General features: G+C 71.7%; 44 protein-coding genes and 1 pseudogene. 31 read left to right on the top strand and 14 right to left on the bottom strand.

Annotation, left to right across the window (positions count from 1 at the left end; genetic code table 11):
* Positions 1-202: 202 nt before the first annotated feature.
* Positions 203-781 (top strand): hypothetical protein, encoded by a 579-nt coding sequence (locus ACFW9Z_RS30700; RefSeq protein WP_384645877.1) that lies wholly within the window; start codon positions 203-205, stop codon positions 779-781.
* A 47-nt stretch (positions 782-828) separates the two neighbouring features.
* Here ACFW9Z_RS30700 and ACFW9Z_RS30695 read toward each other — a convergent pair whose 3' ends face one another.
* A complete protein-coding gene (locus ACFW9Z_RS30695; RefSeq protein ID WP_384645869.1) occupies positions 829-1,140 on the bottom strand; it encodes a ferredoxin in 312 nt (103 codons plus the stop codon).
* 241 nt (positions 1,141-1,381) lie between these two features.
* Between ACFW9Z_RS30695 and arc the strand changes: the two genes are divergently transcribed.
* The 6 genes and pseudogenes from arc (at position 1,382) to prcA (ending at position 7,266) form a co-directional block, all read left to right on the top strand.
* Entirely contained in the window at positions 1,382-3,148 is a 1,767-nt protein-coding gene (gene arc, locus ACFW9Z_RS30690) for a proteasome ATPase (protein ID WP_384645868.1), read from the top strand.
* A gap of 234 nt (positions 3,149-3,382) precedes the next feature.
* On the top strand, positions 3,383-4,894 hold the full coding sequence (gene dop / locus ACFW9Z_RS30685) for a depupylase/deamidase Dop (protein WP_384645867.1): 1,512 nt from the start codon (positions 3,383-3,385) through the stop codon (positions 4,892-4,894).
* A gap of 130 nt (positions 4,895-5,024) precedes the next feature.
* Positions 5,025-5,243 (top strand): ubiquitin-like protein Pup, encoded by a 219-nt coding sequence (locus ACFW9Z_RS30680; protein WP_003970166.1) that lies wholly within the window; start codon positions 5,025-5,027, stop codon positions 5,241-5,243.
* 153 nt (positions 5,244-5,396) lie between these two features.
* Positions 5,397-5,583: pseudogene (locus tag ACFW9Z_RS30675) on the top strand (endonuclease domain-containing protein); the annotation flags it as partial.
* Positions 5,535-6,380, top strand: a complete 846-nt coding sequence (gene prcB / locus ACFW9Z_RS30670; protein WP_384645866.1) for a proteasome subunit beta — start codon at positions 5,535-5,537, stop codon at positions 6,378-6,380. The pseudogene ACFW9Z_RS30675 and the gene prcB, both read left to right, overlap by 49 nt.
* Before the next feature lie 58 nt (positions 6,381-6,438).
* Positions 6,439-7,266: a proteasome subunit alpha gene (gene prcA, locus ACFW9Z_RS30665; RefSeq protein ID WP_384645864.1), complete on the top strand. Its 828-nt coding sequence runs from the start codon at positions 6,439-6,441 to the stop codon at positions 7,264-7,266.
* A gap of 47 nt (positions 7,267-7,313) precedes the next feature.
* On the opposite strand, the gene ACFW9Z_RS30660 is transcribed toward prcA, so the two are convergent.
* Entirely contained in the window at positions 7,314-8,348 is a 1,035-nt protein-coding gene (locus ACFW9Z_RS30660) for a LacI family DNA-binding transcriptional regulator (protein ID WP_384645863.1), read from the bottom strand.
* Between the two features lie 133 nt (positions 8,349-8,481).
* Here ACFW9Z_RS30660 and ACFW9Z_RS30655 point away from each other — a divergent pair, with 133 nt between their 5' ends.
* From ACFW9Z_RS30655 to ACFW9Z_RS30600, 12 genes are all read left to right on the top strand, one after another.
* Positions 8,482-9,741 carry an MFS transporter gene (locus ACFW9Z_RS30655; RefSeq protein WP_384645862.1) on the top strand — a complete coding sequence of 420 codons (1,260 nt, stop codon included), beginning with the start codon at positions 8,482-8,484 and terminating at the stop codon, positions 9,739-9,741.
* 9 nt (positions 9,742-9,750) lie between these two features.
* The gene (gene pafA / locus ACFW9Z_RS30650; RefSeq protein ID WP_384645861.1) at positions 9,751-11,112 is read left to right on the top strand and encodes a Pup--protein ligase; all 1,362 of its coding nucleotides are present in this window, start codon (positions 9,751-9,753) and stop codon (positions 11,110-11,112) included.
* A gap of 140 nt (positions 11,113-11,252) precedes the next feature.
* Positions 11,253-12,233: an FKBP-type peptidyl-prolyl cis-trans isomerase gene (locus tag ACFW9Z_RS30645; protein WP_384645860.1), complete on the top strand. Its 981-nt coding sequence runs from the start codon at positions 11,253-11,255 to the stop codon at positions 12,231-12,233.
* Between the two features lie 169 nt (positions 12,234-12,402).
* Positions 12,403-12,774, top strand: coding sequence for an FKBP-type peptidyl-prolyl cis-trans isomerase (locus ACFW9Z_RS30640; protein WP_128850884.1), 372 nt, complete (start codon positions 12,403-12,405; stop codon positions 12,772-12,774).
* Between the two features lie 195 nt (positions 12,775-12,969).
* On the top strand, positions 12,970-13,923 hold the full coding sequence (locus ACFW9Z_RS30635; protein WP_384645858.1) for a helix-turn-helix transcriptional regulator: 954 nt from the start codon (positions 12,970-12,972) through the stop codon (positions 13,921-13,923).
* Between the two features lie 19 nt (positions 13,924-13,942).
* Positions 13,943-14,899, top strand: coding sequence for a helix-turn-helix transcriptional regulator (locus ACFW9Z_RS30630; protein ID WP_384645857.1), 957 nt, complete (start codon positions 13,943-13,945; stop codon positions 14,897-14,899).
* A gap of 23 nt (positions 14,900-14,922) precedes the next feature.
* Positions 14,923-15,222, top strand: a complete 300-nt coding sequence (locus ACFW9Z_RS30625) for a hypothetical protein (RefSeq protein ID WP_384645856.1) — start codon at positions 14,923-14,925, stop codon at positions 15,220-15,222.
* Positions 15,223-15,256: 34 nt separating this feature from the next.
* Positions 15,257-15,454 carry a hypothetical protein gene (locus ACFW9Z_RS30620; RefSeq protein ID WP_384645855.1) on the top strand — a complete coding sequence of 66 codons (198 nt, stop codon included), beginning with the start codon at positions 15,257-15,259 and terminating at the stop codon, positions 15,452-15,454.
* 218 nt (positions 15,455-15,672) lie between these two features.
* Positions 15,673-15,969: a Sec-independent protein translocase subunit TatA gene (gene tatA / locus ACFW9Z_RS30615; RefSeq protein ID WP_384645854.1), complete on the top strand. Its 297-nt coding sequence runs from the start codon at positions 15,673-15,675 to the stop codon at positions 15,967-15,969.
* A 48-nt stretch (positions 15,970-16,017) separates the two neighbouring features.
* Complete coding sequence (tatC, locus tag ACFW9Z_RS30610) at positions 16,018-16,983, top strand: twin-arginine translocase subunit TatC (RefSeq protein WP_384645853.1); 966 nt, start codon at positions 16,018-16,020, stop codon at positions 16,981-16,983.
* A gap of 19 nt (positions 16,984-17,002) precedes the next feature.
* Positions 17,003-17,896, top strand: coding sequence for a diacylglycerol kinase (locus ACFW9Z_RS30605; protein ID WP_384645851.1), 894 nt, complete (start codon positions 17,003-17,005; stop codon positions 17,894-17,896).
* 82 nt (positions 17,897-17,978) lie between these two features.
* Positions 17,979-20,819: a DEAD/DEAH box helicase gene (locus ACFW9Z_RS30600; protein WP_384645850.1), complete on the top strand. Its 2,841-nt coding sequence runs from the start codon at positions 17,979-17,981 to the stop codon at positions 20,817-20,819.
* A 162-nt stretch (positions 20,820-20,981) separates the two neighbouring features.
* Here ACFW9Z_RS30600 and ACFW9Z_RS30595 read toward each other — a convergent pair whose 3' ends face one another.
* The 3 genes from ACFW9Z_RS30595 to ACFW9Z_RS30585 all read right to left on the bottom strand — a co-directional run bounded on the left by ACFW9Z_RS30595 (position 20,982) and on the right by ACFW9Z_RS30585 (position 23,208).
* Complete coding sequence (locus ACFW9Z_RS30595; RefSeq protein ID WP_384645849.1) at positions 20,982-21,431, bottom strand: SPW repeat protein; 450 nt, start codon at positions 21,429-21,431, stop codon at positions 20,982-20,984.
* A gap of 79 nt (positions 21,432-21,510) precedes the next feature.
* The gene (locus ACFW9Z_RS30590) at positions 21,511-22,482 is read right to left on the bottom strand and encodes an ADP-ribosylglycohydrolase family protein (protein ID WP_384645848.1); all 972 of its coding nucleotides are present in this window, start codon (positions 22,480-22,482) and stop codon (positions 21,511-21,513) included.
* Positions 22,483-22,563: 81 nt separating this feature from the next.
* The gene (locus tag ACFW9Z_RS30585) at positions 22,564-23,208 is read right to left on the bottom strand and encodes a fasciclin domain-containing protein (protein WP_384645847.1); all 645 of its coding nucleotides are present in this window, start codon (positions 23,206-23,208) and stop codon (positions 22,564-22,566) included.
* A 640-nt stretch (positions 23,209-23,848) separates the two neighbouring features.
* Between ACFW9Z_RS30585 and ACFW9Z_RS30580 the strand changes: the two genes are divergently transcribed.
* From ACFW9Z_RS30580 to ACFW9Z_RS30560, 5 genes are all read left to right on the top strand, one after another.
* Entirely contained in the window at positions 23,849-25,123 is a 1,275-nt protein-coding gene (locus tag ACFW9Z_RS30580) for an NAD(P)/FAD-dependent oxidoreductase (protein WP_384645846.1), read from the top strand.
* A gap of 20 nt (positions 25,124-25,143) precedes the next feature.
* Positions 25,144-25,872: a DUF1365 domain-containing protein gene (locus ACFW9Z_RS30575; RefSeq protein ID WP_384645875.1), complete on the top strand. Its 729-nt coding sequence runs from the start codon at positions 25,144-25,146 to the stop codon at positions 25,870-25,872.
* A 182-nt stretch (positions 25,873-26,054) separates the two neighbouring features.
* The gene (locus tag ACFW9Z_RS30570; protein WP_384645874.1) at positions 26,055-27,263 is read left to right on the top strand and encodes a class I SAM-dependent methyltransferase; all 1,209 of its coding nucleotides are present in this window, start codon (positions 26,055-26,057) and stop codon (positions 27,261-27,263) included.
* The gene (locus tag ACFW9Z_RS30565) at positions 27,260-28,621 is read left to right on the top strand and encodes a class I SAM-dependent methyltransferase (protein WP_384645845.1); all 1,362 of its coding nucleotides are present in this window, start codon (positions 27,260-27,262) and stop codon (positions 28,619-28,621) included. Before ACFW9Z_RS30570 ends, ACFW9Z_RS30565 begins: the two co-directional genes overlap by 4 nt.
* Positions 28,618-29,421: a DUF1295 domain-containing protein gene (locus ACFW9Z_RS30560; protein WP_384645844.1), complete on the top strand. Its 804-nt coding sequence runs from the start codon at positions 28,618-28,620 to the stop codon at positions 29,419-29,421. The genes ACFW9Z_RS30565 and ACFW9Z_RS30560 overlap by 4 nt, the downstream gene beginning before the upstream one ends.
* A 40-nt stretch (positions 29,422-29,461) precedes the next feature.
* On the opposite strand, the gene ACFW9Z_RS30555 is transcribed toward ACFW9Z_RS30560, so the two are convergent.
* From ACFW9Z_RS30555 to ACFW9Z_RS30535, 5 genes are all read right to left on the bottom strand, one after another.
* Positions 29,462-30,814, bottom strand: a complete 1,353-nt coding sequence (locus tag ACFW9Z_RS30555; RefSeq protein ID WP_384645843.1) for a cryptochrome/photolyase family protein — start codon at positions 30,812-30,814, stop codon at positions 29,462-29,464.
* 69 nt (positions 30,815-30,883) lie between these two features.
* Positions 30,884-31,636: an anti-sigma factor domain-containing protein gene (locus tag ACFW9Z_RS30550; protein WP_384645842.1), complete on the bottom strand. Its 753-nt coding sequence runs from the start codon at positions 31,634-31,636 to the stop codon at positions 30,884-30,886.
* Positions 31,633-32,217 (bottom strand): sigma-70 family RNA polymerase sigma factor, encoded by a 585-nt coding sequence (locus ACFW9Z_RS30545; RefSeq protein ID WP_384645841.1) that lies wholly within the window; start codon positions 32,215-32,217, stop codon positions 31,633-31,635. Before ACFW9Z_RS30545 ends, ACFW9Z_RS30550 begins: the two co-directional genes overlap by 4 nt.
* Positions 32,218-32,344: 127 nt before the next feature.
* The gene (locus tag ACFW9Z_RS30540; RefSeq protein WP_384645840.1) at positions 32,345-32,800 is read right to left on the bottom strand and encodes an ABA4-like family protein; all 456 of its coding nucleotides are present in this window, start codon (positions 32,798-32,800) and stop codon (positions 32,345-32,347) included.
* Positions 32,797-33,774, bottom strand: a complete 978-nt coding sequence (locus tag ACFW9Z_RS30535) for a hypothetical protein (RefSeq protein ID WP_384645839.1) — start codon at positions 33,772-33,774, stop codon at positions 32,797-32,799. Before ACFW9Z_RS30535 ends, ACFW9Z_RS30540 begins: the two co-directional genes overlap by 4 nt.
* 110 nt (positions 33,775-33,884) lie before the next feature.
* Between ACFW9Z_RS30535 and ACFW9Z_RS30530 the strand changes: the two genes are divergently transcribed.
* Positions 33,885-34,589: a MerR family transcriptional regulator gene (locus ACFW9Z_RS30530; RefSeq protein WP_384645838.1), complete on the top strand. Its 705-nt coding sequence runs from the start codon at positions 33,885-33,887 to the stop codon at positions 34,587-34,589.
* A gap of 262 nt (positions 34,590-34,851) precedes the next feature.
* On the opposite strand, the gene ACFW9Z_RS30525 is transcribed toward ACFW9Z_RS30530, so the two are convergent.
* Complete coding sequence (locus tag ACFW9Z_RS30525; protein WP_384645837.1) at positions 34,852-35,709, bottom strand: siderophore-interacting protein; 858 nt, start codon at positions 35,707-35,709, stop codon at positions 34,852-34,854.
* A 126-nt stretch (positions 35,710-35,835) separates the two neighbouring features.
* Positions 35,836-36,744, bottom strand: coding sequence for a 5'-3' exonuclease H3TH domain-containing protein (locus tag ACFW9Z_RS30520; protein ID WP_384645873.1), 909 nt, complete (start codon positions 36,742-36,744; stop codon positions 35,836-35,838).
* Between the two features lie 326 nt (positions 36,745-37,070).
* Here ACFW9Z_RS30520 and ACFW9Z_RS30515 point away from each other — a divergent pair, with 326 nt between their 5' ends.
* The 4 genes from ACFW9Z_RS30515 to ACFW9Z_RS30500 all read left to right on the top strand — a co-directional run bounded on the left by ACFW9Z_RS30515 (position 37,071) and on the right by ACFW9Z_RS30500 (position 41,432).
* Positions 37,071-38,165, top strand: a complete 1,095-nt coding sequence (locus tag ACFW9Z_RS30515; RefSeq protein WP_384645836.1) for a glycine betaine/L-proline ABC transporter ATP-binding protein — start codon at positions 37,071-37,073, stop codon at positions 38,163-38,165.
* Positions 38,158-39,993 carry an ABC transporter permease/substrate binding protein gene (locus ACFW9Z_RS30510; RefSeq protein WP_384645835.1) on the top strand — a complete coding sequence of 612 codons (1,836 nt, stop codon included), beginning with the start codon at positions 38,158-38,160 and terminating at the stop codon, positions 39,991-39,993. Before ACFW9Z_RS30515 ends, ACFW9Z_RS30510 begins: the two co-directional genes overlap by 8 nt.
* Positions 39,994-40,164: 171 nt before the next feature.
* Entirely contained in the window at positions 40,165-40,710 is a 546-nt protein-coding gene (locus ACFW9Z_RS30505) for a helix-turn-helix domain-containing protein (protein WP_384645833.1), read from the top strand.
* A gap of 11 nt (positions 40,711-40,721) precedes the next feature.
* Positions 40,722-41,432, top strand: coding sequence for a helical backbone metal receptor (locus ACFW9Z_RS30500; protein ID WP_384645832.1), 711 nt, complete (start codon positions 40,722-40,724; stop codon positions 41,430-41,432).
* On the opposite strand, the gene ACFW9Z_RS30495 is transcribed toward ACFW9Z_RS30500, so the two are convergent.
* A complete protein-coding gene (locus ACFW9Z_RS30495; RefSeq protein ID WP_384645830.1) occupies positions 41,371-42,546 on the bottom strand; it encodes a TDT family transporter in 1,176 nt (391 codons plus the stop codon). The genes ACFW9Z_RS30500 and ACFW9Z_RS30495 overlap by 62 nt on opposite strands.
* A 70-nt stretch (positions 42,547-42,616) precedes the next feature.
* Between ACFW9Z_RS30495 and ACFW9Z_RS30490 the strand changes: the two genes are divergently transcribed.
* Both ACFW9Z_RS30490 and ACFW9Z_RS30485 read left to right on the top strand, forming a co-directional pair.
* Positions 42,617-43,564, top strand: coding sequence for a LysR family transcriptional regulator (locus tag ACFW9Z_RS30490; RefSeq protein WP_384645829.1), 948 nt, complete (start codon positions 42,617-42,619; stop codon positions 43,562-43,564).
* A 40-nt stretch (positions 43,565-43,604) separates the two neighbouring features.
* The gene (locus tag ACFW9Z_RS30485) at positions 43,605-44,573 is read left to right on the top strand and encodes a DUF2510 domain-containing protein (RefSeq protein ID WP_384645827.1); all 969 of its coding nucleotides are present in this window, start codon (positions 43,605-43,607) and stop codon (positions 44,571-44,573) included.
* A gap of 24 nt (positions 44,574-44,597) precedes the next feature.
* On the opposite strand, the gene ACFW9Z_RS30480 is transcribed toward ACFW9Z_RS30485, so the two are convergent.
* Positions 44,598-45,800, bottom strand: a complete 1,203-nt coding sequence (locus ACFW9Z_RS30480) for an amino acid deaminase/aldolase (protein WP_384645825.1) — start codon at positions 45,798-45,800, stop codon at positions 44,598-44,600.
* Positions 45,801-46,393 lie beyond the last annotated feature (593 nt).

The following is a 46,393-nucleotide window of genomic DNA, read 5'->3' as shown; positions in this document are numbered from 1 at the left end:
GCGCCGTCCCCCCCCCCCCGGGGGCCCGCCGCGGCGGCGCCTTCTTGTTGGCCTTCTTGTTGTCGACGCCGCGCGCCCCGGCGGTGGAACCGGCGCACACCCCGCCGTTCCCCCGGCGTGTGAGGTGTGGCACGATGCTGGCCACCCCTCGGGGGCGGACCCACCTCCCCGGGCTCCCAGGAACCACATGGAGACACACCGCGTGCAGACCTCCGCGCTCCCGGACCTCGCGCACACCGCCACGAAGCCGGTGCACTGGCTCGCCACGGCCGCGGCCATGGCCGGCGTCGTCGCCCTGGCCGGGCTGCTCCAGCCCCGTACGGCCACGGCGACCGCCACGGCCCCCGAGCAGCGCACGACCCAGCGGAGCGCGCCCGTGGCCGCACCGGATCCGGCCGGGGTGGAGTTCCCGCTGGAGTGCGGCGGGGCCGGAACGACCGTGGCGAAGCAGGCCCCCGGGGACCTCGACGGCGACGGACGGCCGGAAACCGTCGCCGTGGTGCACTGCGACGCGGGCTCCGGGACCCCGCCGGGCGGCATCTACGTCCTGACACAGGGGAGCGGGGCCGCACCCCGGATCGTGGCGACCCTGGTGGACCCCGCTGACAAGAAGACGGTCGGCGACTTCGCCGTACGTGAGGGGCGCATCTCGGCGACCCTGTTCGGCTACTCCTCGCCGGAGGTGCCCCGCTGCTGCCCCGACCAGGAGGAACAGGCCTCCTGGCGGTGGCAGGGCAACGCCTTCGTCCGCACCTCCGGAGACCTCGCGCGCGCTGTGTGACCGTACGGCTGCCGCGTGACCCTATGGGGACCGCGTGACCGTACGGGTCAGGCCGCGTCCGGCCCGTACACCTCCACGTTGTCCTTCACACGCCGCACATGGATGCAGTCCCCGGGACACTCCTTGGCCGAATCGACCACGTCCTGGAGGAGCGTCAGCGGCACCGGAGTGGTGGCCCCCGGGTCCTGGAGGAGCTCGTCGTCGCCGCTCTTCACATAGGCCAGGCCGTCGATGTCCAGCTCGAACACCTCCGGCGCGTACTGCACGCAGATGCCGTCGCCCGTACAGAGGTCCTGGTCGATCCAGACCTCCAGGTCCTGCGCGTCACTGTCGCCCGGCGAGTCCTGCTGCACGGTCATGTGTCCTGCCGTTCCCTGCGTATCCGAACCCATTGGAGCCAGCCCTGACGGGTGTTGAACGCTTCGACGATACAACCGGCGGCTTTCCGATGCCGAAGGGTGGGTATTCCCTTGACGTGAGGGAGAGCGCAAGGGTGAAGATCGGACACACCCCGCAGTCTTTGTGATCTAGGGGTTTCAATCACCACCAGCCCAGGTAGGGTCAGGAAGCGTCCAGCTCCCCATGGAGGAGGTGAGGACCGTGGCAGCCCACGACGACGACATCAACCGCGGCATCCGGCCCGCGCGAGGGTCAGAAGACCCGGCCGGCCAGGTTGCCTATCTCGAGCAGGAAATCGCCGTCCTGCGACGTAAGCTCGCCGACTCTCCGCGTCATACGAGGATTCTCGAAGAGCGGATCGTCGAGTTGCAGACGAATCTGGCAGGTGTGTCCGCACAGAACGAGCGGCTCGCCAACACGCTCCGTGAGGCGCGTGACCAGATCGTGGCGCTCAAGGAGGAGGTCGACCGGCTCGCACAGCCGCCGGCCGGCTTCGGTGTCTTCCTGCAGGCCAACGAGGACGGCACCTGCGACATCTTCACCGGGGGCCGCAAGCTCCGGGTGAACGTGTCTCCCAGCGTCGAACTGGAGGACCTCCGGCGCGGCCAGGAGGTCATGCTCAACGAAGCGCTCAACGTGGTCGAGGCCATGGAGTTCGAGCGGGCCGGGGACATCGTCACCCTCAAGGAGATCCTTGAGGACGGCGAGCGCGCCCTGGTGGTGGGGCACACCGACGAGGAGAGGGTGGTGCGGCTCGCCGAGCCGCTGCTGGACATCACCATCCGCTCCGGTGACGCCCTGCTGCTCGACTCCCGGTCCGGTTACGTCTACGAGGTGGTCCCCAAGAGCGAGGTCGAGGAGCTCGTCCTCGAAGAGGTTCCGGACATCGACTACGACAAGATCGGCGGTCTGGGCGACCAGATCGAGCTGATCCGCGACGCGGTCGAGCTCCCCTACCTCCACCCCGACCTCTTCAAGGAGCACGAACTGCGGCCGCCGAAGGGCATCCTGCTCTACGGTCCGCCCGGCTGCGGCAAGACGCTCATCGCCAAGGCCGTCGCGAATTCGCTCGCCAAGAAGGTCGCCGAGGTGACCGGGCAGCCCGCGGGGAAGAGCTACTTCCTCAATATCAAGGGCCCCGAGCTGCTCAACAAGTACGTCGGCGAGACCGAGCGGCACATCCGCCTGGTCTTCCAGCGTGCACGGGAGAAGGCGAGCGAGGGCACCCCCGTCATCGTCTTCTTCGACGAGATGGAATCCCTCTTCCGCACCCGCGGCAGCGGCGTCAGCTCGGACGTGGAGAACACCATCGTCCCGCAGCTGCTCGCCGAGATCGACGGTGTGGAGGGCCTGGAGAACGTCATCGTCATCGGCGCCTCCAACCGCGAGGACATGATCGACCCCGCCATCCTGCGACCCGGCCGACTCGATGTGAAGATCAAGATCGAGCGTCCGGACGCCGAGGCCGCGAAGGACATCTTCGCGAAGTACCTGACCCCGTCGCTCCCGCTGCACGCGGACGATCTGGCCGAGCACACCGGCTCCCGGCCGGCCGCCGCCCACGCCATGATCCAGTCCGTCGTGGAGCGGATGTACACGGAGTCCGAGGAGAACCGCTTCCTTGAGGTCACGTACGCCAACGGCGACAAGGAAGTCCTGTACTTCAAGGACTTCAACTCCGGAGCGATGATTCAGAACATCGTCGACCGGGCAAAGAAAATGGCCATCAAGGCATTCCTGGAACACGGCCAGAAGGGTCTGCGGGTCGCACATCTCCTCCAGGCCTGCGTGGACGAGTTCAAGGAGAACGAGGACCTGCCCAACACCACCAACCCGGACGACTGGGCCAGGATTTCCGGCAAGAAGGGTGAGCGGATCGTCTTCATCCGCACACTCGTCACCGGAAAGCAGGGCGCGGACACCGGACGCTCCATCGACACGGTGGCCAATACCGGCCAGTACCTGTAATACGCCGACCGGCTGCGGATGCCCGGAGGGGCATCCGCAGCCGGTCGTTTTCCCCCGTTCCGGCCACGCCGGAGCAATGTCGTAATTGATCTCCCCACCGGCGCAGAGGCGCTCTAGGCTCTGCGGTACCGCCGAGTCGCGCAGTGCGGTGACGGGCACCGCATACGCACCGGACAAGCAGCGGTACTTGAGCGTCGCTCCCGGACGGGACCGACGCCGGGCAAGGAGGGCCGCATGACCGTACGGCGAGTAATGGGCATCGAGACGGAGTACGGGATCTCCGTCCCCGGCCACCCCAACGCCAATGCCATGCTCACCTCGTCCCAGATCGTCAACGCCTACGCGGCGGCGATGCACCGGGCGCGTCGCGCCCGCTGGGACTTCGAGGAGGAGAATCCGCTGCGCGACGCGCGAGGCTTCGACCTCGCCCGTGAGACCGCCGACTCCAGCCAGCTCACCGACGAGGACATCGGCCTGGCCAATGTGATCCTCACCAACGGTGCCCGGCTCTACGTCGACCACGCGCACCCCGAATACAGCTCACCGGAGATCACCAACCCGCTCGACGCGGTGCTCTGGGACAAAGCCGGCGAACGGATCATGGCCGAGGCCGCCGAGCGGGCGGCCGCCATCCCCGGCGCCCAGCCGATCCACCTCTACAAGAACAACACCGACAACAAGGGCGCCTCCTACGGCACGCACGAGAACTACCTGATGCAGCGGGAGACCCCGTTCTCGGACATCGTGCGCCATCTGACGCCGTTCTTCGTCTCCCGCCAGGTCGTCACCGGCGCTGGACGGGTCGGCATCGGCCAGGACGGCCACGAGCACGGCTTCCAGATCAGCCAGCGCGCCGACTACTTCGAGGTCGAGGTCGGCCTGGAGACCACGCTCAAGCGCCCCATCATCAACACCCGGGACGAGCCCCACTCCGACGCGGAGAAGTACCGCCGGCTCCATGTGATCATCGGCGACGCCAATCTCTCGGAGATCTCGACCTATCTGAAGCTCGGCACCACGTCCCTGGTGCTGTCCATGATCGAGGACGCCTTCATCAACGTCGACCTCGCGGTCGACCAGCCCGTACGCACGCTGCACCAGGTCTCGCACGATCCGGACCTCAGGCAGCTGATCACGCTCCGCAACGGCCGGACACTGACCGCCGTCCAGCTCCAGATGGAGTACTTCGAGCTGGCCCGCAAGTACGTCGACGAGCGGTACGGCACCGACGCCGACGAGCAGACCAGGGACATCCTGACCCGCTGGGAGGACACGCTCAACCGGCTGGAGACCGATCCGATGAGCCTGGCCGGTGAGCTGGACTGGATCGCCAAGCGGGAGCTCATGGAGGGCTACCGCCGCCGTGACTCGCTGGACTGGGACGCACCCCGGCTGCACCTGGTCGACCTCCAGTACGCCGACGTACGGCCCGACAAGGGGCTCTACAACCGGCTGGCGGCCCGTGGCCGGATGAAGCGGCTGCTGGACGAGGACGACGTCACCAGGGCCCGTACGAAGCCTCCGGAGGACACCAGGGCCTACTTCCGGGGCCGCTGCCTGGAGCAGTACGCCGACGACGTGGCGGCCGCCTCCTGGGACTCGGTGATCTTCGACCTGCCGGACCGCGACTCGCTCCAGCGGGTGCCCACCCTGGAGCCGCTGCGGGGCACCAAGGAGCACGTGAAGGACCTGCTGGACCGCTGTCGTACGGCGGAGGAGCTGGTCCGGGTGCTCTCGGGCGGCTGAAAGGTGTCCGGGCTGGGAATCAATCACCTGAGGCCCGGACGTTGAACAACTACCGGGCCAAATGTCGGACCCCGTGGGTAGGGTCTGATCAAGAGCTTCGATTTGCTTCGAACCGAGCGGGGTGAGCTACATGGCGACCAAGGACACCGGCGGCGGACAGCAGAAGGCGACGCGTTCCACCGAGGAGGTCGAGGAGCAGGCGCAGGACGCGCAGGCGTCCGAGGATCTCGCGGAGCGCCAGGAGAAGCTGAGCGACGACGTCGACTCGGTGCTGGACGAGATCGACGACGTCCTCGAAGAGAACGCCGAGGACTTCGTGAGGTCATTTGTCCAGAAGGGTGGACAGTAGTTCACGAGTGTGAACGCCCGGGAGGGTTCCGGGCGACCGTAGTGCCCCGGGGAGACGGGGTGACGGCGCACGCAACGGTGTGCGCGGTCACCCCGCTCGTGAACCGGGGGAGCGCCCCCGGTTCACGAGCGCGGGATCGGCACAGATCCCTCCGCCGAACATGTGGATCACCGCCCCCGGGCGGGTAGGGTCCGTGGCATACCTTGCTTCAACGGCAATTCGGCCATCGGCAAGTTGGGGGATGATCCTGACTCTCTTGCGCAGGGCCATCGCATACCTGGAGGGAAACGCGTGGAAGCCAACACTCGTAGCACCGGGCGTCTACCAGCTGCCTTCCTGACGCCGGGATCGTCCTCGTTCATGGACTTCCTGTCCGACCAGTCTCCCGAGATGCTCCCGGGCAACCGGAGCCTGCCGCCGCTCCAGGGGGCCATCGAGGCACCGCACGGGACGACCATCGTCTCGGCGTCCTTCCCCGGCGGTGTGGTCCTGGCCGGTGACCGGCGCGCCACCATGGGCAACATGATCGCGACGCGCGACATGCAGAAGGTCTTCCCGGCCGACGAGTACTCCGCGGTGGGCATCGCCGGCACCGCCGGACTGGCCGTGGAGATGGTCAAGCTGTTCCAGCTGGAGCTGGAGCACTTCGAGAAGGTCGAGGGCGCCCAGCTCTCCCTGGAGGGCAAGGCCAACCGGCTCTCCACCATGATCCGCTCCAACCTCGCCATGGCCATGCAGGGCCTGGCCGTGGTGCCGCTCTTCGCGGGGTACGACGTCGACCGGGAGAAGGGCCGCATCTTCTCCTACGACGTCACGGGCGGCCGCACCGAGGAGACCGGTTACGCGGCCACCGGCTCCGGCTCGATCTTCGCCCGCAACTCGATGAAGAAGCTCTACCGCGAGGATCTGACGGAGGAGCAGGCCCTCACCCTGGTCGTACAGGCGCTGTACGACGCCGCCGACGACGACTCGGCGACCGGCGGCCCGGACGTGGCCCGCCGGATCTACCCGATCGTCACCGTCATCACCGACGAAGGCTTCCGGAGGCTGGGCGACCAGGAGTCCGCCGGCATCGCGCGCTCCATCCTGGAACGCCGCCTGGAGCAGCCCGACGGCCCGCGCGCCGCGCTGCTCTGATCCGGACTCCGAGCCCTCCGAGATGCACTCGTCACTGACAGAAAGGGACGGATAGCCGGTGTCGACGCCGTTCTATGTCTCACCCCAGCAGGCCATGGCCGACCGGGCGGAATACGCCCGCAAGGGCATCGCCCGTGGTCGCAGCCTCGTTGTGCTGCAGTATGCCGACGGCATTGTGTTCGTCGGCGAGAACCCGTCCCGTGCGCTGCACAAGTTCAGCGAGATCTATGACCGGATCGGCTTCGCGGCCGCCGGCAAGTACAACGAGTACGAGAACCTCCGCATCGGCGGCGTGCGCTACGCCGACCTGCGCGGATACACCTACGACCGGGACGATGTGACGGCCCGTGGGCTGGCCAACGTCTACGCCCAGACCCTCGGCACGATCTTCTCCAGCGCGGCCGAGAAGCCGTACGAGGTGGAGCTGGTCGTCGCCGAGGTCGGCACCGCCCCCGAGGGCGACCAGATCTACCGGCTGCCGCACGACGGTTCGATCGTGGACGAGCACGGCTCGGTCGCGGTCGGCGGCAACGCCGAGCAGATCAGCAGCTTCCTCGACCAGCGCCACCGCGACGGCATGACGCTCGCCGAGGCGCTCAAGCTGGCCGTCCAGGCGCTCTCCCGGGAGCCCGGGGGCGGCGAGCGGGAGATTCCCGCCGAGCGCCTCGAAGTCGCGGTGCTGGACCGTACGCGGCCCCAGCAGCGCAAGTTCAAGCGGATCGTCGGCCGCCAGCTGACCCGGCTGCTCGACGCGGAAGCGGCGAGCGCCACCCCGACGGACGCCCCGTCCGACACCGAGGAGACCGACTCCACGGACACCGGCTCCACGGACACCACCAACACCGACACCGGTACCGGCAGTTCGTCCGGCGCCACCGAGGAGTAGGCGGCAGCGCCTTCGCCGTGCCCCCGGGCCCCGGCCCGGGGGCACGGTCATGCCCGGGCGGCGGGCGGCGGTGCCGTGGAGCCCCGTACGACCAGCCGCACCGGCAGGCTGCCCGGCTCGGCGGGGCGGCCGTCCAGCACCGCGAGCAGCGCCGCCATGCCCCGCTCCCCGACCTGTTCGGCGGGCAGTCGCACGGTGGTGAGCTCCGGTTCGAGCGCGGTGGCCAGCGCGAGGTCGTCGAAGCCGGTGACGGAGAGGTCGTTCGGGACGCGCAGCCCCAGCCGACGGGCCGCCTTGCAGGCCCCGGCCGCCAGGATGTCGTCGTCGCAGACGATCGCGGTGGGCCGCTCCCCGGCCACGGCCAGCGCCTGCTCGGCCGCCTCCCGTCCGGCCCGTACGTCGAGCGGGGCCCGTACCGTACGCAGCTCGGTGCCCGGCACCGCCTCCACCGCCTCCCGCAGCGCCTGCGCCCGGACCGCGAACGTCCAGGTGTCCACGGCGGAGGCCAGATGCACGAACCGGCGGTGGCCGAGGCCCAGCAGATGCTCCGTCACCTGGCTCATGCCGTCGGCGATGTCCAGGTTCACATGGGCCGCCGCGTCCGTCCCGGCCGGATCGCTGTCCAGCATCACCAGCGGCAGCTCGGCCCCGTGCAGGGCGCTCAGCGCGTCGGAGGCCATGGAGGAGGCGATCACCCCGTCGAGGGCGGCGCGGGCCGAGGCGAACGGGTCCCGGGCCGGTCCGGTGCCGTCCGGCGAGGGGTAGAGCACCACGCCGAAGTCGTGCTCGGCGGCGACGGCGGCGGCCCCGGTGTAGACGCGGGCGAAGAACTCGTTGGTGAGCGCCGGGACCACCAGCAGCGCGGTCCTGGTGCTGCCGAGCCGCAGACTGCGGGCGGCCAGATTGGGCCGGTAGCCCAGCTCCGCCGCCGCCTCCCGGACTCGCTGGGCCGTGGCCTCGGAGACCCGGCCCGGCCACTTCTCGGCCAGCACCAGCGAGACCGTCGCCTGCGAGACGCCCGCCGCGCGGGCCACGTCGCGACTGGTGGGCCGGGGCGGAGCGGGCTGGTGCGGGTCGGTCACTCGGGCCTCCGTGCGGGGTGTTTCCGTGCCGCCGCGAGGTGGACCCGCGGACTGCGCTCATGGTACGTATGAACCTCGACGTTATACGTAAAACCTCGGGCGGTGGAAGCCGTCCGGCGGAAAGGTGGCGGCCATGGCCGCGGGATATCTGGACATCCTCCGGGCGCGGCATGCCGCCCGGCTGCTGACGGGCACCCTGGTGGGGCGGCTGCCCAACGGCACCGCCCATATCGCGATCGTGCTGTTCACCCGCGCCGAGGGCGGCAGCTACACCCTGGCCGGGGCCCTGGCCGCCGCGTACGGGCTCGCCACCGCCGTCGGGCAGCCGCTGCTCGGCCGGGCGGTCGACCTGTACGGGCAGCCGCGCGTCCAGCTCCCCGCCGCCGTGCTCTCCGCACTCGGCATGGCCCTGCTGGCCGTCTCCGGTCTCGGCTCGCTCCCGCTGGCCTACGTCGCCGTCGTCCTCGCCGGAGTCGCCACACCGCCCCTGGAGGGCGGGCTGCGGGCCCTGTGGCCCAGCGTGCTGAAGCGCGAGGACCAGGTGCACCGGGCGTACGCCATGGACGCCGTGGCGCAGGAGATCATGTTCACCGTCGGGCCGCTCCTGGTGACGGTCCTCGTCTCGCTCTGGTCCCCGGCCGCCGCCCTGCTCGTCATCAACGCCATCGGCGTCCTGGGCGCGCTGTCGGTCGTCCTGTCGGAGCCCTCGCGCGCCTGGCGCTCCGCACCCCGCGAGGCGCACTGGCTCGGCGCCCTGCGCTCGCCCGGACTCCTGGCCCTGCTCGGCGCGTTCTTCTTCGTCGGGCTCGCGCTCGGCTCCATCACGGTGGCCGGTGTGGCCTACGCGGACGACCACGGCCGGGAGTCGGTGTACGGCTGGCTGATGGCCGCGCTCGGTCTCGGCGCCCTGATCGGGGGCCTGGCCTACGGGGCGAGGCAGTGGGCCGGTCCGCCCGAGCGGCGGCTGCGGGTCATCGTCGGCCTCCTGGCGCTGGGCTACCTGCCGTTGACGCTCACACCCTCGGTGCCCGTCATGGCCGCCCTCGCCGCGCTGGCCGGAGTCTTCCTCGCCCCGGCCATCGCGTGCTCGTTCCTCGTGGTGGACCGGCACGCCCCGCGCGGCACGGTGACCGAGGCCTTCTCGTGGCTCGTCACCACCTTCGGCGTCGGCGCGGCAGCCGGAACGGCTGTCGCGGGACCGGCCGTCGAGCTCGGCTCGACCGCCTGGAGCTTCGGCGTGGCGGGGGTCGGCGGAGTGCTCGCCCTCGTCGTCCTCCTGGCCACCGGAAGGGTCCTCGCAGCTCCCGTACGCACCCCCGCCGTTGTGGCGGGATCGGAAAATGATCGAAACGGTGCTGTCGAACCCGGTTTCAGCACCGGCCGTAAGGCGTAATGTTCAGTCATGGACCGCCGCATTTTCGGGCTGGAGAACGAGTACGGCGTCACGTGCACGTTCAGGGGACAGCGCCGACTGTCACCTGACGAAGTGGCGCGCTACCTCTTCCGCCGTGTTGTGTCATGGGGCCGCAGCAGCAATGTCTTTCTGCGGAACGGCGCCCGCCTCTACCTCGACGTGGGATCGCATCCGGAATATGCAACCCCCGAATGCGACAACGTGACCGAACTGGTCACGCACGACAAGGCCGGCGAGCGCATTCTCGAAGGCCTGCTCGTCGACGCCGAACGCCGCCTGCACGAGGAGGGAATCGCGGGCGACGTCTATCTCTTCAAGAACAACACCGACTCGGCGGGAAACTCCTACGGGTGCCACGAGAACTACCTCGTGGCCCGGCACGGAGAATTCTCCCGGCTCGCGGACATCCTCATCCCCTTCCTCGTCACCCGTCAGCTCATCTGCGGGGCGGGCAAGGTGCTCCAGACCCCGCGCGGAGCCGTCTACTGCGTCAGCCAGCGCGCCGAGCACATCTGGGAGGGCGTCAGCTCCGCGACCACCCGCTCCCGGCCGATCATCAACACCCGCGACGAGCCCCACGCCGACGCCGAGCGGTACCGCCGCCTCCACGTCATCGTCGGTGACTCGAACATGTCCGAGACGACCATGCTCCTCAAGGTCGGCGCCACCGACCTGGTGCTGCGCATGATCGAGGCGGGCACGGTGATGCGCGACCTCACCCTGGAGAACCCGATCCGGGCCATCCGTGAGGTCAGCCACGACCTCACCGGCCGCCGTAAGGTGCGCCTCGCCAGCGGCCGAGAGGCCTCGGCCATCGAGGTCCAGCGGGAGTACTACGAGAAGGCCGTGGACTTCGTCGAGCGCCGGGGCATCCGCACCGGCACCGTGGACCAGGTCCTGGAGCTGTGGGGCCGCACGCTGGACGCGGTGGAGGCCGAGGACCTCGACCGGATCGACACCGAGATCGACTGGGTCATGAAGTACAAGCTCATCGAGCGGTACCGGGCCAAGCACAACATGACCATGTCGAACCCGCGGGTCGCCCAGATAGACCTCGCCTACCACGACATCCACCGTCGCCGCGGCCTCTTCTACCTGCTGGAGAGGAAGGGGCAGACCGCCCGCATCTGCAACGACCTGAAGATCTTCGAGGGCAAGACCGTGCCCCCGCAGACCACCCGGGCGAGGCTGCGCGGCGACTTCATCCGCCGGGCCCAGGAGCAGCGGCGGGACTTCACCGTCGACTGGGTCCACCTCAAGCTCAATGACCAGGCGCAGCGCACGGTGCTGTGCAAGGACCCCTTCCGCTCCGTGGACGAGCGGGTGGAGAAGCTCATCGCCGGGATGTGAGCCGGCCGGCCCGCCGAGGGCCGCTGTGCGCCGGGGCATACCAGCTCCGGCGCACAGCCGTGTCGGTACCCCTGATGCCCCTGGGGCGAAGTCGTAGAGTGGAGGGACTGTCCGGACCCCCCTACTCGCGAGTTGGACTGATGAACCCCACAAAGACTGCCCGGCGTGTCGCCGCGGCACTGGTCGTACCCGCTCTGCTGTTCACCGCCGCCTGCGGCGGGTCCGACTCCAAGAACGACGACGAGCAGAAGCCGGGGGCCGTCGCGAAGGTGTCCGGGAAGTTCGGCGCCGAGCCCAAGATCGAGGTGCCCGACGACGCCAAGGGCTCCGACGAGGTCGTGGTGAACGAGCTCCTGGCCGGAAAGGGGGCCGAGGTCAAGAAGGGCGACACCGTACGGGTGGACTACGCCGCGAACATCGAGGCACTCGGCTCCACCTGGTCCCAGCGGCTGGGGACCGACCCGGAGGCCCCGCGCACCCAGATCGTGCAGGAGGTCGGCCAGGAGGGTCCGATGCTGCCCGCCAAGGTGATGGACAACCTGGCCGGTCACAAGGTCGGCAGCCGCCTCCAGATCGAGGGCACGGCCCAGGGCATCGTCGGTGACCGGCTCAACCCGCAGCTCAACATCAAGCCCGCCGACACGCTGGTCTGGGTCATCGACATCGTCAACGCCAAGAAGATCGACAAGAAGGCCGAGTCGAAGGGCACCCAGGCCGCCACCGAGGCCGGTACGCCCCAGGTGAAGGCCCCGTCGCAGAAGGCCGCGACGATCACCATCCCCAAGGGTGAGAAGGCCCCGAAGGACCTCCAGCAGCAGGTGCTGATCAAGGGCGAGGGCGCCGAGGTCAAGGCCGGTGAAGGGCTCGTCGTCCAGTACACGGGCGTGAAGTGGGAGGACGGCAAGAAGTTCGACTCCTCCTGGGACAACGGTGGCGCGACCGTCTTCCCGATCGGGGTCAACGCCGTCATCAAGGGCTGGGACCAGGCCCTGGTCGGCAAGCACATCGGTGACCGCGTCCTGCTGACCATCCCGCCGGCCCTGGCCTACGGCGAGAGCGGGACGAGCGAGCTGGCCAAGAACAACCTGGTCTTCGTCGTGGACATCCTCGACACGGTCTGACCCGGCACCATCCGATCCGACGCGGTCCGGCCCGTTACCGTCCAGTCCGGTCCGGTCCGGCACCGTCCGATCCGGATCGGCACCTTCCGGGCCGACGCCGCACGGCCGATGACCCGGCCGTGCGAGACTTGCTCGGCTGTCCGCAAGATTCTTTCGTAGGAGCAATTCAGTGAGCATCGAGAAGCCCGAGATCGACTTTCCGGGCGGCGAGCCGCCGGCCGACCTGGAGATCAAGGACATCTGGGAGGGCGACGGCCCCGTCGCCAAGGCCGGCGACCGGGTCCAGGTCCACTACGTGGGCGTGGCCTTCTCCACCGGCGAGGAGTTCGACGCCTCCTGGAACCGCGGTACGCCGCTGGCCTTCCAGCTGGGTGTCGGCCAGGTCATCTCCGGTTGGGACCAGGGCGTGCAGGGCATGAAGGTCGGCGGCCGTCGCCAGCTGACCATCCCCGCGCACCTCGCGTACGGCGACCGCGGCGCGGGCAGCGCCATCGCCCCGGGCGAGACGCTGATCTTCGTCTGCGACCTGGTCGCGGTCTGATCCGGTCCGTTCCGGTCGCGTGAGCCACGCGGTCCGGTCCGTTCCGGTCGCGTACGTTCCCGTTCCGGTCAGTAGTGAGGGCCCTCGCCGTTCGGCGGGGGCCCTCGCCGCTGTCCGGTCCACGGGCTCGCTTTGGTCCCGACACCCCGGGGCGGTACGGTCGACGGTCGTAGAGCACATGGAGAAAGGGCGTCGATGGCGATTGCCAAGGCCGAGCGGCTGATGAACCTCGCGCTGTGTCTGCTCGGGACCCGGCGCCCGCTCAGCAAGCGTGAGCTCCGCGGCTCCATCGAGGCGTACCTCGAAGCGGGCTCCGACGACTCCTTCAACCGGATGTTCGAGCGCGACAAGGACGATCTGCGCGAACTCGGCCTCGTCATCGAGACGGTCGAGAACCTCGACGGCGACACCGGATACCTGGCCCGCCGCGACAGCAACCGGCTGCCCCCCATCACCCTGGACGCCGAGGAGGCCGCGGCCCTCGGCCTGGCCGCCAAGGTCTGGCAGCAGGCCCGCCTCGCCGGGGCCGCCAGCGGCGCCCTCCAGAAGCTCCGCGCGGCGGGCATGCCCGAGGCCGAGGACGCCTACGAGGTGCACAGCGCCCTCGAACCCCGCATCCCCGTCCACGAGGCGGCCTTCGAGCCCCTGATGCTCGCCTGCCGCGACCGCCGCCCGGTCACCTTCGACTACCGCAAGGCCAACTCCGCCGCCCCCGTGCAGCGTCAGGTCGAACCCTGGACCCTGGAATGCTGGCGCGGCCACTGGTATCTCGCGGGCTGGGACCGGGGCCGCGGCGCCGAACGCGTCTTCCGGCTCTCCCGCATCACCGGCAAGGTCCGCTCCCGCGCCGGGGCCTTCACCGCCGAGGTGCCCGACGTCGTCACCGTCCGCGAGACCGTCGAGAGCTGGGCCGGGGAGACCGCCACCCGCACCGCCCGGATCAGGCTCCGCGCCGGAGCCGGTTACCCGCTGCGCTCGCGGGCGATATCCGTCAAGGAGCGCGGGGAGGGCTGGGACGAGCTGGAGATCCCGTACGGACACGGGCTCGACGCCTGGCTCGTCGAGTTCGGGCCGGACGTCGTCGTGGAGGAACCCGCCGATCTGCGGGCCGATGTGGTGGACCGGCTGCGCGCCGTGGCCAAGGACTAAGGACATAGGGACCGCAGCGATGGCCACGAACGCGATCGACCAGACCCGCCGGATGCTCTCCCTGGTGACGTACCTGCGCGAGCGCCCCGGCGCCCACGTCCAGGACGTGGCCCGGGCCTTCGGCATCACCGAGGACGAGCTGATCTCCGACCTCGACGTGCTGCCCATGTGCGGGACCAGCTTCCGGGGCGGCGACCTCCTCGACATCGACACCGACGGCGACCGGATCTGGTGGCACAACCCGGACGACGTGGCCGAGCCGCTGCGGCTCGCCGCCGACGAGGCCACCGCCCTGCTCGTCGCGGCCCGCGCCGTCGCGACCCTGCCCGGACTGCGCGAGAGCGACCGGGACGCCCTGCTCCGGGCCACCGCCAAGCTGGAGACGGCGGCCGGGGAGACCGGCGCGGCCAGCTCCCGGCTCTCGGTGACCTTCGAGTCCGAGGGCGGTGTCTTCGCCGACGTCGACCGGGCCATCTCCGAGCGCCGCCGCCTCTGGCTGCGCTACTACTCGCCCGCCCGCGACGAGCTCACCGAACGCGAGGTCGACCCGATCCGGCTCTTCGCCGTCGGCCACACCTACCTGGAGGGGTGGTGCCGACTCTCGGAGGACCGCCGGACCTTCCGGCTCGACCGGGTCGCCGAGATCCGCCTCCTGGACGCCCCCGCCGCCCCGCCCGAGCTGGAGCTGCGGGACCTCTCCGAAGGGCTCGTCCACCCCGCCGCCGAGGACCCCGAGGTCGTCATCGAGGTCACCACCGGCGGCCGCTGGGTCGCCGAGTACTACCCACACGACAGCGCCGAGGAGCTGCCCGGCGGCGGACTGCGCATCACCCTGCGCACCCCCGACCCGGCCTCGCTGCGCCGCCTCGCCCTCCGCCTCGGCGGGGACGGCCGCATCGTCACCCCGCCCGAACTCGCCGACAGCGCCCGGCTGGCCGCCCGCGAGGCGCTCGCCGCCTACGACGGCACGGTCTGAGCCGGTCCGGAGCGGAGACGAAGATGAACCCGACGCACCTCGTGCCGGTCGCCGCCACCGGCCGGGCCGTCCGCACCGGACCGGTACCGGCCCCCGTACCCGGCGCCGTACGGTTCCGGGCCGCCTGCCCCGACTGCCGCGGGCGCTTCGAGCTGGCGGCGGGAGCGCTGCGCCTGGCCATCGGAGCCACCAGCCGCACCACCTTCTACACCTTCACCTGCCCGGAGTGCTCCGCCCCGGTCCGCAAGCCCGCCGGGGAGCGCATCATCGAACTGCTCACCGGCGGCGGCGTACGGACCCTGCGCCTGCACGCCGCCCCGTAGCGCCCCGTAGCCCTGTAGGAAGAGGCACCGCCGCATGTTCTGGCCCATGCTCGCCATCGCCCTGGGTTTCCTGGGCGTCGCCGTCCTCGGCGTACTCGCCGTCCGGGTCTTCGTCGAGGTCCAGCGCCTCGGCCGTCAGGTCACCACCACCACCGAGCGGATCAGCCGGGCTTCCGAGGACCTCGAACGGGCGGCGACCCGCCTCGCGGCCACCGGCGACAGCCTGCGGTGACGGGCCGCGGCCTGATGTTCCCCGGTGGCGGAGGGGTACGCTTCAAGGGTCGGCCCAGGCAGGAAGGGCGGGGGCCGCAATCGGGAGTACGCACGGGCATTGCCTCGCGTTTACTCCCGGGGGTTACGATCGCTGCCAAGCGCAACGATCGGACACATGCCCGGTCGAACGGGTAGCGAGCCCACCCTCCAGCCGCCTCAGTGAGAAGGAAGTCGCACATGATCGGCAATCTGAAGCCCCTAGAGATCGTTCTGATCATCGCTGTCATCCTGCTGCTCTTCGGTGCCAAGAAGCTTCCCGACATGGCGCGTTCGCTCGGCAAGTCGGCCCGCATCCTCAAGAGCGAGGCCAAGGCGATGAAGAAGGACGACGCGGCGACCGCGGCGCCCACGACGGAGACCGTCGCGGACCCGGCCCCTCCGCAGTCCACCACCGCCCGCACCATCCAGGCCGCTCCGGGTGACGTCACCAGCGCCCGTCCGGTCAGCGACCCCAAGCCCACCACCCAGAGCTGACGCCGACGCGTTCCGCCGACAGCCGCCGCACGAGACGAGGGAAGTGGGTTGCTCAAGTCTGCCCGCAAGCAGGAGAAGGACGAAGAGGGGCGGATGCCTCTCCTCGATCACCTGCGTGAGCTGCGTAACCGGCTGCTGAAGGCCGTGCTGGCGATCGTCGTCGTGACGATCGTGGCGGCGTTCTTCCAGAAGGAGATCTACGACTTCCTTCTGCGTCCCCTCCTCTCCTCCGTCGGGTGCGAGGGCGGTGTGGTCACGGAGGTCGACGGCAAGCCCTGCGCGCTGCTGAAGACCAACACGCTGCTGGCCCCGTTCACCAACGCCCTCAAGGTCGCCCTGATGTCCGGCGTCCTGCTGGCCACCCCGGTCTGGCTGTTCCAGCTGTGGGCCTTCGTGGCCCCCGGCCTCCACAAGGGCGAGAAGCGCTACGCCTACGCGTTCGCCGCCGTGGGCGCCCCCCTCTTCGTCGCGGGCAGCTACCTCGCCTACGCGATCCTGCCGCAGACCGCCGAGATCATGCTCGGGTTCACCCCCGCGAACGTGCAGAACCAGATCGAGCTCGACAGCTATCTGGACCTGCTCGTCCGGATGGTGATCGTCTTCGGGCTCGCCTTCGAGCTGCCCCTGCTGCTCGTCGCGCTCAACATGACGGGTGTCGTCTCCGGGAAGCGGATGCTCGGCTGGTGGCGCGGAATGATCGTCGGCCTCACCGCCTTCTCCGCCATCGCCACGCCCGGTGGCGAGCCCCTGTCGATGCTCCTGCTGGCCGGACCGCTCGCGGTGCTCTACTTCATCGCCGTCGGGATCTCGCTGCTCAACGACAAGCGCCGCAACCGCAACAACCCCGACGCCGAGCTCAGCGACGACGAGGCGTCACCGCTCGATCTGACCCCCGAGGCGGTCGGAGGGGTCGAGCCCGTGGCGGCCCCGCGCCGGGCGCTTCCGGAGCAGGCTTCCGGCGAATCGGACGGCTCCCGGTCGCACCGGCTCAACGGTTACGACGACATCACCTGACCTTGTAGGGTCCGGAAGGGTGACCAGCGAGATCACCCTCTTCGTCAATCCCACCGCGGGACGCGGCCGGGGCGCGCACGCCGCGCAACCGGCCGCTTCCGCGTTGCGGGCCGCCGGATTCTCCGTCCGTACGGTGCTCGGCGAGGATGCCGACGACGCCCTGCGCCGGGCCCGCGAGGCCGTGGCGGCGGGGACCGGGGCGCTGATAGCCGTGGGCGGGGACGGGCTGGTGTCCCTCGCCCTCCAGGCCGTCGCGGGGACGAGTACGCCGCTGGGCGTCGTCGCCGTCGGCACCGGCAACGACTTCGCCCGTGCGCTGGGCCTGCCGATCCGTGACCCGGCCGCCGCCGGAGCGCTGGCCGCGCGGGCGCTCAAGGCGGGCGGCCACCGCTCCATCGACCTCGGACGCGTCGGCACCCGCTGGTTCGGCTCCGTCCTCGCCTCCGGCTTCGACTCCCGGGTGAACGACCGGGGCAACCGGATGCGCCTCGTCGGCGGCCGCTTCAAGTACGACCTCGCGATCCTCGCCGAACTGGCCGCCTTCGCCCCGATCCCGTACCGGATCCGGCTCGACGGGGGAGAGGCCCGGGAGATCGAGGCGACGCTCATCGCGGTGGGCAACGGCTCCACGTACGGCGGAGGTATGCGCATCTGCGCCGACGCCGAGATGGACAACGGGCTCTTCGACGTGACCGTGGTGGGGGAGTGCACGCGCACCACGCTCCTCAAGGTGTTCCCGAAGGTCTACAAGGGCACGCATCTGAGCCACCCCGCCGTCACCACGCACCGGGTCGCCTCGATCGAGCTGGCGGCGGCCGGTGTCACGGCGTACGCGGACGGCGAACCGCTGGGCGCGCTGCCGCTCACGGCGACCTGTGTGCCGGATGCCGTACGGGTGCTCACCGGGGGCTGACCGCAGCCCGGCCGGGGGAACGGCCGAGCGCATTTAAAGATCGGGCTGACTGTCGGAGGTGGCGGGTAGGCTCGTACGCAAGATGACAGAGGACCTCTCACCAGCTGAGCGATACCAGGCATCCCGCGCCCGTGCGGCCGAGATGGCGACGGCCCTCGGGCCCTTCCGGGAGATGTACGAGTTCGGACTGGACCCGTTCCAGATCGAGGCCTGCCAGGCTCTTGAGGCGGGCAAGGGGGTGCTGGTCGCGGCCCCGACGGGGTCGGGCAAGACGATCGTCGGCGAGTTCGCCGTCCACCTGGCCCTGGAGCAGGGCCGCAAGTGCTTCTACACCACGCCGATCAAGGCGCTCTCCAACCAGAAGTACGCCGACCTGGTCAAGCGGTACGGTGCCGACAAGGTCGGCCTGCTGACCGGCGACAACAGCGTCAACTCCGAGGCACCGGTGGTCGTGATGACCACCGAGGTCCTGCGGAACATGCTGTACGCGGGCTCGCAGTCGCTCTCCGGCCTCGGTTACGTGGTCATGGACGAGGTGCACTATCTCTCCGACCGCTTCCGGGGCGCGGTGTGGGAGGAAGTGATCATCCACCTCCCGGAGTCGGTGACGCTGGTCTCCCTGTCGGCGACCGTCTCCAACGCCGAGGAGTTCGGCGACTGGCTGGACACCGTGCGCGGCTCCACCGAGGTGATCGTCTCCGAGCACCGGCCGGTGCCGCTCTGGCAGCACGTGATGGCCGGGCGCAAGATGTACGACCTCTTCGAGGAGGCCACCGACCACGGCGGCCGGGGCGCCGGACGCCGGGAGGTCAACCCCGACCTGGTCCGGCTCGCCCGGCAGGAGAACCAGAACACCTACAACCCGCGTGACCGGCGCCGGGGCAAGATGGTGCGCGAGGCCGACCGCGAGCGCGAGCGGCGTCAGCGCAGCCGGATCTGGACGCCCGGCCGCCCCGAGGTCATCGACCGGCTGGACAACGAGGGGCTGCTCCCCGCGATCACGTTCATCTTCAGCCGGGCCGGCTGCGAGGCCGCCGTACAGCAGTGTCTGTATGCCGGGCTCCGGCTCAACGACGAGGACAAGCGCCGGCTGGTGCGCGAGATCGTCGAGGAGCGGACCGCCTCCATCCCCGGCGAGGACCTGCACGTCCTGGGGTACTACGAGTGGCTCGAAGGGCTGGAGCGGGGCATCGCCGCGCACCACGCGGGCATGCTGCCGACGTTCAAGGAGGTCGTCGAGGAGCTGTTCGTACGGGGGCTGGTGAAGGCGGTCTTCGCCACCGAGACCCTCGCGCTCGGCATCAACATGCCCGCGCGCTCGGTGGTGCTGGAGAAGCTCGTCAAGTGGAACGGTGAGCAGCACGCCGACATCACCCCCGGCGAGTACACCCAGCTCACCGGCCGGGCCGGGCGCCGCGGCATCGACGTCGAGGGCCATGCGGTGGTCCTCTGGCAGCGCGGCATGGACCCGACGGCGCTGGCCGGGCTCGCGGGGACGCGTACATATCCGCTGCGCTCCAGCTTCCGCCCCTCGTACAACATGGCCGTCAATCTGGTGCAGCAGTTCGGGCGGCACCGGTCGCGGGAGCTGCTGGAGACCTCGTTCGCCCAGTTCCAGGCGGACAAGTCCGTCGTGGGGATCTCGCGGCAGGTGCAGCGCAACGAGGAGGGCCTGGAGGGCTACCAGGAGGGCATGACCTGCCACCTCGGTGACTTCGAGGAGTACGCGCGGCTGCGCCGCGACCTCAAGGACCGGGAGACGGAGCTCGCCAAGCAGGGCGCGGCGCAGCGGCGGGCGGCGGCGGCCTCCTCGCTGGAGAAGCTGAAGCCGGGCGATGTCATCCATGTGCCGACGGGGAAGTTCGCGGGTCTTGCCCTGGTGCTGGACCCCGGTCTGCCCGCCGGGCGGGCCAACGGGCACCGCGGGTTCGACCACCACGACGGTCCGCGCCCGCTGGTGCTCACCGCCGAGCGGCAGGTCAAGCGGCTGGCCTCGATGGACTTCCCGGTGCCGGTGGAGGCGCTGGACCGGATGCGGGTGCCGAAGTCGTTCAACCCGCGCTCGCCGCAGTCCCGGCGCGATCTGGCCTCCGCGCTGCGGACGAAGGCCGGGCACATCGTGCCCGACCGGCACCGCAAGGGGCGGGCGCCCGCGGCCGACGACCGCGAGATCGCCCGGCTGCGGACCGAGCTGCGCGCCCATCCGTGCCACGGGTGCGACGAGCGCGAGGACCATGCGCGGTGGGCCGAGCGCTACCACCGGCTGCAGCGGGACACGCGGCAGCTGGAGAAGCGGATCGAGGGGCGGACGAACACGATCGCCCGGACCTTCGACCGGATCGTCGCGCTCCTGACCGAGCTGGACTACCTCCGGGGCAACGAGGTCACGGAGAACGGCCGACGGCTGGCCCGGCTGTACGGGGAGCTGGACCTGCTCGCCAGCGAGTGCCTGCGGGAGGGGGTCTGGGAAGGGCTCAACCCCGCCGAACTGGCCGCGTGTGTCTCGGCGCTGGTCTTCGAGGCGCGGCAGGCCGATGACGCGGTGGCGCCGAAGCTGCCGTCCGGTCCGGCGAAGCTCGCCATGGGCGAGATGGTGCGGATCTGGGGGCGGCTGGATGCCCTGGAGGAGGACTTCAAGATCAACCAGACGGAGGGGGTCGGGCAGCGCGAGCCCGATCTCGGCTTCGCCTGGGCGGTCTACATGTGGGCCTCCGGGCGCACGCTGGACGAGGTGCTGCGCGAGGCGGAGATGCCGGCGGGGGACTTCGTACGGTGGTGCAAGCAGGTGATCGACGTGCTGGGGCAGGTGGCTGCGGCGGCTCCTCGGGAGGGGAGTGCGGGGGCGAGTTCGGTGGCCCGTAATGCGCGGAAGGCGGTTGACTCGGTGCTTCGGGGGGTTGTGGCGTACAGCTCTGTCGGCTGAGGGGGGTGGGGGCGCGGGGGTGGGGGCGGGTGTGGGGGCGCCTGCGGCGGGCTTGTTCCCCTACCCACCCCTTCCCGAAACCGGGGCTCTGCCCCGGACCCCGTTCTGTCCTCAAGCGCCGGACGGGCTGGGTTTCGCCGGACCGGCTGAGAACGGGGCTCGTCAGGTGCGGGTGCTTCTCATTGCCGCTCCGGCGCAGACCAGGCCCAGCAGCACCGTCAGTCCGCCGACGATGATGTTGTTGAGGACCACTCCGGCGTCCGGGCTGCTCCCGACCACCCAGGTCGACACGATGATCCACGCACCGATGGCGCACATCGCCCAGCTCAGGCCGTACATGCGCTCGGGCATCGCGGTGAAGCCCAGGGCCAGTACCGCGATCGCGATACCCATCACGAGGTTGTGCGTCACCAGGGCGGGCTGGCTGGCCGTGAAGTGGAGCACCCAGGGGGAGACGGCGCAGTAGAGGCCGACGAGGAACACCGGCGCGTCCACCAGCGCCACATCGCGGCCGCCCATCATCTTGTCGTACCGCGCGCGCATTTCTGAGGCGTCGGGGTGACCCGACAGGTCACTCCTGATGTCACTTCTGGCGTCTGAGACGTTGCTCATGAGATTTCGTCTCCTTCGGTCCTGCGGGCCCTGACGCCGTGCGGAGTGTGCGCCAAGCGCCCATATGTCTATTCTGCTCTTATCTGCCCCTTATGTGAATCCGGGTGGCGCCCCTGTCCAGCTGTTCCGCGAGGGCCAGCAGATCCGGTGTCCGCAGCACCCGGTCCCCGTACCCCGGCAGCGGTACGTGGAGGAGCCCGGTCCAGCGGTCCGGGACGGCGTCGATCCCGTACACCGCCCCGGCCAGGCCGCCCGTCACGGCGGCCACCGTGTCGGTGTCCCCGCCCACGTCCACGGCGGCGGCCAGCGCGTCCTCGAACGTGTCTGTCGTGCGCAGGGCCCACAGGGCGGTGCCCAGACAGGGCCAGACCGCTCCGTTGAACTCGGTCGCCAGGGCGGGGTGCCAGCCGGGTGCGAGGACTGTTGCCCAGCGTGGCCGGTGGTCCGCGTGTACCTCGGCCAGGGCGTCCGGGACGGCGGCGAGCGGGTCGTCCCCGGCCAGGGCCACCCGGACCAGCTCGTGGAAGACGGCGGTGCCCTCCCAGGCCGCCCGGTCGCCGTGGGTCAGCGCCGCGATCCGGCGGGCCGCCTCCATCGTCACCGTACGGCCGGCGGGGGCGAAGTACACCGCCGACGTGGTCGCCCGCATCAGCGAGCCGTTGCCCGCGGCCCGCCCGTTGACCTGGAAGTGCAGGGCCGCGGCCAGGTCCCACGGCTCGCCGTTGGTCAGTACGTCCTCGGTCTGGAGGCCGATGTCCTTCGGCTCGCCCGCCGCCCACCGCCGGAAGCGGCCGAACATGTCGGGCAGGTCCAGGCCGCCCCGCTCCAGCAGCGACTCCCCGACCAGTACGGCCATCTGCGTGTCGTCCGTCGCCTCGCCCGGGTCCCAGCCGCCGCCTCCGCACAGCGTCCCCACGCCATCGGTGAAGCGGGCGGTGAACACTCCGGCCGGGCCGAACTCGAAGGGGGCGCCGAGCGCGTCGCCCACGGCCGAGCCGATGACGGCTCCGGCCGCCCGGGCGGCCCGAGGGGGCAGGTGCGGGGAGATCATCCGGTCAGGCTAGGGCACGGCGAAGGGCGGGGTGCCCCGGCCGCAGCAGGCCGAGGCACCCCGCCCCTCACATCCCGGCGACTACTTCGGGGGCATCAGGACCGTGTCGACGATGTAGACCGTCGCGTTGGCGGTCGGGACGTTGCCGCAGACGACCTTGGAGGAGTCGTTGACGGTGTACTCCGTGCCCGAACCGGCCGTCGTCAGCTTGCTCTTCTCCAGCGTGTCGAAGGAGCCCTTGTCCAACTGCTTCGGCGTCAGCTTCTCGCCCACCACGTGGTAGGTGAGGACCTTGGTCAGCTCGGCCTTGTCCGCCAGCAGCGCGTCCAGGTCGGCCTTCGGGATCTTCGCGAACGCGTCGTTGGTCGGCGCGAACACCGTGATGTTCTCGGCGTTGTTGAGCGTGTCGACCAGGCCCGCCTGCTGCACGGCGGCCACCAGCGTCGACAGCTCCTCGTTGTTCGAGGCGGCCGTCGCGACCGGGTCCTTCGCCATGCCGTCGAACGAGCCCGCGCCTTCCTTCGGCACCGACGAACACGCCGGGCCGAACGGCTCGTCCATGGTCATGGAGTCGTCGGCGGAGGCGCTCGTCGACGCCACCGCGCTGGGCGTCGAGCCCGCGGCCGCGTCCTTGGACTCGCCCGAGGAGCAGGCGGTCAGGGCCAGCGGCAGTACGGCCGCGGTGGCCACGGCGACGGCGGTACGACGGAAGTGGAGGGTGTTCATGGTGTCTCTTCTCCTGGATCGAAGGTGTCGAAGATGCTGAGCCGGTGGGGGAGGAGCGGCTGTGCGGGGCGGTCTCCGGCGCTCCGGGTCCGTCTCCCAGCCGCGGGAGACGGACCCGGTGCCGGTGCCGGCCGTCCGACCGGGAGCCGCCTCGCTCCCGCGGCCGGCCCGGCGTCCCCGACCGGTGGCGGCGCACCGCACGAACGGCTCCCCGGCCGTCCGGGCGGTGCGGCCGCCGCCGACCGCACCGCAGACCGGAACCACCGACGCGGCACACCGCCGCCCCGCCCCGCCCACCGCGGTGACCGGCGCCGGCCGGTGCACGTGGGGCGCGGTGGACGAGGGGGCGGCGCACCGGGCACCGGTTCCGGCGGCCCGGCCGCCGGGCGCGGCGGACGTGGCACGCGCCGGGCGGGACCGCCGGGACCCTGGGGCCCCGTACGTCCGCGAGGTGTTCCGATCTGCTCTCACACAGGGGATTCGGCGCGGGGGGCGCGGCGGATTGGTCCGGCGGGGACCTTCACTCGATCGAGGTAGTTCCGATCATCGACCAATCCTTCCGGCCACCTGCGACGAATGGAGTGCGAGGAGCGGTCCCAGCGCTGCTCCGAACAGCGCAGAAGACCGGAGGGAGCCCGGGATGGCAGGGGAGCGGCGGCGGACAGCCGTGGTGGGGAGCGGAGTGGCGGGACTGACCGCCGCCCACGTTCTGCGCAGGGCGCACGACGTCACGCTGTACGAGGCGGACGACCGCGTCGGCGGCCACGCCCACACGCACGAACTGGACGCGTCCGACGGCCGGGTGCACCGCGTCGACTCGGGGTTCATCGTGCACAACCGGCGTACCTACCCCCACCTCCTGCGGCTCTTCGACGAACTGGGCGTCGCCACCCAGGAGTCCGAGATGTCGATGTCCGTACGGTGTGAAGGGTGCGGCCTGGAGTACGCGGGCGCCCGGGGGATCGTCGGGCTCCTCGCTCAGCCCCGGTCAGCTCTTCGGGGACCGTACCTGCGGATGCTCGCCGAAGTGCCCCGCTTCCACCGCGCCGCCCGCGCGCTGCTGGAGCTGCCGGAGAGCCCGGCCACCGACATGACGCTGGGGGAGTTCGCCCGGCGCGGCCGCTTCTCCCCGTACTTCCACGCCCATTTCCTCACTCCCATGGTCTCCGCCGTCTGGTCCTGCGACCCGGTCACCGCCCTGCGCTACCCGGCCCGCTACCTCTTCGCGTTCCTGGCCCACCACGGCATGCTCGCCGTCGGCGGCTCCCCGGTCTGGCGGACCGTCACCGGCGGCTCGCGCGCCTATGTGGAGCGCGTCGTCAAGCCGCTCGCCGCCGTCCACACCGCCACCCCGGTCCGGGCCGTCACCCGTCACGCGGACGGCGTCGAGCTCACCACCGAGGACGGCGAGACCACCCCGTACGACTCCGTCGTCATCGCCACCCACCCCGACCAGGCGCTCCGGCTGCTGGCCGATCCGACCGACGCCGAACGCGCCACGCTCGGCGCCTTCACGTACTCCCGCAACCCCACGCTCCTGCACACCGACACCACGCTGCTGCCCCGCAGCCGGGGGGCCAGGGCCTCCTGGAACTACCTGATGCCCTCCTGCGCCGCCGACGCCGACCGGGTCACCGTCAGCTACGACATGAACCGGCTCCAGCGGCTCGACGCGCCCGAGACCTTCGTCGTCACGCTCAACGGCTCCGACCGGGTCGACGCCGATTCCGTACGGGCCCGGATGGTTTACGAACACCCCGTCTACACCCCGGATTCGGTGGCGGCCCAGGCCCGGCTGCCCGCCCTCTCCGGACCCGTCACCGCCTACGCGGGGGCGTACCACGGCTGGGGATTCCACGAGGACGGCTGCCGGTCGGGGGCCGAGGCCGCGGCGGCTCTGGGGGTGGCGTGGTGAGCGCCCGTGGAAGTGGCGTGGTGAGCGGCCCCGCGCTGTATCCGTGCACGATCACGCACGTACGGACCCGGCCCAGCCGGTACGCGCTGCGGCACCGGACCTACCTGTGGCTCATCGACCCGGACGCCCCGCCCCGGCTGCCGCGCGCCCTGCGGCCCCTGGCCCGGTTCGATGCCCGGGACCACTTCGGCGGCACCGCTCCCACCATCCGGGCCGGGCTGAGCCGGTTCCTGGAAGCCCGTGGCGTGGACCTCGCCGACTCCACCGTCACCATGCTCACCCAGGCCCGGGTCCTCGGCCATGTCTTCAACCCGCTCACCGTCTACTGGTGCCGCCGCCCCGACGGCTCCCCGCTCTGTGTGGTGGCCGAGGTGCACAACACGTACGGCGGACGCCACGGCTATCTGCTCCACCCGGACGGCGAGCACCGGGCCACGACCGGCAAGGAGTTCTACGTCTCGCCGTTCTTCCCCGTCGACGGCGGATACCGGATGCGGCTGCCCGAGCCCGGCGAGCGGCTCGACCTGAGCGTCCATCTGGAGCGTGCGGGCAGCCGTCCGTTCACCGCGACCGTACGGGGCACCCGCCGCCGGGCCACCCCCGGGGCGCTGGCCCGGCTCGCCCTGCGCCACCCCCTCTCCACCGTCGCCGTCTCCCTCGCCATCCGGCTGCACGGCATCCGCCTCTACCTGCGCGGCCTCCCCGTGCAGCCCCGCCCCCCGCACCGCCCACAGGAAGGCATGCAGTGACCGCGCCCACCCACCAGCTGCCGGCAGACCGGACCCCCGAGCCTGCGGGACAGACCGCCGAGCCTGCGGGACAGACCGCCGAGCCTGCGGGACAGACCGCCGACGCCGCGGGGCATGTCCCCGCGCCCAGGGGCCACGCCCCCGCACCGGCCGCGCAGCACACCCCCGCACGCTGGCCCGACATCGTCGCCCCGCCCCGCGCCTCCCGCGCCCGGACCGCCGTCGCCGAACGCATCGTCCGCCACGCGCTCGCCGGGCTCCCCCTGCGCGCCCGGCTCGCGGGCGGGGAGGACATCGGCCTCGGCGGACCGCTCATGGACATCCGCGACCCCGACGCCTTCTTCCGGCGCATCGGCGTCAGCGGACTCATCGGCTTCGGCGAGTCCTACATGGCCGGCGAGTGGGACGCCCCCGACCTCGTCGCCGTCCTCACCGTCCTCGCCGACAACGCCGCCGCCCTCGTCCCCGCCCCGCTCCAACGGCTGCGCTCCCTCTGGGCGTTGCGCAAACCCGCCGCCCAGCTCAACACCCCCGAGGGCTCCCGGGAGAACATCAGCCACCACTACGACCTCTCCAACGAACTCTTCGCCCTCTTCCTGGACGAGACGCTCTCCTACTCCTCCGCCGTCTTCCGCGGCTTCCCCGCCGAACAGGCCCTGCTCCCCGCCGCCCAGCACCGCAAGATCGACCGGCTGCTGGACGCCGCCGGGGTCGCGGAGGGGACCCGGCTCCTGGAGATCGGCACCGGCTGGGGCGAGCTCGCCGTCCGGGCCGCCGCCCGTGGCGCCCACGTCACCACCGTCACCCTCTCCGCCGAACAGCGCGAACTGGCCCGTACACGCATCCGCGAGGCCGGGTTCGAGGACCGGGTCGAAGTCCTGCTCCACGACTACCGGCAGGTCACCGGGGAGTACGACGCGATCGTCAGCGTCGAGATGATCGAGGCGGTCGGTGAGGAGTTCTGGCCGGTCTACTTCGAGACCCTGGACCGGCTGCTCGCCCCCGGCGGCCGGGTCGCCCTCCAGGCCATCACCATGCCGGACGACCGGCTGCGGGCCAGCCGTGCCACGTACACCTGGATCCACAAGTACATCTTCCCGGGCGGACTGCTGCCCTCCACCGAGGCGATCGAGCGGGTCACCACCGAGCACACCCGCCTGCGGACCGCCCAGCGCATCGGCTACGGCGCGCACTACGCCGAGACGCTCCGCCTCTGGCGCGAACGGTTCACGGAACGTTCCGCCGAGGTCGACGCCCTCGGCTTCGACGCCGTCTTCCGCCGTATGTGGACCTTCTACCTGGCCTACTCGGAAGCGGGCTTCCGCTCCGGCTACCTCGATGTGCAGCAACTGCTCCTGACCCGCGAGCCGATCTCCGAGGAGACCCCGTGACCAGCACCGCCACCAGGCCTTCCGCGAAGCCCCCCGCCCGGCGCACCCCCACCGGCGCGGCCCAGCGGCTGGAACCCGTGGCCGAGCGGCTGCTCGGCGGCGCGCTGCCCGTTCGCGTACGGATGTGGGACGGCAGCGAGGCGGGGCCCGAGGACGCGCCCACGGTTCATGTACGTTCCCGGCGCGCCCTGCGCCGACTGCTCTGGGAGCCGGGTGAGCTCGGCCTCGCCGAGGCGTACATCACGGGGGACATCGACCTCGCGGAAGACCGGGGCCAGGACCTCGGCGACGGGCTGCGCGCCCTGCGCCGCGCGATGAGCGAACGCGGCCTCGCCCCGCCCGCGCCCTCGCTCGCCGACCGGCTCAGAGCCGCGGGCACCGCCCTGCGCCTGGGCGCCGTGGGACCCCGGCCACCGGTCCCGGCCGCCCGGGCCGGGCTGCGCGGGGCGCTGCACAGCAAGGCCCGGGACCGGGCGGCGATCAGCCACCACTACGACCTGTCCAACGCCTTCTACGCGCTGCTCCTGGACGAGACGATGGCGTACTCCTGCGGCTACTGGACCAGCGACGCCCCCGGTTACGGCCCCGCCGACGCGCAGCGCGACAAGCTGGAGCTGATCTGCCGCAAGCTCGGACTGCGGCCCGGCGCACGGCTGCTGGACATCGGCTGCGGCTGGGGCTCGCTGACCCTCCACGCGGCCGAGCGCCACAGTGTCCGGGTCACCGCCGTCACGCTCGCCGCCGAACAGGCCGCGTACGTACGGGAACAGGTCGCGGCACGCGGTCTGGAGGAGCTGGTGGAGGTCCTGAACATCGACTACCGGGACCTCGCGGAGAGGCCCGAGACCCGGGGCGCGTACGACGCCGTCTCCACCATCGAGATGGGCGAGCACGTCGGGGACGCCGAGTACCCGGCCTTCACCCGGATTCTGCACGGCTCCGTGCGGCCCCAGGGGCGGGTGCTGGTCCAGCAGATGTCGCGCGGCGCCCACGCCCCGGGCGGCGGGGCGTTCATCGAGTCGTACATCGCCCCCGACATGCACATGCGGCCGGTCGGGGAGACCGTCGGGCTGCTGGAGGGAGCGGGCCTCGAAGTGCGGGACGTCGAGGCCCTGCGCGAGCACTACGTCCTGACCGTGGACGCCTGGCGGCGGACGCTGGAGGAGCGCTGGGCGGAGTTCGTCGCGCTGGTGGGGGAGGAGACCGCGCGCGTCTGGCGGCTCTACCTCGTCGGTGGCGCCCTCGCGTTCGAGGAGCGGCGGATGGGCGTCGACCAGATCCTGTGCGTACGACCCGACCGGGCGGGGAAGGCCGCGATGCCGACGACACGGCGTGACTGGTACGGAGCGGACCGGTGAGCGGCTTCGCCTGGGGCGCGTTCGCGAACGGGCTCGTGTACGCGGCCGGTGCCGCCCTCGCCGTCATGCTGGTCACCTTCGCCATCGCCCTGAAGAAGGGCGTCCACCGCATCGTCGATGTCGCCTGGGGCATCGGCTTCGCCGCCGTCGCCCTCGTCTCGTACGGCCTCTCGGCCGGTGACGGGGACTCCACGCGGCGCCTGGTGGTGACCGTGCTGACCGTGGTCTGGGGGCTGCGGCTTGCCGTCCACATCGGGCGGCGCGGGCGCGGCCACGGCGAGGACCCGCGCTACGAGAAGATGCTCGCCAAGGCCCCCGGCCACCCCCACCTCTACGCCCTGCGCAAGGTCTACCTCCTCCAGGGCGCCCTGGTCTGGCTGGTCTCGCTGCCGGTGCAGGCCGCGCAGTATCTGACCGGGCCGGTGGCGTGGTGGGCCTGGGCGGGGGCGGTCCTGTGGGCGGCCGGGCTCGCCTTCGAGGCGATCGGGGACCACCAGCTCGCCCGGTTCAAGGCCGACCCGGCGAACAAGGGGAAGATCATGGACCGGGGGCTCTGGTCCTGGACCCGGCACCCGAACTACTTCGGTGACTTCCTCGTCTGGTGGGGGCTGTTCCTCTTCGTCTGCCAGGCGCCCGGCGCCGCCGCCGCGACCGTCGTCGCCCCGCTGGTCATGAGCTTCCTGCTGACCAAAGGGAGCGGGGCCGCCCTGCTGGAACGCCATATGGCCGACCGCCCGGGGTACGCCGCGTACCAGGCCCGGACCAGCGGGTTCTTTCCCCGGCCGCCGAGGCGCGGCTGAGATCCGGTGAGGGCCTGTACGGGGGAGCGCGTACAGGCCCTCACTCCAGCCCGCGCGCCCGCGCGAACCGTGCCCGTGCCTCGCCCAGGTCCACCACCGGCTCCGGGTAGTCCAGCCCCCGCACCTTCCAGGGCTCGTGGATCTCGGACGCCTTCAGCTCTGCCAGCTCCGGCACCCACCGCCGTACGTAATCGCCGTTCGGGTCGTAGCGCTTGGCCTGGGTCACCGGGTTGAGCACCCGGTTGGGCCGGGTGTCCGTGCCGGTGCCCGCGACCCACTGCCAGTTGAGCTGGTTGTTGGCGATGTCGCCGTCGACCAGCAGCTCCAGGAAGTGCCGGGCGCCGACCCGCCAGTCCACGTACAGCGTCTTGGTGAGGAAGCTCGCGGCGAGCAGCCGGCCCCGGTTGTGCATCCACCCCTCGTGCGCGAGCTGCCGCATCGCCGCGTCCACCACGGGATATCCGGTGTGCCCGGTCTTCCAGGCGGTGATCTCGTCCTCGTCCGCGCGCCAGTGGTCGTGGCGCGGCCGGTAGTCGGACCAGGAGGCGTCGTGGCGGGCGGCCAGCACCTGGTGGTGGAAGTCGCGCCAGGCCAGCTGCCGGACGAACGCCTCGCCGCCCGGTCCGCCCTTCTCCCGGGCCCGGTCGGCGAGTTCGGCGGCGGAGACCGTACCGAAGTGGAGGTGCGGGGAGAGCCGGGAGGTGGCGTCCCCGGCGAGATCGTCGTGGCCGTCCGCGTAGTCGGCCAGGTCCCCCTTCAGCCAGGACGTCACCAGCTTGCGGCCCGCCTGCTCGCCTCCGGTGGCCAGACCGGGCGAGACGTCCTTGACGTCGTCCCGCGCGGGGAGGTCGTCGGAGGCGGGCTCGCCGTCCGGCAGCCGGACCGAGCGGGGTGCGGTCAGTGTGCCCCGTACCCCCGCCGCCTCCCAACGGCGGAAGTACGGGGTGAACACCGCGAAGTGGTCCTTGCCCGCCGGGACCACCCGGCCCGGAGCGAGCGCGGTGACCACCGCGTCATGGAGGCGCAGTCCGCAGCCGGTGTCCGCCAGGGCGGTACGCAACTGCTCCTCACGCCGTGCCGCGTACCCGCTCACCCCGGCGGCCATGTGCACCGCCCCGGCTCCGGTCTCCTCGACCAGCCGGCGCACCTCCTTCGCCACCTCGCCGGTACGGAGGATCAGCCGGCCGCCCCGTTTCCGTAGCCCCGCGTCCAGGTCTGCCAGGCAGTCGGCGAGGAAGGCGAGCCGGTTGGGGGCGTCGAACCCGGCCCGGTGGACGGCCTCGTCCCGGACGAAGAGCGGGACGACCCGGTCCGCGTCCCGCAGGGCGGAACGCAGCACCGGGTTGTCGTGCAGACGCAGATCGGAGGTGAACAGCACCACCGCGACGTTCATGGAACGCGGGCTCCTTGCAGAGTGGGGGAGTGGAAGGAGAGTGCAGGGGGACGGGGAGAGGGCGAGCGGTCAGGCGGTCGGGAAGTCCATCAGGGCCACCGGGTCGGACGTCGGTTCGGCCGATCCGCCCGCCGGTTCGACCGTGATGCCCATCCCCGTCGCCCGGTCCACGGGCCCGTCCAGCAGGACCGCGTCATCGCTCGCCGAGGGGTTCATCAGACCGGCCGACCGCATGGTGCCCTCGTCGTTGAACCAGATCTGGTACACCTTGCCGCTGGGCGGGGCCGCCATCCCCGAAGCGAGGAACACCGCCCGGTTCTCCTGCCGCGAGACGACGACCGTGCCGCGTGCGCCGCCGGTCAGCTCGCCCGAGCTGGTCCGCGCGTCCGGAGCGGAGAGCACCTGGGCCAGCTGCTCGTTCTGCCGCTGGGCCCGGTCCGCCTCCTGCCGGGCGTCCTGCGCCACCTGGTTCTGCCACACCGCCACCCCGCCGAAGGCGGCCGCCGCCGCGACGCAGGCGGCCAGCGCGTAGGTGGTCCAGCGGCCGGTGCGGCCCCCGCCGCCCGTGCGCCCGGGTCTGCCGTGCGACGGAGCCTCCTGCCGTACGGTCGTGATCTCCCGCAGCACCCTCTCGCGCAGCTCGCGCGGCGGCGTCTCGGCGACGGCGAGGCCGAGCCGGGCGGCGGTGGCCGACAGCTCCCGTACCTCCTGGGCGCAGGCCTCGCAGTCGGCGAGATGGCGCTCGAACTCGCGGCGTTCGGTCTCCGGCAGCGCATGCAGGGCATAGGCCCCGGTCAGCGTGTGCAGTTCGGCCGTGCTCATGCGCTCACCCCCAGGCAGTCGCGCAGCCGGATGAGGCCGTCGCGGAGTCGAGTCTTGATGGTGCCCAGCGGCACGGTGAGGAGTTCCGCCACCTCACGGTAGGTCAGGCCCCGGTAGTAGGCCAGGGTCACGGACTGCCGCTGGAGCTCGGACAGGGTCCGCAGACAGCGGCGTACCTGCTCTCTCTCCAGCCGTGTCTCCACCTGTTCGGAGACCTCGTCGAAGGCGGGGGTGCGGTCCAGGAGCGCCGCCTTGTGCTCCCGCGCCGCCGACGCCTCGGCCGAGCGGACCCGGTCGACGGCCCGGTGGTGGGCGAGGGTCAGCACCCAGTTCATGGCGCTGCCCCGGGAGGCCTGGAAGCGGGGGGCGGTACGCCACACCTCGACCAGGACCTCCTGGGCGACCTCCTCCGACTGGGCCGGATCGCGGAGCACACTGCGTACGAGGCCGAGCACGGGCCCGGAGACCGCGTCGTACACCTGGGCGAACGCGTCCTGGTCCCCCCGCGCGACCCGCACCAGGAGCTCCTGGAGGTCAGGTCCTGGCGAGGGCACCCCGCTGATCTGTACGGCTTCGTTCACGCGGGTTTCCTCCCGGGACGTCATCGGTTCCAGGAGTGATTCGGAGCCGGTGGCCGTGCGGATTGGTCCAATGCCCGCGATCTTTCCAGAACCCGTCCCGCCCGGCCGTGCGACGCAGCGGCGCGGCTCAGCCGCGTGACGCGACCGGCCGGGCCGCCCCCCGGTCCGCCGGCCGCCGGACGGCCCGCAGCGCGAGGAAGACCAGCAGCCCGAGCGGCGAGAGCAGGATCGCGAGGACGAGCAGAGGGCCCATCAGCCAGGGGGAGAACCCGAGCTTCCGGCCCTGGAGGAACATCCACTGGCCGACCAGCAGGTCCCACGCGATCACATGGGCCCAGACGGCCGCGGCACCGTTGGGCAGCGTCATGAGCTCCTGGAAGCCGACGAGGTCCGGACCGGTCACCGCCGCCCAGACCTCCGGGAAGACCGGCACGACGAGGGCGGCGTACAGCACGGCGACCGGCACCGCGGTCAGCGGTGACGAGACGATCCGGGTGGTGACGGACCAGGTGGGAGCGAAGATCATCAGCAGCCAGAACGGGGCGGCCAGATAGAAGGTGATCTGGAAGAGGGTGCCGGTCATGCGGTGAACTCCTTGCTGGGGGAGGGCGGTTCGGACTCCACTCGTACGGGAGTGGGTGCGGGCGGCCGCCGCAGTGCCGCCCCCACCCCGGCGGCCACCGCCACCAGGAGGAGACCTGCGGCGATGAGCGTCACCGCGTCCGGGTGGATCAGGGGCTGACCCCGGAGCGCCTGCCAGGTGGTCAGCGCCACGAGCCCCGTGTATCCGGCCGTCACCACCCGTACGAGACGCAGCCGCAGCCCGGCATCGCGGAGCCGGGTGATCCGGGGCGCGAGCAGCAGCAGGGCGATCAGGAACAGCGGGATCAGCTGGAGCGCGTGCATACCCACGAAGTGCGGGATACGCAGATCGCCGCCGGTCGTGGACCAGCCGGTCAGCGGCATCGAGGGGCCGCCGTCCGGTACGCCGACGGAGTGGGCGCCGATCACGTCGGGGCTCCCCGTGCCGCCGGCCCGCTGCTCCGCGCTGGGCAGCGTCATCAGGAAGCCGATCCCCGCGCCCACCAGCGCGATCAGCACCCCGCCCCGGATCGCCCAGGCGGTGGCCCGGTCCGCGAACCGGGTGCGCAGCAGCAGGATGCCGATGACCAGGGTGCCCGCCCACAGCACGATGACGGTGATCCCCATCGCCATGAACAGGGCCCGGTCGAACGGTGTCTCGACGTTGAAGTGGCTGCGCTTCCCCCGGACGACCTGCACGGTGATGATCGCCATCTCGACGAGGCTCGTGGCGACGACCACGTTCCCCGCCCACCAGCCGGTCCGGCGCCCCCAGGTCGACTGCGCGAGCATCCAGGCCAGGCTCAGGCCGTAGACGGTGAAGGAGACGTAGAACTTGAACGGCTTCGCCCAGATCGGCGCGTCCACCAGGACCCGGTCGTCGGCCACGAGACCCACGGCGGATATGAGGGCCCCGAGGGCCATCACGGCGGAGAAGACGACTAACGGGCGATGCCAGGAACGCCATGACGGCATGGGAAACCCCCTGAGAGTTGCTGTATGGATAGCGACGCTTACCGCTATCTGTTAGGGGCACTATCTATGATGGCGATCTGATCTGGCAAGGGCGGAAAGGCGAACACGCGGTGCGCATAGGTGAATTGAGTCGGAGGTCCGGGGTCCCGGTGCCGACGATCAAGTACTACGTACGGGAAGGGCTGCTGCCCGCCGGAGAGCTGACGAGCCCCAACCAGGCGGACTACGGTCCGGGCCATGAGCGGCGCCTGCGCCTGATCCGGGTCCTGCTGGAGGTGGGCGGACTCTCGCTCGCCGCCATCGGCGAGGTCCTGGAAGCCGCGGACGACCCCGCGCAGCCGGTGTTCAAGGTGCTCGGCTCGGCCTCGGAGGGCGTTCCACCGCTCGGCGACGGCGAGGCCGGGCCGGAGCTGGAGCGGGCCAGGGAGGAGGTGGCCGAGCTGGTGCGGCGGCGCGGCTGGCAGGTCGGTGACGAGGCGACGGCGGGGGAGTCGCTGGCCGGGGTGATCGCTGCCCTGCGCCGGATCGGTCACGGCGACCTGGTGGACCTGATGGACGTCTACGCGGACGCGGCCGAGTCGGTGGCCCATGCCGACCTCGACTACGTGGAGCGGCGGGTGGCCCGCGAGGACCTGGTGGAGAGCGTGGTCGTGGGGACGGTCCTGGGGGAGGTCATGTTCGGCGCCCTGCGCAGGCTCGCCCACGAGGAGGTCTCGTTCCGGCGCTATGTCCTTCCGGGGGGTGGTGCGGAGGCCGGGGGCGAGGGGGGTGTGGGTGGCGTCGCGCCTGCCGGTTCGGAGGCTCCGGAAGCCTGAAGCCGTCGGACGAGAGGGGCTCTGTCACCCCGTCCGCGCACGGACCACGCGCACGGACCACGCGCACGGACCACGCGCACGGGCCACGCGCACGGGCCACGCGCACGGGCCACGCGCACGGGCCACGCGCACGGGCCACGCGCACGGGCCACGCGCACGGGCCACGCACACGGACCCCGTCCACCGGGAGTGCGGTGGGCGGGGTCCTGTCGGTGCGGCTTCCGGGCCGTCCGGTGATCGTGCGCGTGGTCCTGTCGGCGCCCTACGCGGCTGCCGCCGCCCCCGGGCCCTCCTGCTCGCGCTCCACCTGCTCGTTCCACTCGCGCTTGACCGCGCGCCAGGCGTCGTCGTTCTGGCCGAGCCGCCAGTAGCCGGAGATCGACAGCTGCTGGAGCGGGATCTGCCGCTCCACGCGCAGATAGCGGCGGATCTCCTTCACGAAGGCCGCCTCGCCGTGCACGAACGCCTGGACCTCGCCCTCGGGGAAGTCCAGCCCCTTCACCGCGGCGGTCAGCAGCTCGCCGACCGGCCGGTCACCGCGGTGCAGCCAGGTCACGGCCACCCCGTCGGGCGTCACGATCTTCTGCTCCTCGGAGGCGTCCGGCACCTCGACGAACGCGTGCACCAGGGCGCCCGCGGGCATCTGCTCCAGGGACGCGGCGATCGCCGGCAGGGCGCTCTCGTCGCCGACCAGGAGGTGCCAGTCGGCCGAGGCCTGCGGGGCGTAACCGCCGCCGGGGCCGAGGAAGGTCACCTGCTCGCCCACCCGGGCCCGCTGCGCCCAGGGGCCCGCGAGCCCCTCGTCGCCGTGGACGACGAAGTCGACGGCCATCTCCCGGGCGACCGGGTCCCAGGAGCGGATCGTGTACGTCCGCGTGGTGGGCCACAGCTCGCGCGGGTGGCTCTCGCGGATGGCGGCGATGTCGAACGGGTGCGCGTAGTCCGCGCCCTCGGGCGCGAAGCACAGCTTGATGTAGTGGTCGGTGAAGCCGTCCAGGGAGAAGTCGGCGAGCCCTTCACCGCCGAGGACCACCCGCACCATGTGCGGGGTGATCTGCTCGGTGCGCACGACCTGCGCCCCCTGGGCCTTGGGTCCTTGCCGGGCCGGCCGCTCTGCCACGAGGTACTCCCTGGGTTGTGACGTACGGGCGCGCTCGTCGGTGGACGGGTGCGTGCCACGCACGTATCGGCGCACGGGTCCGGACACCCCCGGCCCCGATGACTTAGGTATACCTAAGCTAACACCTCATGCCTGGAGCGTGGTGAGGAGCCGCTTGAGCGCCCCGCCCAGCCCCCACTGGTCCGCAAGCGCTTCCAGGGCGGCCGGGTCGCGCGGCTCGCGCGGCAGCGCCGGGTCGAAGTCGGGCAGCGGCACGTCCTGGGCCACCCGTACGACCTTCGGCGCGACCGCCACATAGTCCCGCGCCTCGTCCAGCCGCTTGCGCTGCGAGGGGGTGAGCTTCGCCTTCGGGTCGTCCACCGCCGCCATGATCCCGGCCAGGTCCCCGTAGGCGTCCAGCAGCTTCGCCGCCGTCTTCTCGCCGATGCCGGGCACGCCCGGGAGCCCGTCGCTCGGGTCGCCGCGCAACAGGGCCAGGTCCACATAGCCCGCGCCGTCCACCCCGTACTTCTCGCGGAGCCACGCCTCGTCGGTCGTCTGGAGCGTGCCGACGCCCTTGAGCGGATAGAGCACCCGCACCCCGCGGGCGTCGTCGACCAGCTGATACAGATCGCGGTCGCCGGTCACGATGTCCACGGGGCCGGTCGCCCGGGCGGTGAGCGTGCCGATCACGTCGTCCGCCTCGTACGACGTGACGCCGATCCGGGCGATACCCAGCGCGGCCAGCACGTCCTCGATGATCGGGACCTGCGGGGACAGCGTGTCGGGGACCTCCTCCTCGTCGGTCTGCCCGGCGGGCGTCTCCACGGCCACCCGGTGCGCCTTGTACGTCGGGATCAGATCCACCCGCCACTGCGGGCGCCAGTCGTTGTCCCAGCAGGCGACCAGATCGTCCGGCCGGTGGTCCTGCACCAGGCGGGCGATGAAGTCGAGGAGTCCGCGGGCGGCGTTGACCGGGGTCCCGTCCGGTGCGCGCACCGAGTCGGGGACGCCGAAATAGGCGCGGAAGTAGAGGGAGGCGGTGTCGAGGAGCATCAGGCGTCGCGTCACGGATCCGATGATGCCCCACGCCACTGACAGTCGCCGTCGATGGCTCCCGGTGACCACCCGCCCGCCCCCGCCGTGAGCTGGATCACTGTTGTGTTTGGTGGGGGTAAGTGCGGGCAGGCGCGCCCCCGGAGTGGACCACGTCGCATTTTCGACCAATGCGGATGCGCGTGCCCTGCGGACCGAATCCGCGCCGCTCCATGGTCTGCCGGCGGGGGTGGCAGACCGTTTTCAGTTCAACGCGTGAGGTGTATGTGTCAAGGCTGCAAGCCGAGAACTTGTACAAAGTGTTCGGCAGACGACCCGATGAAGCCGTGCGGAAGCTGGAGAGCGGCACCGACCGCGACGAGCTCCGCGCCGACGGAACGACCGCAGCGGTGATCGACGCCTCCTTCACGGTGGAGCCGGGCCAGATCTTCGTCGTGATGGGCCTGTCCGGCTCGGGCAAGTCCACGCTGCTGCGGATGCTCAACGGGCTGCTCGAACCCACCGCCGGACGCGTGCTCTTCGACGACCAGGACCTGACCGCCCTGAGCCCCCGCGAGCTGCGCCAGGTGCGCTCCTCCCGGATCAGCATGGTGTTCCAGCACTTCGCGCTCTTCCCGCACCGCAGCGTCCTGGACAACGCCGCGTACGGCCTCGAAGTCCAGGGCGTACCCCGTTCCGAGCGGATCAGGCGGGCCACCGAGGCGCTGGAGCTCACCGGTCTCGCCGGCTGGGAGGACTCCTGGCCCGACGAGCTCTCCGGCGGTATGCAGCAGCGCGTCGGCCTCGCCCGCGCGCTCGCCACCGACGCCGACCTGCTCCTCATGGACGAGTCCTTCAGCGCGCTCGACCCGCTGATCCGGCGCGATATGCAGGACCAGCTCCTAGAGCTCCAGAAGCGGCTGAAGAAGACCATCGTCTTCATCACCCACGACCTCAACGAGGCCATGCGCCTGGGCGACCGGATCGCCGTGATGCGCGACGGGAAGATCGTCCAGCTCGGCTCCGCCGAGGACATCCTCGTCACCCCGGCCAACGACTACGTCGCCTCCTTCACCCAGGACGTCGACCGCTCCCGGGTGCTCACCGCGGGCGCCATCATGGCCGAACCACACACCGTCATGGGCTCCACGACGGACGACGGCAAGGAGCTGCGCACCCCGCAGGACGTGCTCGCGGCGGCCCCCGCCACGGTCACGGAGTCCACGCCGATCATCGAGCTGTTCACCCCCTGCTCGCAGAGCGGGGACCCGGTGGCCGTGACCGACGCCAAGGGCAAGCTCGTCGGCGTCGTCCCCAGCTCCCGGCTGCTCGCCGTGCTGGGCGACCCGATGGCCCCCACCGAGGCGCCGCAGAAGGCCCTGACGGACGGCTCCGCGACGAATGTGAACGCGACCAACGTGAAGAAGGTGGCCGGTGTTTAGGCTCCCTCTCGGCGACGGCGTCGACTCCGCGGTCGACTGGCTCCAGACCCACCTCGCCTGGCTGTTCGACGCGGTCAGCGCCCTCGTCGGCGGCATGTTCGACGGCATAGCCGCCGTCCTCTCCGCCCCCCACCCGCTCCTCTTCGCGGGCATCGTCGCGATCATCGCCTGGTGGCTGCGCGGTCTGCCGGCCGGGCTGCTCGCCTTCGTCGGATTCGCCCTCATCGACTCCGTCGAGCTGTGGGCCGAAGCGATGGACACCCTCACCCTGGTGCTCGTCGCGACCCTCGTCACCCTGGTCATCGCCGTCCCGCTCGGCATCTGGGCCTCCCGGTCCAAGACCGTCAGCGCGGTGATCCGGCCGGTCCTGGACCTCATGCAGACCATGCCCGCCATGGTCTACCTGATCCCCGGCGTCATCTTCTTCGGCGTCGGCGTGGTCCCCGGCATCATCGCCACCATCATCTTCTCGCTGCCCCCGGGCGTCCGGATGACCGAACTGGGCATCCGCCAGGTCGACGGCGAGCTCGTCGAGGCGGCCGAGGCCTTCGGCACCACCTCGCGCAACACGCTGTTCCGCGTGCAGCTGCCGCTCGCGCTGCCCACGATCATGGCGGGCATCAACCAGGTCATCATGCTGGGCCTTTCCATGGTCGTCATCGCGGGCATGGTCGGCGGCGGCGGCCTCGGCGGCTCCGTCTACCGCGCCATCGGCAACATCGACGTCGGTCTCGGCTTCGAGGCGGGCATCTCCATCGTCATCCTCGCCATGTACCTCGACCGGATGACCGGTGCCCTCGGCCGCGAGGTCTCCCCGCTGGGCCGCCGCGCCGCCGCCAAGGCCCAGGCGTCGGCCGAGGGCTGGAAGATCTGGACCTACCGCCCGCAGCCCGTCGTCGCGGTCGCCGGCATCGTCACCCTCGCGCTCGTCGCGGGCGGCATGGGCATCTTCGGGGGCCCCGCCGGCAACACCGCGTCCGGCGCGAGCGCGCGGGTCGGCGACGGTAAGAAGATCTCCATCGGGTACATCCCGTGGGACGAGGGCATCGCCTCCACCTTCCTCTGGAAGGAGATGCTGGAACAGCACGGCTACAAGGTCGACGTCAAGCAGTACGAGGCCGGCTCGCTCTACACCGGTATGGCCAACGGGCAGATCGACTTCCAGACCGACTCCTGGCTCCCGACCACCCACGCCAACTACTGGGAGAAGTACCAGGACGACCTGGAGGACCTCGGCGCCTGGTACGCCCCCACCTCCCTGGAGCTCACGGTCCCCGCGTACATGAAGGACGTCCGGTCGATGGACGACCTCAAGGGGCGGGCCTCCGAGTTCAAGGGCCGGATCGTCGGCATCGAGCCGAGCGCCGGTGAGATGGGCCTGCTCAAGGACAAGCTCCTGCCGGGCTACGGCCTGGACAAGGAGTACAAGCTCATCGACGGCTCCACCCAGTCCATGCTGGCCGAGCTGAAGCGCGCGTACGCCAAGAAGGAACCGATCGTCGTTCCGCTCTGGTCGCCGCACTGGGCGTACAACGAGTACGACCTCACCAAGCTCAAGGACCCCAAGAACCTGTGGGGCGAGGGCGACGGCGTCCACACCCTGGCGCGCAAGGGCTTCTCCGACGAGAACCCCGAGGTCGCCAAGTGGCTCACCGACTTCACGATGAGCGAGAAGCAGCTCACCAGCCTTGAGGCCCAGATCCAGAAGACCGGCTCCGGCAAGGAGCAGGAGGCCGTCCGCATCTGGCTGAAGGCCAACCCGGGCGTCGCCGAGAAGTGGTCACCGGCCCCGGAGGACACCGAGGCCGCCAAGGCCGCTTCGAGCTGACCGCAAAGCCACCCGGCGGACCGGAGAAGCACAGGTGAGGGGTGGGCACCGCCGTCGGGCGGGGCCCACCCCTTCCGGCTGCCCGGGGGCCGTTCACCGGACGTCTTGCGCAACCATGTGCGTAAGGTGCTGGCAGCCGGGAGGATGGCTGAGGCGGGAGGGAGCCGGTTCATGGACGACAAGGACACACCGCGGGTGGGTGCCGCGGTCCGCCGTCGGCGCCGCACCCTGGGCCTCACGCTGGCCGCGGTCGCCGAGCGGAGCGGGCTCTCCGTGCCCTTCCTCAGCCAGATCGAGAACGAGCGCGCCCGCCCCAGCCCCCGCTCCCTCGACCGGGTCGCCGAGGCGCTGGAGACCACCACCTCACGGCTGCGGGCCGCCGCCGACTCGGCGCGCGCGGTCGATGTCGTACGGGGCGAGGAGGGCGACGGCGTACGCCGGGTGGTGCGCGGGCGCCACCAGCTCAGCGCCCTGGAGTTCACCGGAGAACAGGACCTCGGGCGCGAGTTCCAGCACCGCAACGACGAACTGATGTACGTCGTCGAGGGCGCCGCCGAGGTCGAGGCGGAGGGCCAGGCGTACCGGCTGGAGCGCGGCGACACCCTGTTCCTCTCCGGCGGCGTACGGCACCGCTGGCGGGCCACCCTGCCCGGCACCCGGCTGCTGCTCGTCTCGGTCGCGGAGCACATCGACGCGACGTACGACTCGCGCCGCTGAGAGCAGGTCCCATGCGCGTCGTCTCCCTGGTCCCCTCCCTCACCGAGGCCGTCGCCACCACCGCCCCCGGGCTGCTCGTCGGGGTCACCGACTGGTGCACGCACCCCGCCGGTCTCGCCGCCGCCCGGATCGGCGGCACGAAGAACCCGGACGTCCCCGCGATCACCGCTCTCGCGCCCGACCTCGTGATCGCCAACGAGGAGGAGAACCGTGCCCCCGACCTCGCCGCCCTCCGGGAGGCCGGGCTCGATGTGCTCGTCACCGAGATCCGGACCCTGGAGCAGGCCTTCACCGAGCTGGACCGGGTTCTCACCACCGGCTGCGGCCTGCCCCGCCCCCGCTGGCTGGACGAGGCCGAGACCGCCTGGGCCGCGCTCCCCGTACCCTCCGCGAGCCCGCGCCCCGCCGTCGTACCCATCTGGCGCCGCCCCTGGATGGTGCTCGGCCGCGCCACCTTCGCCGGTGACCTGCTGGCCCGCCTCGGGGTGCGCAACGTCTACGCGGACCACGCCGAGCGCTACCCGCGCATCCCGCTCGACGAGCTGAACGCCTCCGGTGCCGAGCTGGTCGTGCTGCCCGACGAGCCCTACCGCTTCACCGCCGACGACGGGCCCGAGGCCTTCCCCCACCTGCCCGCCACCCTCGTCGACGGCCGCCTGCTCACCTGGTACGGGCCGTCGCTGGTGCGGGCGGCACGGGAGCTGCCGTCAGCGCTCCGCTGACCACCCCGCACACGGTCCGCGCCCCCGCCACCGCCCAGGCCGCCACCAGGAACACGTACAGCGCCACAGCCAGCCAGGTCAGGGCCTCCAGACCGGTGTGCCGGGCCAGTCCGGCCGCCCCGGTCACACACGTACCGACGGGGAAGGTGAACGCCCACCACGTCATCGCGAACCCCATACCGTCACGCGTCGCCCTTATGACCATCGCGCCCGCCAATACCAGCCACAGCAGCGCGAACCCCATCACCGGCACCCCATAGAGCACCGCGAACGCGCCGAACGCCGAGGCGTAGGGGCCCGCGACCGCCCCCGGAGCCACGTCGGCCAGCTGGTTGACGGCGGTCGTGGACTGGCCCAGCGGCCCCAGCACCAGAAAGAGCGCCGGGGTCAGCGCGAGCGGCAGCGGCCCGTGGTGGACGAGCCGGGCGAAGACCAGGGGCAGCACCACCAGCGTGGCCAGCAGGGAGAGCCCGAACATCGCGTAACAGGCCAGCAGCAGCGCCTCCCGCCCCTGCCCGGCGGCCACATGGGGCACCAGCAGGGCGCCCTGGGATGCCGAGACCATCGGCGCCACCAGCGGCAGCAGCCAGACCGGCGACGCGGTGCCGGGCGCCGGACGGTGGCGTACGACCATCAGATACGGCACCACGACGGCGGCCACCAGCCCGATCGCCGTCCCCGCGGTGAAGAGCACCACGTCCACCGCGAGCGCCGCCCGTACGCCGACGACGTCCGCGCCCACCGTCAGCGTGGCCCCGCCGACCGCGAGCAGCGCCATCGCCAGGCACCCGTAGAAGGGGGCGACGGCCGGGTCCAGGAGGTGGGCGCGGGCCTGGTCGCGGTGGTGGAGCCAGTGGCCGGCCCGGGCGGTGAGGACGGTGGCGAGCAGGACGGCCGAGAGCGCCCACACCACCGTGCACGCCCCGCGCAGACCGGGCACGTCCACCGGGAGCGCCGCCCCGGCGCTCGCCACGATCGCGGTGCCCATGACGCTCGCGTACCAGTTGGGGCCGATGTGCCGCAGCTTCGGCAGCCGCACGACCGGCCGTGTCTTTGTCCACGAGTCGCGGTGGAGGAGAGGTTCGGCGGTCCGGGTCTGTGGAAAGATGGCCATGCCACGATTCTTCGCGCCGCCACCTCCGCCCACCAGGGACCTCGTTCCTATGAGGTCATAAGCTGGCTTTATGCCCAGCGACGACGATGCGCCCCACATCCCCCTTTCCCACCGGGTCCCCGACCTCGGCGCGCTGGAGCTGCTGCTCGCCGTCGCCCGGCACGGCAGCCTCGGCCGGGCCGCCAAGGACGTCGGCATCACCCAGCCCGCCGCCTCCAGCCGCATCCGCTCCATGGAACGGCAGCTCGGTGTCGCCCTGCTCGACCGCTCCCCGCGCGGCTCCCGGCTGACCGACGCGGGCGCGCTCGTCACCGACTGGGCACGCCGGATCGTGGAGGCCGCCGAATCGTTCGACGCGGGGGCGCAGGCGCTGCGCGACCGGCGGGACTCCCGGCTGCGGGTGGCGGCGAGCATGACGATCGCCGAGTACCTGCTGCCGGGCTGGCTGATCGCCCTGCGCGCGGAGCGCCCGGACACCGCCGTCTCGCTCCTCGTCGGCAACTCGGCGGATGTCGCCCGGCGGCTGGTCACCGGCGAGGCCGACCTGGGGTTCGTCGAGGGCCTGTCGATACCGGAGGGGCTGGACGGCACCGTCATCGCCCATGACCGCCTCGTCGTCGTGGTCGCCCCCAGCCACCCGTGGGCCCGCCGCCGGACCCCGCTGCTCCCGGACGAACTGGCCGCCACCCCGCTGATCCTGCGCGAACACGGCTCCGGCACCCGGCAGGTCCTGGACGCGGCCCTCGCCGTCCACGGCGGTCTGGCCCAGCCCCTGCTGGAGCTCTCCTCCACGACGGCCGTGAAGGGCGCGGCGGAGAGCGGCGCCGGGCCCTGCGTCCTGAGCGAACTGGCCCTCGGCGAGGAGCTGTCCGCCCGCCGCCTGGTCAAGATCCCGGTCGCGGGCGTACGGCTGCGCCGCCAGTTGCGGGCCGTCTGGCCGGCGGGCCACCGCCCTACCGGACCGGCCCGCGATCTGCTCTCCCGCACGGGACGGAACGGGGTGCCAGGTGCTCCGTAACCGCTTCGGACACACGGTGAACGCCGCCTAGAGTGGGGCCATGAGCTTCGCGACGCCGCCCGGCTGGTACCCGGACGCGGGGGCACCCGGCACCGAGCGCTGGTGGGACGGCACGGCGTGGACCGCGCACAGCCGCCCGCTCGCCGCCGCACCCCCCGTACCGCACGCGCCCGCGCAACAGCCGTACGCGCACCAGCCGTTCGGGCCCCCGGCCCCGCCCGCCCGGGGCGGCGGCCGCACGCGGGTCCTGACGATCGCGCTCGCGAGCGTGCTGGTCCTCGGCACGGCCCTCACCGCGGCGATCCTGCTGGGCCCCGACGACAGCGGTACGCGAGCGGCCCCGGGGCCGAACCGCTCCGACCCGGCCTCCACCGCACCGGCCACGGCCTCCACGACCCCCTCGCCCGTCCCGTCCTCCTCGCCCGAAGGCGACCCGGACGACGATCCCGCCGTCCTCGTCGACCAGCTCAACGGGATCACGCTGGCGGTGCCGGACGGCTGGGAGAAGTCGACCAGGGCCTCCGACGCCGTGCCCACCATGCGTACGGCGGTCTCCTACGACTGCCCCGGCTCCGGCGCGTCCTTCTGCTACCGGGGCACCGTCTCCACCCGCACCGCCCAGGCCGGCGAGAGCGACCCCAAGGCGATCGCCGAGGCCGACATCACCACCGCCGCCGACCGGGCCTACGGCGAGGACACCCTCGGCCGCAGCACCCACGGCGGCATCACCTCCCACAAGGTGCTCACCTCGGAGCCGGTGACCGTCGCCGGGCGCACCGGGTACCTGGTGCGCTGGCGGGTCGTCACCGGGAAGGGCCCGGGCGGGACCGTGCAGTCGGTGGCCTTCCCGTCGGCGGCGGGCAGTGAGACCCCGGTGATCGTCCGGTTCGCCTTCGACGCGGGCCGCGCGGAGCTGCCGGTCTCCCTGATGGACACGATCACCCGGTCCATCCGGCCGATCGGGGACAGCGCCACGAGCGGCGGCGTGGGCGCGTCGATCGGCCCCTGAGCCGTTCCGGTCCGGCGCCCGGGGTCAGAGGAAGGTCTTCCCCTCACCCCGGTACGTCGGAACGGTCGCCGTGATCCGGTCGCCCTCGATCAGCCGCAGCGCGTCGAACCGCTCGCACAGCTCACCGGCCTTGGCGTGCCGGAACCAGACCTTGTCACCGATCAGCAGATCGTCGGCGGGGGAGCCCAGCAGCGGCGTCTGGACCTCGCCCGCGCCCTCCTGCGGGTCGTAGCGCAGCCCTTCGGGGAGGTACGGAACCGGGGAGCGGTCCGCCCCGGCGGCCCCCGAGGCCGGGTAGCCGCCGCCGAGCACCGTCACCACGCCCACGCCGGGCCGCCGCACCACGGGCTGGGCGAAGAGGGCCGCCGGGCGGGCGGTGAACGAGGTGTAGTTGTCGAAGAGGCGCGGCACGTACAGCCCCGACCCGGCCGCGATCTCCGTCACCGCGGCCTCGGCCGCCGTGTGCTGCACGCTGCCGGTGCCGCCGCCGTTGACGAACTCCAGCTCCGGCGCGACCGCCCGCACGGCCCGCACCACCTCGGCGCGCCGGGCGACCAGCTCCCTGCGGGCGGTGGCCTGCATCAGCCGGATCGCCCGGGACCGCAGCGGCCGCCCGGCCACCGCGTCCCCGACCCCGGCGACATGACCTTCGTACGCCATCAGCCCCACCAGCCGGAAGCCGGGCCTGCGGGCCACCGAGCGGGCCAGCTCGGCGAGTTGGGCGGGGGAGCGCAGCGGCGAACGCAGCGCCCCGATCCTGATCCGGCCGCCGAGCAGCCGCAGTGAGGTGTCGAGCTCCAGGCAGACCCGGATCTCCTCCTGCCCACCGGCCCGGGAGGCGTCGATCAGCTCCAGCTGGGAGTGGTCGTCCACCATCACCGTCACGGCCGCGGCCAGCTTCGGATCGGCGGCCAGCTCGGCGAAGGCGCCCCGGTCGGCCGACGGATAGGCCAGGAGTACGTCGTCGAATCCGGCCCGCGCCAGCCAGAGCGACTCCGCCAGCGTGTACGACATGATCCCGGCGAACCCGGGGCGCGCGAGCACCCGTTCCAGCAGGGCCCGGCACCGCACGGACTTGCTCGCCACCCGGATCGGCTTCCCGCCCGCCCGGGCCACCAGATCGTCGGCGTTGTCGTCGAAGGCGTCCAGATCGACGATCGCGATCGGGGCGTCGAGATGGGCGGTGGCCCGGTTGTAGCGGGTCCGGTCAGCGGCGCGGGCAGTCATGGCCGCAGCTTGCCAGAGAGCGCTACCCCTGGGTAGGGGACGTTCGGGGCAGATCAGCCGAGGCCGGGCGTCCCGTTCCCCGCCGTGCGCCCGCAGCCCGTAGAGTGACGGGCACGCGAGCACCAACGCGCCTGACGGTGGCGGTGATCCGTGGTCGGTACGGGGACGTGAACCAGGGGGCCGGATGAGTACCGAAGCGCAACGCGCTCCCGTGCCACCCCACCCGACGCCCCCGACCACCCCGACTGCCCCGGCATCTTCGGGAGCCTCTACGGCTCCGACGCCTTCGGGAGCCTCTACGGCTGCGGTACCTTCGGGAGTTTCTGCGGCTGCGGCGCCTTCGCGGCCCCCTGCGGCTCCTGCGCCTGCCCGGCCGACTGTGGCTCCGACTGCCTCCGAGCCTTCCCGGCCGCCTGCTGTACCGGCGGTCCCGCCGCCTTCGCCGCCGCCTGGTGGCGCGCGGGCCCCGCAGGCCCCGGGCGCTTCCTCGGGCTTGGTGGCCCCGCAGGCCTCAGACGCTGTTACCGCCCCGATGTCCCCGCAGGCACCTTCCACCTCGGTGTCCCCCCAGGCCCCGCACGCCTGGCAGGCAC

Source organism: Streptomyces sp. NPDC059452, from assembly GCF_042750035.1.
GTDB lineage: Bacteria > Actinomycetota > Actinomycetes > Streptomycetales > Streptomycetaceae > Streptomyces.
Note: the sequence above shows the minus strand (reverse complement) of the source record. Positions and strands in the feature narration are given on the sequence as shown.

Coding starts and splice junctions, on each gene's coding strand:
- ACFW9Z_RS30520 (WP_384645873.1), bottom strand. CDS start 36,744: ATGCTCCTCGACACCGCCTCCCTCTACTTCCGCGCCTATTTCGGCGTC.
- ACFW9Z_RS30585 (WP_384645847.1), bottom strand. CDS start 23,208: ATGAACACCCTCCACTTCCGTCGTACCGCCGTCGCCGTGGCCACCGCG.
- ACFW9Z_RS30645 (WP_384645860.1), top strand. CDS start 11,253: ATGAACCCCACAAAGACTGCCCGGCGTGTCGCCGCGGCACTGGTCGTA.
- ACFW9Z_RS30550 (WP_384645842.1), bottom strand. CDS start 31,636: ATGAGCACGGCCGAACTGCACACGCTGACCGGGGCCTATGCCCTGCAT.
- ACFW9Z_RS30540 (WP_384645840.1), bottom strand. CDS start 32,800: ATGACCGGCACCCTCTTCCAGATCACCTTCTATCTGGCCGCCCCGTTC.
- ACFW9Z_RS30625 (WP_384645856.1), top strand. CDS start 14,923: ATGAACCCGACGCACCTCGTGCCGGTCGCCGCCACCGGCCGGGCCGTC.
- ACFW9Z_RS30630 (WP_384645857.1), top strand. CDS start 13,943: ATGGCCACGAACGCGATCGACCAGACCCGCCGGATGCTCTCCCTGGTG.
- ACFW9Z_RS30595 (WP_384645849.1), bottom strand. CDS start 21,431: ATGAGCAACGTCTCAGACGCCAGAAGTGACATCAGGAGTGACCTGTCG.
- ACFW9Z_RS30485 (WP_384645827.1), top strand. CDS start 43,605: ATGAGCTTCGCGACGCCGCCCGGCTGGTACCCGGACGCGGGGGCACCC.
- ACFW9Z_RS30495 (WP_384645830.1), bottom strand. CDS start 42,546: ATGGCCATCTTTCCACAGACCCGGACCGCCGAACCTCTCCTCCACCGC.
- ACFW9Z_RS30600 (WP_384645850.1), top strand. CDS start 17,979: ATGACAGAGGACCTCTCACCAGCTGAGCGATACCAGGCATCCCGCGCC.
- ACFW9Z_RS30555 (WP_384645843.1), bottom strand. CDS start 30,814: ATGAACGTCGCGGTGGTGCTGTTCACCTCCGATCTGCGTCTGCACGAC.
- ACFW9Z_RS30580 (WP_384645846.1), top strand. CDS start 23,849: ATGGCAGGGGAGCGGCGGCGGACAGCCGTGGTGGGGAGCGGAGTGGCG.
- ACFW9Z_RS30635 (WP_384645858.1), top strand. CDS start 12,970: ATGGCGATTGCCAAGGCCGAGCGGCTGATGAACCTCGCGCTGTGTCTG.
- ACFW9Z_RS30490 (WP_384645829.1), top strand. CDS start 42,617: ATGCCCAGCGACGACGATGCGCCCCACATCCCCCTTTCCCACCGGGTC.
- pafA (WP_384645861.1), top strand. CDS start 9,751: ATGGACCGCCGCATTTTCGGGCTGGAGAACGAGTACGGCGTCACGTGC.
- dop (WP_384645867.1), top strand. CDS start 3,383: ATGACCGTACGGCGAGTAATGGGCATCGAGACGGAGTACGGGATCTCC.
- ACFW9Z_RS30500 (WP_384645832.1), top strand. CDS start 40,722: ATGCGCGTCGTCTCCCTGGTCCCCTCCCTCACCGAGGCCGTCGCCACC.
- tatA (WP_384645854.1), top strand. CDS start 15,673: ATGATCGGCAATCTGAAGCCCCTAGAGATCGTTCTGATCATCGCTGTC.
- ACFW9Z_RS30480 (WP_384645825.1), bottom strand. CDS start 45,800: ATGACTGCCCGCGCCGCTGACCGGACCCGCTACAACCGGGCCACCGCC.
- ACFW9Z_RS30505 (WP_384645833.1), top strand. CDS start 40,165: ATGGACGACAAGGACACACCGCGGGTGGGTGCCGCGGTCCGCCGTCGG.
- ACFW9Z_RS30590 (WP_384645848.1), bottom strand. CDS start 22,482: ATGATCTCCCCGCACCTGCCCCCTCGGGCCGCCCGGGCGGCCGGAGCC.
- ACFW9Z_RS30535 (WP_384645839.1), bottom strand. CDS start 33,774: ATGCCGTCATGGCGTTCCTGGCATCGCCCGTTAGTCGTCTTCTCCGCC.
- ACFW9Z_RS30620 (WP_384645855.1), top strand. CDS start 15,257: ATGTTCTGGCCCATGCTCGCCATCGCCCTGGGTTTCCTGGGCGTCGCC.
- ACFW9Z_RS30695 (WP_384645869.1), bottom strand. CDS start 1,140: ATGACCGTGCAGCAGGACTCGCCGGGCGACAGTGACGCGCAGGACCTG.
- ACFW9Z_RS30680 (WP_003970166.1), top strand. CDS start 5,025: ATGGCGACCAAGGACACCGGCGGCGGACAGCAGAAGGCGACGCGTTCC.
- ACFW9Z_RS30655 (WP_384645862.1), top strand. CDS start 8,482: ATGGCCGCGGGATATCTGGACATCCTCCGGGCGCGGCATGCCGCCCGG.